The 55,925-nt window shown below is 59.3% G+C and carries 54 protein-coding genes, 1 tRNA gene and 1 pseudogene (2 of these 56 only partly in view); 34 read left to right on the top strand and 22 right to left on the bottom strand.

Features of this window, described 5'->3' with window-relative positions:
• Window positions 1-77: the 5' end (the start) of a class II fructose-bisphosphatase gene (gene glpX, locus HMPREF2888_RS09650; RefSeq protein WP_062041384.1), read on the bottom strand. 937 nt of this gene lie to the left of the window's left edge; 77 of the gene's 1,014 nt are visible here — the first part of the coding sequence; it begins with the start codon at window positions 75-77; its stop codon lies off the left edge, out of view.
• Between the two features lie 222 nt (window positions 78-299).
• Between glpX and HMPREF2888_RS09645 the strand changes: the two genes are divergently transcribed.
• Window positions 300-935, top strand: coding sequence for a DUF4245 domain-containing protein (locus HMPREF2888_RS09645; protein ID WP_070518695.1), 636 nt, complete (start codon window positions 300-302; stop codon window positions 933-935).
• Here HMPREF2888_RS09645 and HMPREF2888_RS09640 read toward each other — a convergent pair.
• The 3 genes from HMPREF2888_RS09640 to xseA form a co-directional block, all read right to left on the bottom strand.
• Window positions 932-1,294 (bottom strand): hypothetical protein, encoded by a 363-nt coding sequence (locus HMPREF2888_RS09640; protein WP_061921631.1) that lies wholly within the window; start codon window positions 1,292-1,294, stop codon window positions 932-934. The genes HMPREF2888_RS09645 and HMPREF2888_RS09640 overlap by 4 nt on opposite strands.
• Window positions 1,294-1,590: an exodeoxyribonuclease VII small subunit gene (locus HMPREF2888_RS09635; protein ID WP_070518694.1), complete on the bottom strand. Its 297-nt coding sequence runs from the start codon at window positions 1,588-1,590 to the stop codon at window positions 1,294-1,296. The genes HMPREF2888_RS09640 and HMPREF2888_RS09635 overlap by 1 nt, the downstream gene beginning before the upstream one ends.
• Before the next feature lie 78 nt (window positions 1,591-1,668).
• Complete coding sequence (gene xseA, locus HMPREF2888_RS09630; RefSeq protein ID WP_062041375.1) at window positions 1,669-2,910, bottom strand: exodeoxyribonuclease VII large subunit; 1,242 nt, start codon at window positions 2,908-2,910, stop codon at window positions 1,669-1,671.
• Window positions 2,911-3,132: 222 nt separating this feature from the next.
• On the opposite strand from xseA, the gene HMPREF2888_RS09625 reads away from it, so the two are divergent.
• Window positions 3,133-4,104, top strand: coding sequence for a 4-hydroxy-3-methylbut-2-enyl diphosphate reductase (locus HMPREF2888_RS09625; RefSeq protein ID WP_061921639.1), 972 nt, complete (start codon window positions 3,133-3,135; stop codon window positions 4,102-4,104).
• A 104-nt stretch (window positions 4,105-4,208) separates the two neighbouring features.
• Here HMPREF2888_RS09625 and HMPREF2888_RS09620 read toward each other — a convergent pair whose 3' ends face one another.
• The 3 genes from HMPREF2888_RS09620 to HMPREF2888_RS09610 all read right to left on the bottom strand — a co-directional run bounded on the left by HMPREF2888_RS09620 (window position 4,209) and on the right by HMPREF2888_RS09610 (window position 7,911).
• Entirely contained in the window at window positions 4,209-5,171 is a 963-nt protein-coding gene (locus tag HMPREF2888_RS09620; RefSeq protein WP_070518693.1) for a DUF6542 domain-containing protein, read from the bottom strand.
• Window positions 5,172-5,261: 90 nt separating this feature from the next.
• Window positions 5,262-6,335, bottom strand: a complete 1,074-nt coding sequence (locus HMPREF2888_RS09615) for a DNA recombination protein RmuC (RefSeq protein ID WP_070518692.1) — start codon at window positions 6,333-6,335, stop codon at window positions 5,262-5,264.
• 46 nt (window positions 6,336-6,381) lie between these two features.
• Window positions 6,382-7,911, bottom strand: coding sequence for an AI-2E family transporter (locus tag HMPREF2888_RS09610; protein WP_070518691.1), 1,530 nt, complete (start codon window positions 7,909-7,911; stop codon window positions 6,382-6,384).
• A gap of 47 nt (window positions 7,912-7,958) precedes the next feature.
• Between HMPREF2888_RS09610 and ychF the strand changes: the two genes are divergently transcribed.
• Both ychF and HMPREF2888_RS09600 read left to right on the top strand, forming a co-directional pair.
• Window positions 7,959-9,044: a redox-regulated ATPase YchF gene (ychF, locus tag HMPREF2888_RS09605; RefSeq protein ID WP_061921651.1), complete on the top strand. Its 1,086-nt coding sequence runs from the start codon at window positions 7,959-7,961 to the stop codon at window positions 9,042-9,044.
• Window positions 9,045-9,324: 280 nt separating this feature from the next.
• Complete coding sequence (locus HMPREF2888_RS09600; protein ID WP_061921654.1) at window positions 9,325-10,233, top strand: cation diffusion facilitator family transporter; 909 nt, start codon at window positions 9,325-9,327, stop codon at window positions 10,231-10,233.
• On the opposite strand, the gene HMPREF2888_RS09595 is transcribed toward HMPREF2888_RS09600, so the two are convergent.
• Complete coding sequence (locus HMPREF2888_RS09595; protein ID WP_062041362.1) at window positions 10,230-11,222, bottom strand: winged helix DNA-binding domain-containing protein; 993 nt, start codon at window positions 11,220-11,222, stop codon at window positions 10,230-10,232. The two genes, HMPREF2888_RS09600 and HMPREF2888_RS09595, sit on opposite strands and share 4 nt — an antisense overlap.
• Window positions 11,223-11,255: 33 nt before the next feature.
• Complete coding sequence (locus HMPREF2888_RS09590; protein ID WP_062041359.1) at window positions 11,256-12,803, bottom strand: succinic semialdehyde dehydrogenase; 1,548 nt, start codon at window positions 12,801-12,803, stop codon at window positions 11,256-11,258.
• A gap of 354 nt (window positions 12,804-13,157) precedes the next feature.
• Between HMPREF2888_RS09590 and HMPREF2888_RS13135 the strand changes: the two genes are divergently transcribed.
• The 6 genes from HMPREF2888_RS13135 to HMPREF2888_RS09560 all read left to right on the top strand — a co-directional run bounded on the left by HMPREF2888_RS13135 (window position 13,158) and on the right by HMPREF2888_RS09560 (window position 17,962).
• Window positions 13,158-13,466: a D-arabinono-1,4-lactone oxidase gene (locus tag HMPREF2888_RS13135; protein WP_371326269.1), complete on the top strand. Its 309-nt coding sequence runs from the start codon at window positions 13,158-13,160 to the stop codon at window positions 13,464-13,466.
• A gap of 43 nt (window positions 13,467-13,509) precedes the next feature.
• Window positions 13,510-14,583: a GTP-binding protein gene (locus HMPREF2888_RS09580; RefSeq protein ID WP_070518705.1), complete on the top strand. Its 1,074-nt coding sequence runs from the start codon at window positions 13,510-13,512 to the stop codon at window positions 14,581-14,583.
• 67 nt (window positions 14,584-14,650) lie between these two features.
• The gene (locus HMPREF2888_RS09575; protein ID WP_082787611.1) at window positions 14,651-15,847 is read left to right on the top strand and encodes an MFS transporter; all 1,197 of its coding nucleotides are present in this window, start codon (window positions 14,651-14,653) and stop codon (window positions 15,845-15,847) included.
• 158 nt (window positions 15,848-16,005) lie between these two features.
• Window positions 16,006-16,680: a hypothetical protein gene (locus HMPREF2888_RS09570; RefSeq protein WP_062041353.1), complete on the top strand. Its 675-nt coding sequence runs from the start codon at window positions 16,006-16,008 to the stop codon at window positions 16,678-16,680.
• Complete coding sequence (locus HMPREF2888_RS09565) at window positions 16,680-17,147, top strand: hypothetical protein (RefSeq protein WP_070496827.1); 468 nt, start codon at window positions 16,680-16,682, stop codon at window positions 17,145-17,147. The genes HMPREF2888_RS09570 and HMPREF2888_RS09565 overlap by 1 nt, the downstream gene beginning before the upstream one ends.
• A gap of 173 nt (window positions 17,148-17,320) precedes the next feature.
• Window positions 17,321-17,962: a pentapeptide repeat-containing protein gene (locus HMPREF2888_RS09560; protein ID WP_070518688.1), complete on the top strand. Its 642-nt coding sequence runs from the start codon at window positions 17,321-17,323 to the stop codon at window positions 17,960-17,962.
• A 119-nt stretch (window positions 17,963-18,081) separates the two neighbouring features.
• Here HMPREF2888_RS09560 and HMPREF2888_RS09555 read toward each other — a convergent pair whose 3' ends face one another.
• Entirely contained in the window at window positions 18,082-19,449 is a 1,368-nt protein-coding gene (locus tag HMPREF2888_RS09555; RefSeq protein WP_070518687.1) for a dicarboxylate/amino acid:cation symporter, read from the bottom strand.
• Window positions 19,450-19,825: 376 nt separating this feature from the next.
• Between HMPREF2888_RS09555 and HMPREF2888_RS09550 the strand changes: the two genes are divergently transcribed.
• Complete coding sequence (locus tag HMPREF2888_RS09550; protein WP_070518686.1) at window positions 19,826-20,041, top strand: helix-turn-helix domain-containing protein; 216 nt, start codon at window positions 19,826-19,828, stop codon at window positions 20,039-20,041.
• Window positions 20,042-20,114: 73 nt separating this feature from the next.
• Here HMPREF2888_RS09550 and HMPREF2888_RS09545 read toward each other — a convergent pair whose 3' ends face one another.
• The gene (locus HMPREF2888_RS09545; protein ID WP_070518685.1) at window positions 20,115-21,188 is read right to left on the bottom strand and encodes a lipoate--protein ligase family protein; all 1,074 of its coding nucleotides are present in this window, start codon (window positions 21,186-21,188) and stop codon (window positions 20,115-20,117) included.
• 104 nt (window positions 21,189-21,292) lie between these two features.
• On the opposite strand from HMPREF2888_RS09545, the gene fdnG reads away from it, so the two are divergent.
• The 3 genes and pseudogenes from fdnG (at window position 21,293) to nrfD (ending at window position 26,765) form a co-directional block, all read left to right on the top strand.
• Window positions 21,293-24,580, top strand: coding sequence for a formate dehydrogenase-N subunit alpha (gene fdnG, locus HMPREF2888_RS09535; RefSeq protein WP_235591027.1), 3,288 nt, complete (start codon window positions 21,293-21,295; stop codon window positions 24,578-24,580).
• Between the two features lie 13 nt (window positions 24,581-24,593).
• The gene (locus HMPREF2888_RS09530; protein WP_062041334.1) at window positions 24,594-25,652 is read left to right on the top strand and encodes a 4Fe-4S dicluster domain-containing protein; all 1,059 of its coding nucleotides are present in this window, start codon (window positions 24,594-24,596) and stop codon (window positions 25,650-25,652) included.
• A pseudogene (gene nrfD, locus HMPREF2888_RS09525) lies at window positions 25,649-26,765 on the top strand (NrfD/PsrC family molybdoenzyme membrane anchor subunit). The gene HMPREF2888_RS09530 and the pseudogene nrfD overlap by 4 nt, the downstream one beginning before the upstream one ends.
• Here the strand turns inward: nrfD and selD are convergent.
• Complete coding sequence (gene selD / locus HMPREF2888_RS09520) at window positions 26,762-27,751, bottom strand: selenide, water dikinase SelD (RefSeq protein WP_070518684.1); 990 nt, start codon at window positions 27,749-27,751, stop codon at window positions 26,762-26,764. The pseudogene nrfD and the gene selD overlap by 4 nt on opposite strands.
• A 118-nt stretch (window positions 27,752-27,869) precedes the next feature.
• On the opposite strand from selD, the gene HMPREF2888_RS09515 reads away from it, so the two are divergent.
• The 3 genes from HMPREF2888_RS09515 (at window position 27,870) to selB (ending at window position 31,160) form a co-directional block, all read left to right on the top strand.
• Window positions 27,870-27,964 (top strand) — tRNA-Sec (locus HMPREF2888_RS09515).
• A 46-nt stretch (window positions 27,965-28,010) separates the two neighbouring features.
• Window positions 28,011-29,372 carry an L-seryl-tRNA(Sec) selenium transferase gene (selA, locus tag HMPREF2888_RS09510; protein ID WP_070518683.1) on the top strand — a complete coding sequence of 454 codons (1,362 nt, stop codon included), beginning with the start codon at window positions 28,011-28,013 and terminating at the stop codon, window positions 29,370-29,372.
• A gap of 3 nt (window positions 29,373-29,375) precedes the next feature.
• Window positions 29,376-31,160, top strand: a complete 1,785-nt coding sequence (gene selB, locus HMPREF2888_RS09505; protein ID WP_070518682.1) for a selenocysteine-specific translation elongation factor — start codon at window positions 29,376-29,378, stop codon at window positions 31,158-31,160.
• Here the strand turns inward: selB and HMPREF2888_RS09500 are convergent.
• Window positions 31,157-32,575: a hypothetical protein gene (locus HMPREF2888_RS09500; RefSeq protein WP_070518681.1), complete on the bottom strand. Its 1,419-nt coding sequence runs from the start codon at window positions 32,573-32,575 to the stop codon at window positions 31,157-31,159. The two genes, selB and HMPREF2888_RS09500, sit on opposite strands and share 4 nt — an antisense overlap.
• 32 nt (window positions 32,576-32,607) lie before the next feature.
• Window positions 32,608-33,687: a hypothetical protein gene (locus HMPREF2888_RS09495; protein WP_246815060.1), complete on the bottom strand. Its 1,080-nt coding sequence runs from the start codon at window positions 33,685-33,687 to the stop codon at window positions 32,608-32,610.
• Window positions 33,688-33,808: 121 nt separating this feature from the next.
• On the opposite strand from HMPREF2888_RS09495, the gene zupT reads away from it, so the two are divergent.
• On the top strand, window positions 33,809-34,609 hold the full coding sequence (gene zupT / locus HMPREF2888_RS09490) for a zinc transporter ZupT (protein WP_070518679.1): 801 nt from the start codon (window positions 33,809-33,811) through the stop codon (window positions 34,607-34,609).
• A gap of 34 nt (window positions 34,610-34,643) precedes the next feature.
• On the opposite strand, the gene HMPREF2888_RS09485 is transcribed toward zupT, so the two are convergent.
• Genes HMPREF2888_RS09485 through HMPREF2888_RS09475 form a run of 3 tightly spaced genes read right to left on the bottom strand, consistent with a single transcriptional unit; the run spans window position 34,644 to window position 36,834 of the window.
• Window positions 34,644-35,564 (bottom strand): DUF808 domain-containing protein, encoded by a 921-nt coding sequence (locus HMPREF2888_RS09485; protein ID WP_070518678.1) that lies wholly within the window; start codon window positions 35,562-35,564, stop codon window positions 34,644-34,646.
• A 53-nt stretch (window positions 35,565-35,617) separates the two neighbouring features.
• On the bottom strand, window positions 35,618-36,154 hold the full coding sequence (locus HMPREF2888_RS09480; RefSeq protein ID WP_062041303.1) for a ribonuclease FAU-1 family protein: 537 nt from the start codon (window positions 36,152-36,154) through the stop codon (window positions 35,618-35,620).
• The gene (locus HMPREF2888_RS09475) at window positions 36,154-36,834 is read right to left on the bottom strand and encodes an Rv1157c family protein (RefSeq protein ID WP_070433469.1); all 681 of its coding nucleotides are present in this window, start codon (window positions 36,832-36,834) and stop codon (window positions 36,154-36,156) included. Before HMPREF2888_RS09475 ends, HMPREF2888_RS09480 begins: the two co-directional genes overlap by 1 nt.
• A gap of 411 nt (window positions 36,835-37,245) precedes the next feature.
• Here HMPREF2888_RS09475 and typA point away from each other — a divergent pair, with 411 nt between their 5' ends.
• From typA to HMPREF2888_RS09430, 9 genes are all read left to right on the top strand, one after another.
• Entirely contained in the window at window positions 37,246-39,156 is a 1,911-nt protein-coding gene (typA, locus tag HMPREF2888_RS09470; RefSeq protein ID WP_070456224.1) for a translational GTPase TypA, read from the top strand.
• Between the two features lie 193 nt (window positions 39,157-39,349).
• Window positions 39,350-40,201 carry a type IV toxin-antitoxin system AbiEi family antitoxin domain-containing protein gene (locus tag HMPREF2888_RS09465; RefSeq protein ID WP_062035472.1) on the top strand — a complete coding sequence of 284 codons (852 nt, stop codon included), beginning with the start codon at window positions 39,350-39,352 and terminating at the stop codon, window positions 40,199-40,201.
• A 165-nt stretch (window positions 40,202-40,366) separates the two neighbouring features.
• Window positions 40,367-41,950 (top strand): ABC transporter family substrate-binding protein, encoded by a 1,584-nt coding sequence (locus tag HMPREF2888_RS09460; protein ID WP_246815059.1) that lies wholly within the window; start codon window positions 40,367-40,369, stop codon window positions 41,948-41,950.
• Window positions 41,940-42,809: a PIG-L family deacetylase gene (locus HMPREF2888_RS09455; RefSeq protein ID WP_070518676.1), complete on the top strand. Its 870-nt coding sequence runs from the start codon at window positions 41,940-41,942 to the stop codon at window positions 42,807-42,809. The genes HMPREF2888_RS09460 and HMPREF2888_RS09455 overlap by 11 nt, the downstream gene beginning before the upstream one ends.
• Window positions 42,806-43,186 (top strand): hypothetical protein, encoded by a 381-nt coding sequence (locus HMPREF2888_RS09450; protein ID WP_070518675.1) that lies wholly within the window; start codon window positions 42,806-42,808, stop codon window positions 43,184-43,186. Before HMPREF2888_RS09455 ends, HMPREF2888_RS09450 begins: the two co-directional genes overlap by 4 nt.
• 50 nt (window positions 43,187-43,236) lie before the next feature.
• Complete coding sequence (gene fdxA, locus HMPREF2888_RS09445; RefSeq protein ID WP_005531876.1) at window positions 43,237-43,560, top strand: ferredoxin; 324 nt, start codon at window positions 43,237-43,239, stop codon at window positions 43,558-43,560.
• 85 nt (window positions 43,561-43,645) lie between these two features.
• On the top strand, window positions 43,646-44,749 hold the full coding sequence (dapC, locus tag HMPREF2888_RS09440) for a succinyldiaminopimelate transaminase (protein ID WP_070518674.1): 1,104 nt from the start codon (window positions 43,646-43,648) through the stop codon (window positions 44,747-44,749).
• A gap of 3 nt (window positions 44,750-44,752) precedes the next feature.
• Window positions 44,753-45,580: a pseudouridine synthase gene (locus HMPREF2888_RS09435; protein WP_062041281.1), complete on the top strand. Its 828-nt coding sequence runs from the start codon at window positions 44,753-44,755 to the stop codon at window positions 45,578-45,580.
• A gap of 66 nt (window positions 45,581-45,646) precedes the next feature.
• Entirely contained in the window at window positions 45,647-46,174 is a 528-nt protein-coding gene (locus HMPREF2888_RS09430) for a GtrA family protein (protein ID WP_062044293.1), read from the top strand.
• Between the two features lie 147 nt (window positions 46,175-46,321).
• Here the strand turns inward: HMPREF2888_RS09430 and HMPREF2888_RS09425 are convergent, their stop codons facing one another.
• From HMPREF2888_RS09425 to HMPREF2888_RS09405, 5 genes are all read right to left on the bottom strand, one after another.
• Window positions 46,322-46,810, bottom strand: coding sequence for a hypothetical protein (locus HMPREF2888_RS09425; protein WP_062041278.1), 489 nt, complete (start codon window positions 46,808-46,810; stop codon window positions 46,322-46,324).
• The gene (locus HMPREF2888_RS09420; protein ID WP_061921754.1) at window positions 46,803-47,027 is read right to left on the bottom strand and encodes a helix-turn-helix transcriptional regulator; all 225 of its coding nucleotides are present in this window, start codon (window positions 47,025-47,027) and stop codon (window positions 46,803-46,805) included. The genes HMPREF2888_RS09425 and HMPREF2888_RS09420 overlap by 8 nt, the downstream gene beginning before the upstream one ends.
• Window positions 47,028-47,179: 152 nt before the next feature.
• Complete coding sequence (locus HMPREF2888_RS09415) at window positions 47,180-48,526, bottom strand: amino acid permease (RefSeq protein ID WP_246815063.1); 1,347 nt, start codon at window positions 48,524-48,526, stop codon at window positions 47,180-47,182.
• A 105-nt stretch (window positions 48,527-48,631) separates the two neighbouring features.
• Window positions 48,632-49,609: a 2,3,4,5-tetrahydropyridine-2,6-dicarboxylate N-succinyltransferase gene (dapD, locus tag HMPREF2888_RS09410; protein WP_062035452.1), complete on the bottom strand. Its 978-nt coding sequence runs from the start codon at window positions 49,607-49,609 to the stop codon at window positions 48,632-48,634.
• Window positions 49,610-49,691: 82 nt separating this feature from the next.
• A complete protein-coding gene (locus HMPREF2888_RS09405; protein ID WP_062035450.1) occupies window positions 49,692-51,053 on the bottom strand; it encodes an amino acid permease in 1,362 nt (453 codons plus the stop codon).
• Window positions 51,054-51,142: 89 nt separating this feature from the next.
• On the opposite strand from HMPREF2888_RS09405, the gene dapE reads away from it, so the two are divergent.
• From dapE to HMPREF2888_RS09370, 7 genes are all read left to right on the top strand, one after another.
• Complete coding sequence (gene dapE, locus HMPREF2888_RS09400) at window positions 51,143-52,243, top strand: succinyl-diaminopimelate desuccinylase (protein WP_062035448.1); 1,101 nt, start codon at window positions 51,143-51,145, stop codon at window positions 52,241-52,243.
• Between the two features lie 5 nt (window positions 52,244-52,248).
• Entirely contained in the window at window positions 52,249-53,013 is a 765-nt protein-coding gene (locus HMPREF2888_RS09395; RefSeq protein WP_062035446.1) for an LOG family protein, read from the top strand.
• Entirely contained in the window at window positions 53,003-53,854 is an 852-nt protein-coding gene (folP, locus tag HMPREF2888_RS09390; protein ID WP_062035444.1) for a dihydropteroate synthase, read from the top strand. Before HMPREF2888_RS09395 ends, folP begins: the two co-directional genes overlap by 11 nt.
• A complete protein-coding gene (locus HMPREF2888_RS09385; RefSeq protein ID WP_062035442.1) occupies window positions 53,851-54,585 on the top strand; it encodes a glucosyl-3-phosphoglycerate synthase in 735 nt (244 codons plus the stop codon). Before folP ends, HMPREF2888_RS09385 begins: the two co-directional genes overlap by 4 nt.
• A 3-nt stretch (window positions 54,586-54,588) precedes the next feature.
• The gene (locus tag HMPREF2888_RS09380) at window positions 54,589-54,870 is read left to right on the top strand and encodes a hypothetical protein (protein WP_062035440.1); all 282 of its coding nucleotides are present in this window, start codon (window positions 54,589-54,591) and stop codon (window positions 54,868-54,870) included.
• A 79-nt stretch (window positions 54,871-54,949) separates the two neighbouring features.
• Window positions 54,950-55,117: a DUF3117 domain-containing protein gene (locus HMPREF2888_RS09375; protein ID WP_005531903.1), complete on the top strand. Its 168-nt coding sequence runs from the start codon at window positions 54,950-54,952 to the stop codon at window positions 55,115-55,117.
• Between the two features lie 10 nt (window positions 55,118-55,127).
• Window positions 55,128-55,925, top strand: partial view of a methyltransferase domain-containing protein gene (locus tag HMPREF2888_RS09370; RefSeq protein ID WP_062035438.1) — the 5' portion only. It continues 69 nt past the right edge of the window; the window shows 798 of its 867 coding nt (coding positions 1-798); its start codon is at window positions 55,128-55,130; its stop codon lies beyond the right edge, outside the window.

Here is a 55,925-nt window from a genome sequence, read left to right as displayed (position 1 = left end):
AAAGCTGCGGCCTCAGTGACGCGAACCAGCTCCATAGCGAGGTTGCGATCTGGCATGTAAGAAGTGTTTTCGGACATGTGTTTAGGCTGCCTTCCATTCTTTTTCTGTCTCGCCGCTGGAACCTTCCAGGGCACTGTTTCCTATTCTTGCACTTTTGAATGGATTTTTAGGCAGGTTGGTGCCCCCGATTGAGGGCTTTGCCCGATCCCGGGGGCAGTGAAGTAGAAAATTCGCAGCACAAGAATTTGAGTTCGCCCCAGCTTTTCGTTGTGCGCTTGGGTACGTGGAATACTGGTCGCGTGGCAGCAGAAGAGAAACCCAAGATTTTTGAGGGCGCCCGGGACATTATTTTGTCTCTCGGCGTGACCGTCATCGCCATGCTCCTTGTTGTGGGAGCTACCGGCTTGTGTAGCGTGAACCCGGAGACAAAGAAGGGGCCTGTCCAGGATGTCGATGCCACGACGTTCCTAGAGATGGAAGCACGCGCTACGGGGGCAGTAATCCGTAACCCACAGATGCCCGAAGGCTGGGCGCCTACTGCCGCGCGTCGCTCCGCTGTGGCGGGGGAGAACGCCTCCGTGGTGAGCTGGCTGACTGCTGATGAAGGCTATGTGGAGTCTACGCAGACCCAAGTCTCTATTGAAGAGGCGGAGAAAGGCTATGACTCCAACTACCGTGCCAACGAATCCGAGCGTGAGGTGGCCGGCAAGAAGGTCAAGATCCTAGAAAGCGACGACGCTAATGTTCGGCCACTATGGATCACAGATTTAGGCGACTCCCGCTTGGCATTGTCCGGCTCCGCCTCTGAAGCGGATTACGAGACCACCATCGAGGCATTCGCCAAGGCGCCGGTTCTGCACGTGAATGACGACGGGGCAGCCGAGGCTGGTGCGCAGGAGGACGGTGCAACAGCACCGACATCTCAGCAGCCTTAGCTGAAGGTGGCTGAGTAAAGGCCGTCTGCAAACTCGACCTGGACACCCTCGCCCGCGGTTTCTACCGTTTGGGCGAGGGTTTCTTCGTCTAGGCCGCTCAGGCGCTGCTTAGCAACGTAGACGTCGACTCGTTCGCGCTTGGAGTTCTGCGGGTAGATTTTTACCTCGCGGAGACGGCCTTCTTTAAAGCACAGCACGATGGAGCCAGAGTAATAGGAGATCTCATCAGTGCTTGCCGTATGCGGCGTGCCGAAAAACTCCTCTGCAAGATGGCGTGGATCGCCAAAGAGCAGGGAACCGGCAGAGCCGGACTTTGATACGAAGTCCACGCGCTCACCTGGGTAGCCGTAAATCTGCATTAGTACTCTCCTTCGTTGGATGATGCGTTTTCTGCGTCTGTGGCATCTTCGGAGTTATCGGCACTATCTAGTGCCTTCTCGACACGACGCGCAGCGCCGTCAAGGTGGGCCTCACAGGCCTTTGCCAGCGCTTTACCGCGCTCCCAGTACTTCAGCGACTCGTCGAGGCCCATCTGGCCGAGCTCAAGAATCTTGACGGTTTCAATGAGCTCATCGCGAGCCTGCTCGTAGGTAAGTTCCTCTACTGGCGGGAATGCGTCTTGGCCGGGAGTACCGGTACCGATTGTCTCGTTCATGTCTGCTCCTTTAGTTAAGTCTTTGGCTTCGGGTCTATATTTTTCAGTGCTTTAGCGCTGAATGATTACTGAAGTTTGTTAGTCGGCTGGTTTGGCCGCCATTGCCGCTGCGGTAATCGAGCCATCACCGACGCGGATACGCAATTGCGAGCCGGGTGGTGATTGCTCGTAGGAAGTCACAACCTCTGGGCCCGAGCCATCACGCGGCACGACTTGGACGATGGCATAGCCGCGTTCCAAGGTGGCCGACGGGCCGAGAGCCGAGACCTGTGCGCGCAGGGCAGTGACCTTGTTCCTTTCTCGCTCGAGCAAGTAGGTGACCTCGCGCTTCATCAACGCGCGGGAGCGCTCAAGCTCATCACGGCGTGCGTTGATCGGCGTCATTGGATCAGCAAGCACGGGGCGTGAACGAATATTTTCCAGCCCGCGCCTTTCCCTTTCGACCCAACCACGCAGTGCAGCTGCCATGCGGGAACGCGCTTCATCCACCAATGCGTATTCCTCAGCAACTGATGGCACTACTCGTTTTGCGGCGTCAGTAGGAGTGGCGGCGCGGAGGTCTGCAATATTGTCGAGCACTGGATTGTCTGGCTCATGGCCAATAGCAGAGACCACCGGAGTGCGTGCGCTGGCAACTGCGCGCTGTAGAGCCTCTTCGGAGAAAGGAAGAAGGTCTTCGACAGAACCGCCGCCACGGGCGATAATGATGACGTCTACTTCTGGATCCTCATCGAGGGTTTCCAACGCGTTGATAACCTCTGGAACGGTGTTCGCTCCCTGCACCGCGGTATTAATGACGCGGAATTGCACCGCCGGCCAACGGTCCTTTGCCACGGCTAGCACGTCACGTTCAGCAGCAGAGCCGCGGCCGGTGATAAGCCCTACCTTGTTGGGTAGGTAGGGCAGCGCCAACTTGCGCGAAGGATCGAAGAGCCCTTCAGCAGCAAGCTGTTGGCGCAGCATCTCAATGCGTGCTAGCAAATCACCGACGCCGACGTGGCGAATCTCAGTGGTCCACAACGAAAAGGAACCGCGGCCGGCATAAAAGGCGGGCTTGCCGTAGACCACCACGCGATCACCGTCTTTTAATGGCGTGGGCATTTTCAAGACCATGTCAGTAGGGCACGTTAACTGCACGGACTTTTCCTGCTCGACGTCGCGCAAAGTGAGGTAGGAAAGCTTCCATGAGCGCTTGACGTTGATCTGGGTTAATTGGCCTTCGACCCACAAGAACCCGAGACGCTCGATCCAGCCCTTGACCTGGTCATTGACCCGGCCTACGGGCCAGGGCGTCTCCGCAGAGTTTGCTGGTTGATTCACAAAGCAGCCTTTCTATGCAGCAGTGGATTGCCACTTAGTCTATTGCCCAGCCCGGACATGTGGACTTCGGGGGCAGTCAGCTTGGGCAAATTTAAAGGTCAGCGGGCCAGGGAAAGTTCGAGCGAAGTCACATTGCTGTCCACGTCAGAAATAGGCCATGCATTGCCTTTGCAAAGCGACCCAATCTACTGTTTCAAAGCAGTTTTAGATACGCTGGAACGCATGACTGAGACTGGCAAGAATGTTCTCCTGGCAGCACCGCGCGGTTATTGTGCCGGTGTCGATCGCGCAGTTGAGACCGTGGAGAAGGCACTTGAGAAGTACGGCGCACCGATTTACGTGCGCAAGCAGATTGTCCACAACCGCTACGTCGTGGAATCGCTAGCTGAGCGCGGCGTCATCTTCGTCGAGGAAGCATCCGAAGCACCCGAGGGCGCGCACCTTGTCTTTTCCGCACACGGTATCGCCCCGGCGGTGCGTGAGGAGGCTGAAGGCCGCAAGCAGCTGACCCTTGATGCAACTTGCCCGCTGGTGACCAAGGTGCATAACGAGGCGCGCCGTTTCCAGCGAGATGGCTACCACATCTTGTTGGTGGGCCACGAAGGCCACGAAGAGGTCGAAGGCACCGCCGGCGAAGCTCCTGAGGTCACCCACTTGGTGGATGGCATCGAGGGCGTCGACAAGCTGCCTGAGTCCCTGCAAGATGAAAAGCTCATCTGGCTATCCCAGACCACCCTCTCGGTGGATGAGACCATCACTATTGTGAATAAGCTGCGCGAGCGCTTCCCGCACCTCGAGAATCCGCCTTCAGACGACATCTGCTACGCCACCCAGAACCGCCAGGAGTCGGTGAAGAATATTGCTCCGAAGTGCGATTTGATGATTGTGGTGGGCTCGAAGAATTCCTCGAACTCCGTGCGCCTAGTTGAGGTGGCGCTAGAGGCAGGAGCCAAGGCTTCCCACCTCGTCGACTTCGCCCGCGAGATCGATGAGGCGTGGCTCGAAGGCATCGAGACCGTCGGTGTTACCTGTGGTGCTTCTGTACCTGAGTTGCTCGTGCGCGAGGTGCTCGAGTTCCTCGACGAGCGTGGTTACAGCAACGTTGAGCAAGTTACTACTTCCACCGAGACTATCCAGTTCTCCCTGCCACGTGAGCTGCGTCCGGCGCGCACGTCGCAGGCCCCGAAGGCTTAAGGATGCCCTCCTAAGCCACAACAAAAGAAAAGCACTCAGAGCAGCAAATGCCTGCCCTGGGTGCTTTATTGATAACTAGTATTCGAGCTGGTTTGCGCGGTGAACTAGTCTTCGTCGTAGAGATTGTCTTCCAAGAACGAGGACTTTGGCTTTGCCTTGGACGCCTTAGGATTGGTGGTTTCGGCTTCGTGGGATTCATCTACATCGCCAGCACGGCGTGCGGGGTCGGGGCGGCGCGGTGCGAAGTCGGAATCGTCGTACTCCGCGGAGCTAGCTGTGGTACCCCGCTCGCGGGCCTCACGTGCCTCGCGGTAGGAGCGTGCTTGAGCCACGCGCTCGTCGTGTGCGCGCTTGAGCTCCTCACTGCTTGAGCGGCTCTTTTCCACGCGCTCTCGGGCTTGCTGCTCGCGTTCTTCAGCCTGGCGGCGGCGACGAACCTCACGGTCCAACTCGCGGGCACGGGTACGGCGGCGCGGCGAACTCTGGGGAAGTGCTTCACCTGAGCCTTCTGCATCACGGCGGTTACGAGCTATAAGCTCGGCAACGGAAAGACGCTCGTTGGTAGTGCGCTCATTGGTTTTTTGCTCCGCGCGACGGGCAACCTGTGCCTTGGCGTCGCGGGTTCGAGCCAAGTTCTTGTGTCGCCATAGACGGACTACGGCAAGAGCGGCGCACAACAAAAATACGATGAGCAACCAGGGGAAACGCTGGATGAAAGGGAACGCTGCGGAAAGCAGTGACGTGTGCGAGAACGGCGATGTGCCTTTTGGCGCGGCTTGAATGGACAGCACCCAGGAGGTCAACACAATCGCGACCGTAAACAGAACTGGAATGCTGACAACTAGGAGGTACAAGCTGCGCAGGCGGGCGAAGCAGGTGACTGCCAGCGCACCGGCCGCGGAGATGATGAAGAATAGCCAACCAATCGAACCCACGGCAATCGTGATCAGTGCGGCTACGACGAACGTGGCTACTAGGCCAAGGAGACCCTTGGCTAGCGGCAGCTCATGCGCAGCGGCGGAGGTTTCACGCGCGGCTCGGTGGTTTCGATTTTTGGCAAGTGACACGCCGGAAGATTCTACAGCGTTGGCTGGGCTTATCGGTATTTCTTCGCCCGAATGTGGCGAAATTTATTTCCGTGAAGGAGGTAAATGCAGTTATTCCCCAAAGCGTAGGTGCCGCGGTTCTGCCTCGATGGGGTGCGGGGAGACCGGTTTTTTATCGGTGCGTGCTGGGATCTCCAGCTCGTAGAGCCTGCGTGCAGTAACCCCCACTCGTAAATCCAAGGAGCCGAGACTGGAGTTGAATGCTTCGACTGCTTTTTCAAGGCTGCGGCCGACTTTCTCATAGTGCTCGTTGAGAGTGCCTAGCCGCGCATAGAGCTCGCGGCCAAGACGTTGCACCTCGCGTGCCTTCTCTGAAATGTCTTCGTGCCGCCATCCCAGCGCCACAGTGCGCAGGAGCGCAAAAAGTGTGCTTGGCGTGGCGATGACGATGTTGCGCCCGAAGGCGAACTCGAGCAGCTCAGGATCGATGCTCAATGCGGCGTCTAGGAACGGATCCGCCGGGACGAAGAGCACTACGAACTCAGGAGTGGGAGAGAAGGCCTCAATGTAATCGCGATGGGAGAGCGCTTGAACATGGTTGCGTAACAGGTGTGCGTGCCGGCGGAGGTAACCTGCGTGCTCCTCTGGATCTTCGGTGTCCATTGCGTCCAAATAAGAAGAAAACGGCACTTTGGCATCGACAGCGATGTTGCGCCCACCTGCTAGATGCACTACGAGGTCGGGGCGTACGGATTTTCCGTTGAGTGTTGCTGTTACCTGGGAATCGAAATCCACGTGTTTGGTCATGCCGCCGATTTCCACGACGCGTTCTAGTTGCATCTCGCCCCAGCGGCCGCGGACGTTTGGGGAACGCAGAGCGCCCACGAGCTTGTCAGTGCGATCTGTCAGCCTGGATGAAGTCCGGGTAACTGCCTGGACTTGACTTGATAATGCTGCTAGGGCAGTGGCGCGGTCTTCCTCTAATTCCTGCAGTTTGAATCCCAAGCGGTCCATAGCTTTCTCTAAAGGCGCAAGCTCCGCTTGCCGGCGTTGCGATTCCTGTAGCGCGCGATGCTCATCGCTGGGGCGCGTGGAATTGCTGCGGTATTCGCGCAGCAGCCAGCCCAAAATGGCGCCGATGAAAAGACCTAGAAATAACAAAAGCACGGGCAAGGTGGTAGACATAGCCACCACCTAAGCACGTGCTCCGGACATTGCCGTTTGTCTTGGCCTAATCTTCGCGGCGTGGATGCAACAGATGTTCGACGCGCGACATAGCCTTTTGCACGCCACCTCGAACAACGCGCATCTGCGTGCCGCGGGAAGCAGGTGCTTCTCCCTCGCCCTTACCAGTAGGGCGGGCATCCATATCGACCGCGGCGTCGAGGTGCGGACTATTGCCGTGATTAGCAACATCGGCAGGTACGGCCTCCGGGGCGGCGTGGTCCGGCATCGCCAACCAGGCCTTCCGCTTATGATCGCCCTGCTCTTGGGTATAGCGGCCAATGAGGAAGCCTGCCACCGTGGCAAAATGCATATCCTCTGCGGTTTTCTCGCCAGACTGCAGCATCATCATGTCCTGGAAGTAGCGATACGCCACAGCGAACATCGCGGCCGCTGGCACAGCCAAGAACGCACCCACGAGGTTAAAGAGAGCAGAGCCCACAGTGACGGAAGTCAGCACAACGACGGGGTGCAGGTTCATCGCCTTAGATTGCAACCAGGGGGAGAGCACGTTGCCCTCAAGCTGCTGGACCAAAAGCACGAGCGCCAAGACCAACAGTGCTTTGGTGATTCCCAGGGAGACCAAGGCGATGGTCACCGAAAGCGCGCCCGCGACGATAGCGCCAACGAAAGGAATAAAGCCCGCAACGAAGGTGATGATGGCCAGCGTTAGTGCCAGCGGGACCCCGATGATGGCCAGGCCAATGCCGATGAAGATGGCGTCGACTAGCGATACGAGCGCCTGGGCACGCACGAAACCGCCCAGTGTGTTCCAGCCTCGGGTGAGCAGTTCCGTCAAATGCCAACCGGTGCGCCGGCCCGTGGCTTCGCGCAGCCATGGCAGGAAGCGGTGACCGTCCTTCAGGAAGAAGAAGGTCAAGACCAAAACCACCATCAAGGTCACGATGATGTTGGTTGCCTGCCCAATACCGTTGAACACGGATCCTGCAATGGTGCCGGCCTGCTTTTGTGCCCAGGCGGCGATCTCATCGATGTAGGTGCCGATCTGATCCTCATTGAGATTCAGCGGCGGCTGCTGGACCCATAGGCGCAGTGCCTGAATGCCGTTGGCTGTTTGCAAATAAAGCGTTTGGGATTGCCGCACGAAATTCGGCGCGATGAAAAGAAACAGCGCGCCCAGTGCGCTGAAGGAAACCAAGATCGTCAACGCCGCTGCTAGCGAACTTGGCACATGGTGGCGGCGTAGCCACCGGGTGATCGGAGCCAAAACTGTGCAGATGATGAGAGCCAACAGGATAGGCAGGATGCCGCGCCAGAGGTTGCCGGCGATGCGGAAAAGCGCATAAAGGAAAAGACAAATGACGAACAGGCGCAGTGCCCATAGGGAAGCAGACTTAATTACCTCGCCGACTACAACGGAACGGTCGACTTGGTCTCCGGGTGGGTGAGGGGAGACGTCGTCAAGCGCTGCGGCATCAACAGACTCGTCAAAACGATCGCCGAGCCCAGCGTGGTCCGGATCCGAGTGGTGACCGGATGGCGGCGTGGATGATGAGGAAGGCGAATGAGAACTCACCCCACCATCTTGCCTTAAAAAACCTTGGGTGCGTTAGGATTGCCCCTGTGAGTCTTACACTTGGAATCGTCGGCCTGCCTAACGTTGGCAAGTCCACGCTGTTTAATGCCCTGACCCGTTCTGACATTCTGGCAGCGAACTACCCGTTCGCCACCATCGAGCCGAACGTCGGCCTCGTTGAGTTACCGGATCACCGCCTTAACCGCTTGGCGGAGATCTTTAGCTCCGAGCGCATCCTGCCGGCGACCGTGTCCTTCGTGGACATCGCCGGAATCGTCGAAGGCGCATCCAAGGGTGAAGGCATGGGTAACGCCTTCCTTGCCAACATCCGTGAGGCAGATGCTATCTGCCAGGTCGTGCGCGCCTTTGCCGATGACAATGTCATCCACGTCGATGGCAAGGTCGATCCCGCCCACGATATTTCCGTGATTAACACCGAGCTCATCCTGGCGGATCTGCAGACCATCGAGAAGGCTTTGCCGCGACTGGAGAAGGAAGCACGCAAGAACAAGGAGCTGGCTGAGACCGTCGAGGCCACCAAGAAGGCACAGGAAATCCTGGAGGATGACCGCACGCTCTTCGCCGCTTCCAAGAATGGCGAGATCGACCTCGCACTGGTTCGTGAGCTTCACTTGATGACGGCGAAGCCGTTCCTGTACGTGTTCAACTCCGATGAAGCAGTGCTTACCGACGACGCGAAGAAGGCCGAGCTCGCCGAGCTCGTCGCCCCAGCAGAGTGCGTGTTCCTCGATGCACAGACTGAGACCGAGCTGCTTGAGCTCGACGAGGAAGAGGCAATGGAACTGCTCGAGTCCGTCGGCCAGACCGAGCCTGGCCTGGCAACTCTGGCTAAAGCAGGTTTTGCCACCCTCGGCTTGCAGACCTACCTGACCGCAGGCCCGAAGGAAGCGCGTGCTTGGACCATCAAGCAGGGCGCGGCGGCTCCTGCCGCAGCAGGCGTCATCCACACCGACTTCGAAAAGAAGTTCATTAAGGCTGAGATCGTCTCCTTCGATGATCTGGATGCCGCCGGCGATATGGCCACTGCCCGTGCTGAGGGCAAGGTCCGTCAAGAAGGCAAGGAATACATCATGCAGGACGGCGACGTCTGCGACTTCAAGATTGGCGGCTAGCGCTCGCCTGAGATTAAAGCTGTAGTCTCAGCATTGCTTGAGCCGCCGAGTTGTTGGCAACTTGGCGGCTTGCTAACCTAAAACCTCCTGAAGGGGAGTAGCTCCTCCGCGGCCTCCCATGGCGGCGGATGGATGGTCGACATACTGGTGCCTTTGCGCCCGGCCACCCAGCTTGCGAAATTCGTGAGTGAGCGAGACCTTCGGTCCGTAGTTCCTACGTCGACCGATTGTCCCCGTTGTTGGATGCTCGGTTGGCGCCAAACTAACCGAAGGTATCTGTATGGCACTTCCTTCCGAGCAGCTCCTGCTTGAGCGTTTCATGAAGCTGTCCATCGCGACGGCTGTTCTCACCATTGTCTTAAAGGTCCTTGCGGCCATGCTTACTGGCTCCGTCGGCTTCCTGTCTGACGCTTTGGAATCCGGAGTCAACCTCGTTGCTGCAGTAGTGGGCTTCATCGCCCTTCGCATTGCTGCGAAGCCGGCTGACGCGAACCACCAATTCGGCCACGGCAAGGCCGAATATGTTTCCGCGTTGGTAGAGGGCGCGATGATCTTCGTCGCCGCAGCACTCATCATTTATACCTCTGCATTGCGCTTGCTCAACCCCCAGCCTTTGGAACAGCCAGGCATTGGTTTGGCGCTTTCGACGCTAGCTTCGGTCCTTAATCTGGCTGTCGGTCTGGCGTTGCTGAAAGCGGGCAAGAAATATCGTTCGGCAACGCTTCAAGCTGACGGCCATCACTTGCTGACTGACGTGTGGACCTCTGTTGGCGTCCTCGTGGGCATCGCGCTGGTTGCCCTGACGGACTGGCTGTGGCTCGATCCGATGGTCGCTTTTGCAGTGGGCATCAACATCCTGTGGACCGGTTACAAGCTGCTCAAAGAATCCTTGAGCAGCCTGCTTTCCGAGTCCTTGCCCAAGGAAGAGCACGCTGAGCTTGATGCGCGACTTGCTGAGCTTGAGGATGAATTCGACGTGTTGTTCACGTCCCGTCGTACCATCGCATCGGGCCGCCAGCGCTTGGTCTATCTCACCATGGACGTGCCTGGCGAGTGGACAGTTCTTGCGGCCCACGACATCGCGGATCGCATCGAGGACAACATCGACGAGCTTTTCTCAGGCGCCGAAGTGTTCATCCACGTCGAGCCCGCCGGCACGGTGCATCGCCGCATCTTGCGCATGCCTTAAGCGGGTTCACGCAGGCTAGCCACGGCCATACCGTTTTCCATCACCCACGGCCAGCTAAGCCCGTTCTTGGTGAGAATATCTGGGCGTAATTCATCGGGCAGAATCCACTCCTTGTTGGCGTAGCCCAACAAGTATTCGTCGAAGGCGGGAAGCTCGAGCCGCAGCGCCAATGCGACCGAGATTTCCTCTGCGGTCACGTCCTGCTGCCATGGGCTGAGCCAGAAGGTTTCGCCCTCGTGCTCAGCCCGCACCAATCCGGAGTTTTCGAGGGCCTTGGCTGCTTGGCCTTTGGCGAGCATGGTCCACCAAGCTAGGTCGGCGGCACTCACCGGACCATGTCCACTGACGTAGCGCAGTGCTAGCTCGCGGAGCGGCTCCTCCGGTTGACGTTGCTCGACGGGGAGGACATCGACGTGCATGAACGTTTCTTGCTTGCCGTGCTTCGGTCCTTGGACGAGGTCGCCCGCGCCACCGAATGCGCGCAGCAGGTGCGATCCACGGCCGCCATCCGGAGCGATGCCAACTGACCGGAAGATCTCGTAGGCCTCGGCGCGGGTCAGAGTCGGCGTCGTGCTTTTTAGGGCGGCGTCGTGAAGTGCGGCGTGTGCGCGGTTAAACAGGTCTTCGTCGAGGCCCAACCCTGGGCGTCGGGCTTGCTGGCTGCGCGCGACACGGGGATAGAGCAGGCGGGACATCCAACGCACGTCGGCAGCAGGCATGAAGTGGACCGTGCCGCGCTGCGGCCAACAGCGCACGACCTGGAACTCATCGATGGCGTTGAGCACTGCGGCATCGTCTGGCGCTGCGGATCCTTGGGTGCTGCGCAGGGCCAGCGCGCGCACGCCCGCGGCATAGTTCTGCCCTTGGACTGCCATGAGGTGTTCGGCCGCAGCCAGCGGTGAAGTGGTGGCTGGGCGCGCCGCCGAAGGGGCCAGGCCCTGGGCGATGAGGCGGCGGGCGCGAAGTTCAGGCAGCGTTAGATGGAGCATTGCTTAAACTTTATTCGGACTTTCTTTATGCTGCTACAAGCGCAGCGCCTTCATGGCCGCCATGCCCGTGGTGATGAGCTTCTGGAAGCGCTGCGGCGGCAGTAGCTCCGAGGGCGCCAGCGGGTGCAGCTTTTGCTCGGCTACGGTGCGCTCATTTGCCCACAAGCGCATGCCGGTAATACCGTGGCGGTGATTGAGGCCGGACTCCTTTACGCCGCCACCTGGGGCGGCAATAGAACCATATGCTGCGGCAAAGCCCTCGTTGATATTGACCATGCCGGCTTCCAGCTGGGAAGCAACCTCCCAGCCGTGGCGGGAGCTGCCCGACCACACTGAGGCGCATAGGCCGTAGTTCGTGTCATTTGCTGCGTGGATGGCAGCAGCATCAGAATCGACCTCGTACACAGCCAACACTGGGCCGAAGGTCTCGTTAGCGAAGAGCTCCATTTCCTGCGTTACCCCAGTGAGCACCGTGGGCTCAAAGAAAAACGGACCGAGTTCCGGGCGATGCTTTCCGCCGTAGACAATCGTTGCGCCCTTGTCCACAGCGTCGCGCACATGAGCTTGGACGGAGTCGAGCTGCTTTTGCGAAGTCAGGGAGCCGATAGTTGCGGCATCGGAGAACGCTGCGCCCAGAGTCTGTTTATCGAGGGCCTTTTTAAGCGCAACGAGGAAGTCCTTATAAATGTCCGTGTGCACGTAGGCACGTTCGGCGGACATACACAGTTGGCCCGAGGACGAGAAGGCCGTGCGCACGGCGCCGCGTGCGGTGGGCTCAAGGGGGGCGTCGTCAAGCACCAGCATTGGATTCTTACCGCCGAGCTCCAACATTGTGGGGATGAGACGTCCGGCCGCCTGGGCAGCAATGGACTTGCCCACCTTGGTGGAACCGGTAAAGGAAAGACCGTCGACGAGGGGGATCAAGGCGTCGCCCACCTCCGCGCCGTTGCCCGGTACTAGCTGCCAGGCAGCCTCTGGTAGGCCGGCTTCAATCGCCAGCCGGCGGACCAAGATTGCCGTCAGCGTGGTCTGGGAATCAGGCTTGTGAACCACAGAGTTGCCAGCAGAAAGCGCCGCCAGAACGTCGCCCACGCCCAAGGAAAGCGGATAGTTCCACGGGGAGATGAGCCCCACGACGCCCAGTGGGTAGTGCTGGGTGCGCGTCTTGGTGAGCACCGGCAACGCGCCGGGATGTCGCTCCGGACCAAAGGCCTTGCGTATGTTCACGCCATAAAAGCGCGCGCAGTTATAGAGGTCCATCACCTCGTCGTAGGCGTGCGAGCGGGACTTGCCGTTCTCAGCCTGAATGAGGTCGAGGATGAGCTCTTCATGTTTCCGGATTAGGTCGTGGAGGCTGAGCAGTATGCGCCCGCGATTGCCCTGGCCTACCCCGGCCCGTGCAGTGGTGACGGCAGCGGCGACGTCCTTAGGCGTGGCCGTGGGGAAGGAGAAAAGCTCTTCGCCTGTAAACGGCATGAGTGCTGTGTGTTGAGCGCCGGAACCACGCACGTCGCCTACCGGGTTGGTGGCCAGGAAATCAGAGACGCGCGGCGGGAGATGAGCACTAGTGAAGGTTTTCATGGAGTCTATAGTGCCAGAAATTGATTGTGATATGTATCGCAATCATGGTGCGAGTGTGAGTAGCATTACTTTATGGCAACGCTTTCAAAAATTCCGAGCCCGCAGCTCCGAGAAACTATCGCGCCACTCGTCAGGTCCGGCGAGGCGGCCGCCCCTCTTGGTGTCATTGACATTGCCGCTTTCGACTTCAACGCGGAACAAATGGTGACGCGTGCGGGTGGGCTTCCCATCTGCGTGGCGTCAAAGTCGGACCGCGGCGCTCACTCATCCGCACTCCCGCGAAGTCGACCACTGGCGGATGGACCTGAAGCGGTGCGAGAAATCCGACGTTTAATTGATGCACAGGGCTGACAGATTGCTTTCCCGCTGGAGCTACGCACCACGGCACCTGACGACGTCGCGCTGTCTACCGCCAACGGCCGCGAGTCGATGTACATCGCGTTCCACGTCCCGCGTTTCAAAAACCTATACGAGTACATGCCAAAGGTGGAACCCATTCTGAAGGCTGCCGGCGGCCGCCCGCACTGGGGCAAGATGAACGCCTTGACGCGGGCAGACTTCTCCGCGCTGTATCCGCGCTTCGACGAGTTCTGTGCCCTGCGTGAGGAACTGGACCCGCAGTGGCGCTTTGGTTCTGATTGCACGCGGAGGATCTTCGGTTAGGGCGTAGTTGTTTCAGTAAATGAAAACCATTATCATTTGCGAAATGACTACACCCGTAACTGTTCTTTCTGGATTCTTAGGCAGCGGCAAGACCACGCTGCTCAACCACCTTTTGGCCAACCGTGAAGGCCGCAAGCTAGCCGTCATCGTCAACGACTTCTCCGAGGTCAATATCGACGCGGCGCTCGTTGCAGGGGAGGGCCACCTCGAACGCGGCGAAGATCGTTTCGTGGAGCTGTCCAACGGCTGCATCTGTTGCACCCTGCGTGAGGACCTCATCGACTCGGTTGCGCGCCTTGCAAGGTCAGGCAAATATGACCAGATCATCATTGAGTCGACCGGCATCTCCGAGCCGATGCCGGTTGCCGCCACTTTTGAGTGGGAATTCGAAGACGGCTTCAAGCTGCAGGACTACGCGAACATCGACACGATGGTCTCCCTCGTCGACGCTTCGACCTTCTTAGACCAGCTACGTCGCGGCCGCAGCCTTGTCTCACAGGGAATCGAAGCGACTCCGGAAGATGACCGGACCATCGCGGACCTTTTAGTGGACCAGGTTGAGTTCGCCGACCTTATCTTGATTACCAAGACCGATCTCGTCGACGCGGAGGAGACCGAGCGGGTCATCGCTACCGTCAAGGCCATGAATCGCCGCGCCAAGGTGGTGCCAGTGACCAACGGCGTCATCGCCACCGAGCTCATTCTCGATGCCGCCCTTTATAACCCCGCTACCGCCGCGACCTATCACGGCTATGCCGAGGAACTGGCCAATCCACACACACCGGAGACTGAGGAATACGGAATCTCTTCCGTAGTATTTCGCTCCGATAGGCCGTTCAATCGTGAGCGACTGCTCAAGGCGCTGCGCGCGAGTACCGGGCTGGTTCGCTCCAAGGGGTATTGCTGGATCGACACGGATCTGCGCGTTGCCCACGCCTGGCAGCAGGCAGGGCCAAACCTGCAGATTCAGCCGGCCTCACTGTGGGCCTCCAACGGAGTGACGCCGGGCTCTGAGGTCGTGCTCATCGGTGTGGAGTTCAACGCGGAGGAGACGCTGCGCAACTTCGAGGACGCAGTGCTTTCCGACGTCGAGGTAGCCGCTCTGCTGCCCAGCTAGTGCCATGCGCCGATTAAGGGTCTGATACCGTTTTAGGGTTGATTTTAACTCCATATGCGTCAAGAAGGTGTTTCCTACGTCCGCTGAGCAGAAACTCATCACCCCAACATTCGTCTTTGCATGGCTGGTTAATTTTGCCCAATTCATGGTCTTTTACCTGTTGGTGACGATCATGGCTTTGTATGCGGTGCAACAGTTTGGTGCATCAGACACAGCAGGCGGCTTTGCCTCCAGCTCCTTCGTGGTCGGTGCGACCATTGCGCGACTGTTCTCGGGATATCTGGTTGATGCGGCAGGACGTAAAAAGTCCCTCTTGGTCTCGTTGGTTCTCGTGACCGTGGCATGTGCCGCGTATTTTGTTGCGCACTCGTTGGCACTGCTTATCGTCGTGCGCATCATTCATGGCCTGGGTTATGCGGTGGCGTCGACTGCCGTCATGGCCGTGGCACAGTCCGTCATTCCTGAACATCGCCGTGCTGAGGGCACGGGCTACTTTGCCTTGGGAACTACCCTTGCCACCGCTTTTGGCCCGGCGGCAGGACTGGCTATCGTCGGTGCGAGTGGCTACAACACCATCTTCGTTGTGGTGCTCAGCCTCACGGTATGTGCCGTGGCTTTGGCACTGGCACTCAAGATTCCTACGCAGGAGCGCCCCAGCGTGACCTTTAGCCTGGCCAACATCGTCCACCCGGCGGTCGCACCCTTTGGCTTCTTCATGCTTCTCATCGGCGTTGCTTATGCAGGCATCATCACGTACCTCAACGCTTATGCTGACGCCTCCGACCTGGCGACGGGCGCCAGCTTCTTCTTCATTGCCTATGCGATTGTCAGCCTCGCGATGCGCTTTGTCTTGGGCCGTGTCCAAGACCGCCACGGCGATAACGTCATCTTCTACGGTGCGCTCGCTTCGTTCATGATTGGTCTCGTGGTGCTTGCTATCGCAGTAGCTGACTGGGAGGTCGTCATCGCGGGTGCTTTGGTTGGCTTGGGCTATGGCTCCATCATGCCGGCGGCGCAAGCGGTGGCCGTGCGCCTCGTGGCTCCGCACGAGATGGGCGCGGGTATTTCGACGCTCTTCTTACTCCTCGACATCGGAATAGGCTTTGGCCCCGTGGTCTTGGGCATGCTGATTTCTGCGCTGGGCTACTCCGCTATGTATTGGGTGCTTGCCGCAACCGTGGCCTTGGCGACGGTGCTGTACTACTTCGTGCATGGTCGGCGCGCATACGGCGAAACAGTGCACGTTACGGCTGCCACTGCTTAGCTCTTCGGTCTGCGGCTGGTGCAACACAGCCATTTCTTAGCGCTTTGTGCAGCGTGAAACTTCAGTGCGGAAACTCCTCAGGCGGACGTCACAGTAGTTATTTACACTAGGCGGCACATGGTCAACGACTTTGTAGTTATACGCGACAGGAGACTGCCATGGAAAAGCCCGATACTTTCAATTTCGCCCCGCTGGTCGGAGTGGCGCTAGCAAAGCCGCGTCCGCTCCGGCTCAAGATTCGCAGCCGCAAAAAGCTACCGCATCTGGAGGCGCATACCCTCGACATCGCGCCTTTCGAGGGAGCACAGTTGCAGATGACGATGAGAGAGCTCATCGACTTCGCTCCTGCCGAACATGGCATCATCATCGATGGCAAGAGCCTTTCCGCGCAAGAGGTGGATGAGCTGCGTCCCCAGGCCCGCACTCAACTCGAATCCGCGCGTCAGTGGGCCGAAGAAAAATACGGCGTTGCTCCTGCCGTGCCTGTTAACGGCCAAGAGGGGCCTTACTACGGCACCATCGACGCCGACCTGCCAGAGTTCGTACTTCGTGCATGCGGCGAAATCTACGAGGTCAGCGGGGAACTGCCAGCAGGCAAGCGTGCCGAATTCTTGGATGCCCGCTACTGCAAAGACGATCCCCGTGGAGCGTGGCTCTCGCTGCACGGTAAGCCAGGACCTAACGGTTTTGTCCTCAGACCTAACTTTGCTTACCGCCCGGCGTGGTCGGTACAACCTAGCCCGCAGCAGTGGGCGGCCGACATAGAGACTTTCCCGCGCACCGCGGAATGGATTCCCGATTGGCTCGTGATTCAACTCCAGGAGGCACAGTAATGACTTTCGTTGACACTATCGACTGGGCGAGCCATGACCCGGAAGCCGTATTCTTTGATGCATCGCGTGTCCGTGACACTGCCGAAAGAGTTGAGGCTCTCACGGCGATGCTTGAGTTCGGTTGGGCACCGCCAACCAAGCTGTTGCCGGAGCTGGCGGACAACCCGGAGCTCTGCGCGCAGGACGCCCCAGTCATCGAAAAGCTCATCGCTGCAGGCGCCGATCCCAACGCTGTCAATCGCTTTGGCGAAACCGTATGGGTTCATTTGGTTCACTCCGTAGCGTCGGATGAGGAGCAGTGGCCGGTGTACCAAGCGTTGCTGACTGCTGAGCCGGACCTTCAGATCAGCGCACGAAGCCTGTTCAATCCACTGCTCAACAAGCGCCACTTTGGCCTCCTAGCCTTGTTGCGCCCTTATCTCCCTGCACAATCGATCAGCGTCCCAGTCGATCCCGCGACTTTGTGAGCCTCCGCGTTGCTGCTGTCTTCGCGGCAGTTGCAGCCCTTCTTGTTCTTGTCTGGATGCTTGCCCGCACAATCGGGGCACGTTTGTGGATGCCGGAGTTGGTGCTGCGTAAGCTTGCACCTATAGAACGCAACGCGTAAATGAATAAAACACGACCAACAAGGAAGTAAGCAGTGACTCGCCGGATCGTCCAAGCGCCCCAACTATCTTCATTGCACCTGGAAGTGCGGGAAGGCCTGGGGCTGGACGCGAGGGGAGTGTTTGAAAACGAGTGGTTCTCCGGCGAGTTTGAGCGCAACCTTCAAGGGATGTCACTGACTGGGTGTATGGTTGCTGATTCCTCACTCGATGGAATCGACCTTTCCTCATCCACTTTCACCGAGTGCGAGCTGACCGGCCTCGATGCGCCAGGATGGAGGATGGCGCGCACCGTGCTTCGCGACGTCGAGGTGGCTGATTCCCGCTTTGGCGCTGCAGACTTCGGTGAAGCGGACCTCTTTTCGGTGAAGTTCAGCGGGTGCAAGTTCGCCTGGACTAACCATTCTGGTGGAACATTGCGGGATGTCCTCTTTGAAGACTGCGTATTCGACGAAGTCGATTTGTCCCAGGTGCAGGCCCAACGCGTGGCCTTCCGGGGCTGCCGTGCTCGGACCCTGCGGGTGGATGCGGCGCAGATGAAAGACGTGGACTTCCGCGGCCTCGACTTCGACGCTATCTCTGGTGTGGGTTCCCTCAAAGGCGCGGTACTCACTAACGAACAGGCCGTCCACCTGGCACCTGCCATGGCGGCCTTTCTTGGGGCGATCGTCGACTAGCACACAACCCACCGCCGACCGGCACCGACCGAGTCCGACCGGCATCGAGAGTAACCGAAGCAAAACGAAGAAGGCACCCCACTCAGTGAGATGCCTTCCTGCGTTAATGCCTAAGTTTCTTAGGCGTTGACGGACTCGCGCTCTTCGGACTCCATCAAGCCGGATACGCCGTGCTCGGCTGCGTCCCACACCTCTTGGTTCTGGATACCGGCGCGCTTGGCGACGATCGTGGCGCACAGTGCCTGGCCGGTAACGTTCACGGCGGTACGACCCATATCGATGATCGGCTCGATGGCCAGCAGCAGGCCAACACCGGCCAAAGGCAGGCCCAGGGTGGACAGGGTCAGGGTCAACATGACGGTTGCGCCCGTGGTGCCCGCGGTTGCGGCAGAACCGATGACGGAGACGAAGATGATGAGAAGGTACTGCGTCAACGTCAAGTCAATGTTGTAGAACTGAGCGATGAAGATGGCGGCGATAGCAGGGTAGACCGAAGCGCAGCCGTCCATCTTGGTGGTAGCACCCAGTGGGATGGCGAAGGAAGCGTACTCGCTCGGCACACCCATTGCCTGCTCGGTGTAACGCTCCGTAACCGGCATAACGCCCATGGAGGAGCGAGTGACAAAACCCAAGGAGAACACTGGCCAGACGCGCTTGTAGAAGCCCACGACCGGAATCTTGTTGAAGGCAAGAACTGCCGGGTAAACCACGCCGATGACGATTGCCAAGCCTACGTACATCGCGAGCACGAACTTGCCCAGGGAACCCAGTGCGTCCCAGCCGTAGGTGGCCACTGCCTTACCGATGAGGGCTGCGGTGCCAATCGGCGCCAGGCGGATGATCCACCACAGGACAACCTGGATGACCTTCAGGAAGGACTCGGTAAAGCGCAGGAATGGGTCGGCTGCCTTGCCGGCCTTCACGGCGGCAATGCCCAGCGCCAGGGAGATAACCAGCAGCTGCAGGGCGCCGAAGCCTAGGGAAACCTCGCCCTCGTCGAAGGAAGCCTTCATACCGATGAAGTTCGAGGGGATGAGCTGCTGCAGGAAAGCCGTCCACGAACCGACGTGGGATGGCTCCGCTGCGCTCGCTGCATCGACAGTGGTGCCAACGCCAGGGCGCAGCACGAGGGCAACGACGATGCCGCTGATGACGGAGAAGAAGGCGGTAATTGCGAACCACACCAAGGTGGAAATCGCGAGCGATGCGGCGTTGGCAACCTTGCGGAGGTTTGCCACGGAGGTAACAACGGCCGCGAAGATGAGCGGCGGGACCATCACCTTGAGTAGCTGGACATAAGCGCTGCCCACGCCGGTGAGGGTCTGGGTGAGCCAGGAGCCCTTTTCATCGTCGGCAGGCAGGCCAGCGTCCATTTTGGAAGCGATAAATCCCAGGATCAGGCCGATGATGAGGCCCGCAATGACCTGGGCGCCGAAGCCGGTTACCCAGCTGGGCAGTTTCCGTGATTGCGTTTGTGGTTGAGACACGAAAACTCCTTTTACTTCGAACTTGTGAGAGTTTGGCGTTGTAGACAACTTTGTATGTATTTGAACTGTATAGTCCATCGATTATGGACTGATCGGTTCACTAATCACATCAACACTGTACGACGTTTATAAATTCCCGTGCAACTATTGTGGGCTCGGACTCATGGTTGGGGCGCTCGGGGTACGCAAGGGCATTCCGTCGACCTTCGGGTCGTGTGGTGGTGTGGTTTATTTGAAAGGGAAATATCCTTTCGAAAGCTTGCCGGGATGAAGAGAGTGTCGAGGGAAATGGATAAATCGGAAAAATGCTTCCTGTTTTGTGATTCCGAGGCTATTTTAGAGTTTGAAAAGCGCAAAAGGGAAGGATATTTCCGATATGAATCGCATCGATGGCTGGTTGACTGAGCTCGGGACCGCACTGCGGGAAAACCGAAAGTTGTATCAATTGACTCAGGAAGAATTGGGCGAGTTGGTGGGAGTGAGCGACAGAACGGTCCGAGATGTGGAGCTGGGGACCGGAAAAGCGAGCTTTTCCACCGTTTTAGAACTGCTCAGCGCGGTGGGTCTGCGTGTTGAGGTTGTGAACGCATGACGGCTAATGCCGCTGAGTGGGAACTGCGATTTCGCCGGGCTGCTCTTGAACTCTGAGAAGAGCCGCGAAAGAATTACGGAATTCGCTTCGTCCACTCCTCGGTGGAGTACTTCTCGGAAACGAGGCGCTCGGCCTCGGCAAGGGTGGCGTCGGAAAGCACGGCGTCCTTGGCGCCGTAGCGAGTGGCGAACTCACGGGCCATCGTTTCGATGATCTCTTCGCGCTTTACGCCAGTCTGGCGGCGCAGCGGGTCCACGCGCTTTTTGGCGGAGGAAAGTCCCTTCGAGGAGACCTTCACCTTGCCGATGCGCAGGACTTCCATCATTTTGTCTGCATCGATGTCGTAGCTCATCGTGGTGTGGTGAAGGACGGCACCCGCGCGGCGTTTCTGTGCGGCACCGCCGATCTTTCCGCCGTCGGAGGTGATGTCGTTGATGGGAACGTACCAGGCATTGACGCCGTGCTTAGCCAGCGCGGCCAACACCCACTGGTCCAAATAGGCATAGGAAGCCTCGTAGGAGTACCCGGCAACCAGGGACTCAGGCGCATAAATGGAATAGGTAATGCAGTTGCCGCCCTCCATGAACATCGCGCCACCACCGGACATGCGGCGGACCGGGGTGATGCCGTGCTTGTCGACGCCTGCTTGGTCCAGCTCGTTGGCATAGCTTTGGTAGCTGCCAAAGACAACGGCGCGGTCATCCCACTCCCAGAAGCGCAGGGTGGGGCCGCGCTTTCCTTCGGCGACCTCGTTCAAAATGACCTCGTCCAGTGCAACGTTTACTGGGGTGGGTAATACGCCGGGCTGCAGGATCTCCCACTCGTGGTCGGTGAAGTCGGTGCCACCCGACGTTGCGCGCTTGACGGCCACGGCCAGATCGTGGGTGGAAAAGCCATGTAGGTCAACGGGCTGCTCAGCCCCTATTTTGCTCAGCGCGCTGTCAAGGCGGGCGGTGATTTCATCGGTGGAATCCGAGACGGTGCAGCCCACCAGCGTTGGAGCAAGTACCTCATAGGCCTCTTCCGGTTCGAGGAAGAAATCGCCGGAGACCTGTGCTGCAGAGATAACTCCATCGGTCACGGTGATATCGACGACCAGGAGCTTGCCGCCTGGGACTTTGAGTTCGAAATGCGTTGGGTTAGCCATACCTTGGTCAACGCTGTAGGGCGGCCGATTGTTCCAGAATTGGAGGCCCTAAGTTAGGCACGCCTTTCTAGATTTAGGCAATGGGTCACACTACTTTTGACTGTATGTCGAAATTTAGTCCTCTCAACTGGCCCGTTGTGCGCCAGGTGCGTTCTAAAGACGCCTTCGGCAGGGATCTCAGCACCCAGTCGAAGAAGAGCAAAGAGCTCCACGGACGGACCGTTGAAGCGGACCGCGTCGTGCAGTCTGTCTGTCCTTATTGTGCGGTGGGCTGTGCGCAGCGCGTTTATGTCAAGGACAACAGAGTCATTCAGGTTGAAGGCGATCCAGATTCTCCGATCTCGCGCGGTCGCCTTTGCCCGAAGGGCTCTGCCTCTGAGCAGCTTATTAACTCTGCTTCGCGTCTGACCAAGATCAAGTACCGTGCGCCTTACTCCACCGAGTGGGAGTACCTGGATACCGAAACCGCCATGGACATGATTGCGGATCGCTATATCGCATCCCGCAAGGCCCATTGGCAAGACGTTGACGATGAAGGCCGCACTCTCAACCGCACCATGGGTATCGCCGGTCTGGGCGGTGCAACCTTGGACAACGAAGAGAACTACCTGATTAAGAAGCTGTTTACCGCCACCGGCGCGATTCAGGTCGAAAATCAGGCTCGTATTTGACACTCTGCCACCGTTCCCAGTTTGGGAACTTCGTTTGGCCGCGGCGGCGCAACCCAACCGCTGCAGGATATGGCAAATGCGGACTGCATTGTCATTGAGGGTTCTAACATGGCTGAATGCCACCCAGTGGGCTTCCAGTGGGTAGTTGAGGCCAAGAAGCGCGGCGCGCGCATCATCCACGTGGATCCGCGCTATACCCGTACTTCGGCTTTCGCGAACCGCCACATCGGCATTCGCGGTGGTACTGACGTGGTGCTGCTTGGCGCCATCATCAAGTACATGCTCGACAACGAGCTTTATTTTCACGACTACGTGGTCTCGTACACCAACGCTTCCTCGATCATTTCGCCTGATTACCAGGACACCGAGGACTTGGATGGTCTTTTCTCTGGCTATGACCCAGAAACGGGCAAGTACGTTACCGACTCGTGGCAGTACGTGCGCAAGCCGGAAGGCTCCTCGTGGAACGTGGAGAAGGACGAGACTCTGCAGCACCCGAATTCGGTGTTCCAGATTTTAAAGCGTCACTACTCCCGTTACACCCCGGAGATGGTGGAGGAGACCTGCGGTATCTCGCAGGAGGACTTCTTCTATCTGGCTAATTCCATCGCGGATAACTCCAAGCCGGATCGCACCACCTGCTTTGCCTATGCCTTGGGCTTTACCCAGCACACGCTGGGCGCTCAGTTCATCCGTACCGCTGCTATCTTGCAGCTGCTGATGGGCAACGTCGGCCGCCCAGGCTCCGGCATCATGGCGCTGCGTGGCCACGCTTCCATCCAGGGCTCCACGGATATCCCGACGCTGTTTAACTCGCTACCGGGCTACCTGCCGATGCCGCACGTTAACCTGCAGAGCTGGAAGGATTACGTCAATACCTTCCGCAAGGAAGATCAGAAGGGCTTCTGGCAGATCGGCGAGAACTATGCCGTATCGCTCATGAAGTCTTATTGGGGCGATGCCGCTACGGCGGAAAACGAGTGGGGTTATAACCTCATGCCGCGCATTTCTGGTGCGCACTCGACGTATGAGACCTTGATGGCCATGCTCGAGCATGAGGTTGAGGGCTACATCGTCTTCGGTCAAAACCCAGCGGTGGCACAGTCCAACGGCGGTATGCAGCGCCGTGGTCTGGCTGCGCTGAAGTGGCTGGTCGTTCGTGACTTCCAAGAAATCGAGACCGCCAGCTTCTGGAAGGACTCGCCGGAGATTAAAAACGGTGAATTGAAGACCGAGGAAATCGGTACCGAGGTCTTCCTCATGCCGGCAGCTACCCACGTGGAAAAGGCCGGCACCTTCACCCAGACCCAGCGCATGCTGCAGTGGCGTTTCCAGGCGGTCACCCCGCCGGGTGAGGCCACCAGTGACCTGTGGTTCTTCTACCAGCTGGGTAAGAAGATCAAGGAGCGCTTGGCCGACTCCACCGATCCGCGCGATCTTCCGGTTCAGAAGATCACCTGGGATTACACCGAAAACGAGGAAGGTGAGCCAGACTCCGAGGAGATCCTCAAGGAGATCAACGGCTACTACCTCGATGGTCCAAAGAAGGGCGAGCTACTGCCGACCTTCGTGGAGATGAAGAACGACGGCTCCACCTCCGGCGGCTGCTGGATTTACACAGGCGTGTTCAAGGACGGCATCAACCATGCCGCCAAGAAGGTACCGGGATCTGAACAAAACGAGGTCGCCCTCGAGTGGGGCTGGGTCTGGCCTGCAAACCGCCGCATCCTCTATAACCGTGCTTCCGCACGCCCAGACGGAAAACCATGGTCTGAGCGCAAGAAGTACATCTGGTGGGATGCTGCCAAGGAGGCATGGGTTGGCGACGACGTCCCAGACTTCCCAGTCAACAAGGCGCCGGATTACCGTGCGCCTATCGACGCCGTCGGCCCTGCCGCGCTCGACGGTGACGATCCATTCATCATGCAGGCGGATGGTGTCGGCTGGCTCTTCGCCCCGAAGGGACTATCGGATGGCCCGCTGCCAACGCACTATGAGCCGCATGAGTCCCCAGCGCACAACCTGCTCTACAAGCAGCAGCAATCGCCGACGCGTCTTACCATTAAGCGTCCAGATAACCTGTCGCGCCCAGAACCGGGCGAGCCAGGCGCCGAGGTCTTCCCGTTCGTGTTCTCCACCTACCGCCTGACCGAGATGTATACCTCGGGTGCGATGTCGCGTCGCCTGCCTTACCTGGCGGAGCTGCAGCCGGGCCTGTTCTGTGAGGTCTCGAAGGAGCTTGCAGAACTGCGCGGGCTGGAAAACGGCGAATGGGCAACCATCGTTTCACCGCGTGGCGTGATCGAAGCGCAGGTCTTGGTCACCGGCCGCGTGCAGAAGCTGACGATTAACGGCGAGGATTTCCACCAGATCGGTTTGCCGTATCACTACGGCGAGTCCGAAACCACGGACGTGGCTGGCGACGGCGCGAATGACCTGCTCGGTCTCACGCTTGAGCCGAACGTGTGGATTCAGAACTCCAAGATTGGTGCCTGCGATATCCGCCCGGGCCGTCGCCCACGCGGACATGCCCGCATCGAGTTGCTCAAGGAGTACCAGGACAAGGCTCACCTTGACCTGGAGTCCGGTAACCAGCTTGTCGACGTCGACGATGCTTTCACGCTGAATCCCGAAGACAAGGGTGCTAATTCCAAGGACGAAAACACCGGCGCTGATGACACCGCCGGCAACGTAGCCGACTACGAAGGCAAAGAAGGGTAGGTGAGTAGAGCTCATGGCTAATTTGCTTACTGAAAAAGCCGATCAGCACGGCTACGAGTCCTATAACCGCATGGCCTTCTTTACGGACACCTCGATCTGTATTGGCTGCAAAGCCTGCGAGGTGGCCTGTAAGGAATGGAACCGCAACCCGGTTGAGGGATATGCGGTAACCGGTGACTCTTACGACAACACCGGCTCATTGGGCGCTAATACCTGGCGCCACGTGGCCTTCATCGAACAAGGTCAAGAGCGCATCGAGCAGGCACGTGAGGAAGGCCGTCAGTTGGTCTCCCTCGGCATGCCCGGTTTCGGGTCGCAGCTAGAAAAGGTCGATACCACGCCGCCGGACACCGGTGACTTCCGTTGGCTCATGTCCTCTGACGTGTGCAAGCACTGCACCAACGCGGGCTGCTTGGACGTGTGCCCAACGGGCGCGCTCTTCCGCTCCGAGTTCGGCACGGTGGTTGTGCAGGATGACGTGTGTAACGGTTGCGGTACTTGCGTTGCCGGCTGTCCGTTCGGCGTCATTGAGCGCCGCGATGACGGCGGTGTGACGCTGAAGACTGATAAGACGGCTACCGTCGATTTTCAGCCCGATGACCACGCTGGCATTAATGTGTTCAAGAAGCTGGCGCAGCTGAAACCACAGGGCGAGGACCACGTACCGGGGAAGAAGATGCCGATCAAGAATCTCGGCGTCGCTCAGAAGTGCACCATGTGCTACGACCGCCTCAAGATTGGCGAGCAGCCAGCGTGCGCAAAGACGTGCCCAACCGACTCCATCCAGTTCGGCCCCTATGAAGAGATGCTCGCCGCGGCGAAGGAGCGCGTGCGGGTCCTCCACGAGCAGGGGCTTACCGAGGCGCGCCTGTATGGCGCTAATCCTGACGACGGCGTCGGCGGAACCGGGTCCATCTTCCTGTTGCTGGATTCCCCGGAGGTCTATGGCCTTCCGCCTGACCCGCGGGTTCCTACTGCGGATTTGCCGCAGATGTATAAGACCGCAGCTAAAGCTATCGGTGGCATGGCCTTGGCCGTCGCTGGCGCATTCGTGATGGGAGGCCGCAAGTGAGTGAATTCGACGAGTACCGCCCGCCGCAACCAGCGCGCGCTCCGCTACCGCAAGTTCGACGGCACCAAGCCAAAGAAGAAGCGCAAGCGGGTTGGCGCCGGTGCGCAGGACGGTTCCAAGGAAGAGCGCATGGCGGAGGACTTCGAGTTCTCCTCCTACTACGGCAAGCCCGTGGTCAAGGCTCCGCCATGGGAGTGGCCGATTGGCGCTTACCTGTTCCTAGGCGGCCTGTCCGGCGGCTCCGCTTTGCTGGCCGCCGGCGCATCTGCCACGAAGAATGAGCCCTTGGCGCGCAGCACCCGCATTGCTGCATTTACTGCCGCCGCTGGTGGCTCAGTCTTCTTGGTCCTTGACCTTGGCCGCCCTGAGCGCCTGCTGAACATGTTTCGTGTATTCAAGGTGACCTCCCCGATGAGCGTGGGCTCGTGGATTCTGGGCACCTTTGCCACGGCCTCTTCCTTGCCGGCTTTGTATGAGGCGGACAAGCTGACCAAGCAGAAGCTGCCTGTGCCAAAGTTCGTGCGCAAGGCTCTTGGTGCCGCTGCCGGTCCGGCCGGCGTGGCGGCGGGCATCTTGGGTGGGCCACTGGCGGGATATACCGCGGTGCTTTTGGGCAATACCTCGAACCCGACGTGGAATGACGCCAAGCAGCATCTGCCTTATGTGTTCGTTTCCTCGGCCTCTGCCGCTGCCTCCGGCTGCGCCATGGTCTTTACTCCGGTCGAAAGCGCCGGCCCGGCCCGCGCTCTGGGTATGGCTGCCGCTGCCAGCGACCTCGTCATGACCAAGGTCATGGAGGAAAACATGGAGCCTGAGACCGTCGCGCCTTTGCACAACGGCACCCCAGGCAAGTTGATGAAGGCCAGCGAGTACCTCATCGCCGCCGGTGGCATAGGCACCGCACTGGCCGCGGCCACTAAGTCCCGTACCCTCTCCGTGCTCTCGGGTCTCTCGCTCATGGCGGGTTCCGCCTGCACCCGCTTCGGTGTGCTCAACGGCGGCATCGAAGCGGTCAAGGACCCAGCCACGACCATCGCACCTCAAAAACGCCGGGCTGAACGTGCCCGCGCGCAGGAAGGGCTGCGTCATTCGGTGATTACTTCAGTAGCTTAAGTAAGCCGAATAAAAGGCCCGCCGTCGTGCGCGACGGTGCGGCCGATAACTGGGTAGCCCGGTACCTCGCCGATGAGCAGTAGGCCGCCGGAGGTCTGGGCGTCGGCGAGGAAGACGAGCTCTTCTTCGCTAAGCTCCGCGGCATTGTCGATGTGCGGGAGTACCCAATCCAGGTTGCGGCGGGAGCCGCCTGGAATAAAGCCCTCAGCAAGAGCTTCTTTGGCGCCTTCTACGGCCGGAACCGAGCTGGCGTCGAGCTCAGCGGCGATGCCGGAGGCGCGCATCATCTTGTAGAGGTGGCCCAACAAGCCGAAGCCGGTGACGTCGGTAGCTGCAGAAATGCCAGCCTCAACTGCTGCACGGGAGGCCTCGCGGTTGAGCGTGGTCATTGAGTCCACGGCTGCTTTGGAAACCTCACCAGTGGCCTTGTGCTTGTTGTTCAAGATGCCTACGCCGATGGGTTTGGTCAGCGTGATGGGAAGGCCCGCTTCCGCAGTGTCGTTGCGCATCAGCTTCTCCGGCGCCACGATGCCCGTGGCCGCCATGCCGTAGATTGGCTCTGGCGAGGTAATTGAGTGGCCACCGGTCACGGAGATGCCAGCTTGCGTCGCGACATCCATTCCGCCGCGCAAGACCTCGCGCAGAACGTCGAGGGGGAGTACCTCACGCGGCCAACCCACCAGGTTGATGGCGGTGACTGGGGTGCCACCCATGGCGTAGACGTCAGAAAGCGCGTTCGCTGCCGCCACTCGGCCCCAGTCATAAGGGTCGTTGAGCATCGGGGTGAAAAAGTCCGCGGTGGAAATTACCGCCAGGCCATCTTGAATCTTGACAGCCGCGGCATCGTCGCCGTCATCGAGGCCCACCAAGACGTTCGGATCGGCCTTGCCTACGAGGCCTTCGACGGCCGATTCCAACTCGCCCGGCGGGATTTTACAGGCGCATCCGCCGCCTGCTGCAAAAGATGTCAACAAAATGTCGTTCATTATCCCGAGTGTACAACCGCTGGCAACACGCTGGGACAATAGTGCTTTTGCGGATGAGCGCGGGCGCGGTGCTGGGCAGGGTGTTGGCTGAATTGGCCTAAGTGTAAACTCTTGCGATGGAGGCGTACGTGTCCTGGTGGGCGCCCCGGTCTTCAAAACCGGTGAGGCCGAGTAGCTCGGTCTGGCAGGTTCGATTCCTGTCCGTCTCCGCCAGCGTATCTGGCACCCGTGGCATCTCCCCGCAACCCAAGGAACGTTTGTGACAAGCAAGAGCGATTCGCAGCGGCAGGACGAGCGCCGCAACATCCCCCGTACCGATCAACTTTTGGCGCTGCCAGAGGCCCAAGCCGCGCGCGAGAAGCTCGCGGAACATGCAGTGCGGGCTGTTATCCGGGGCGTCGTCAAGCAGGCGCAAAGGGGAGCCATCGCGCCAGCGGATGTCACCGCCAAGGTCCGGGATGCTCTAAACAACGCAAGCCCGTATAGCCTGCGCCCGGTGCTCAACGCCACCGGGGTTATCGTGCACACGAACTTGGGCCGCGCGCCGCTTCCGGAGGTTGCCATCGCTGCGCTTGCCGATGCCGCCGCCTACACCGACGTCGAACTCGATCTTCCGGCCGGCGTGCGTTCTAAGGACCGCGGCCGCGGCGCCATCAATGCGCTGCTTGCAGCCTGCCCGGGCGCGGAAGATGCGCTCGTGGTCAACAACGGAGCTGCAGCGTTGTTGCTGGCCACCGCCGCTCTTGCCCCCGGCCAGGAAGTCATTATCTCCCGCGGCGAACTCATCGAGATCGGCGCCGGATTCCGGCTGCCGGAACTCATCGAATCCTCCGGCACGGTACTCAAAGAGATTGGCGCCACCAACCGCACCCACCTCGCCGACTACGAGGCTGCGCTGGGTAACAACACCGGCGCGGTGCTGAAGGTACATCCTTCCAACTTTCGCATCGAGGGCTTTACCACCGCCGTGGATGTGCCGCAGCTGCGTGGGGCACTGAAGAAGCACAATAAGTCTCGCGGAGAGGGCGAGGGGCAGGTCAGCCTCATCGTCGATCTGGGCTCCGGGCTGCTGGTGCCGGACCCGACCTTGCCCGAGGAGCCGAGCCTCAAGGAGCAGCTGGATGCCGGCGCGGACGTGGTCATCGCCTCTGGTGACAAGCTGCTCGGCGGGCCGCAGGCCGGCATCATCTTGGGCACCAAGAAGGCCATTGCTTTGTTGAAGAAGCACCCGCTCGCGCGTGCGGTGCGCATCGATAAGCTGCGGCTAAACGCCCTGGAAGCAGCGCTAAATGCGCCGGCGAATGCAGTTGAGGAGGCCCTGCATATTGATTCCGCCGAGTACCGTCGCCGCACCGAAGAGGTGGCGCAGGCGGTAGGAGGCGAGGTGGTCGCACACGCCGGACGTGTTGGCGGTGGTGGGGCACCTGAGTACCCGCTCGAAGGATTTGCCGTGGCCTTGCCGGAAAAGCTCGCCGCTCTTCTGCGCGTTGGGCAGTCGGCCGTGCTGCCGCGCGTACACCAGGGGCAGTGTCTTATCGATGTCCGCTGCATCCCTGCCTCCCAAGACGCCGCGCTCATCGCGGCCATCCGCAAAGCCCAAAAGCTACAGTCTGAGGAGTAAAAGATGTACGTCGTCGCCACCGCCGGCCACGTGGACCATGGAAAGTCCACGCTCGCGCGGGCACTTACGGGCATGGACCCGGATCGCTGGGAAGAGGAAAAGCGCCGCGGGCTCACCATCGACTTGGGCTTCGTGTGGACGCACCTGCCTTCGGGAGCCGATGTTGCTTTTGTTGATGTCCCAGGCCACGAGCGTTTCTTGGGCAATATGCTGGCCGGCCTGGGGCCTGCGCCGGTGGTGCTTTTCGTCGTCGCCGCCGATGAAGGCTGGCAGGCTCAGTCCACCGATCACCGCGATGCCATCGCCGCGCTGGGAATTAGTCACGGCGTCGTGGCGCTGACTCGCGCCGACCGTGCAGATGATCAGCGTCGCCAGGAAGTGCGCGCGGAGGTAGGCAGGCAGCTCGCGGGCACCGCGCTTGCCGACGCCGCCATCATCGAGGTCTCCGCTAAGACCGGGGAGGGCATCGAGAAGCTGCGCGCTGAGCTCGACACCGTGCTGGCCGCTGCGCCTGCTCCAGATGCCGAGCAGCGCGTTCGCCTGTGGGTAGATCGCTCCTTCAGCGTGAAGGGCGCGGGCACCGTGGTCACCGGAACACTTGGGGCAGGCAGCATTGCCGTGGGCGATCGACTTGAGCTGCTCAGCGGCGGGGAGCTGGTCCCAGTCGAGGTACGCGGCCTGCACAGTGAAAATACGGCGGTTGGCTCAGCCCAGCCAGTCACTCGCGTTGCGGTAAACCTGCGCGGCGTGGAGGCAGAGGCGATTAGCCGCGGCGATAGCCTGCTCAGTCCAAACACGTGGCGGGTCACGCAAGAATTCGACGTGCGCCGGGTCTCTGGCGAAAGCTTGGATGGCATTGCCCAGGAGCTCATCGCCCATACCGGCACGGCGGGCGTGGAAGCACGCGTGCGACCTCTCAGTGGCGACTTCGCGCGCATTCGACTCAGCGCCCCGTTGGCTCTAGAGCTGGGGGATCGCTTTGTGCTGCGCGGGCCCGGCGCTCGCCACGTGTTGGCCGGCGTGGAAATTGTTGACCTCGTCCCGCCCGCGCTGCGCCGGCGGGGAGCCGCAGCCCGCCGCGCGGAAGAACTCGCGCAGCTGGAAGACTACCGCAATCCGGCACAGAGCCTGCGTCACCGCGGTTACGTGTTGCTCAGCGAGTTAGAACAGGATGGCTATGAGACCTCCGCGCCGCCTGCCGGGGTGATTGCCTTTAACAAGTGGTGGATAACCGCCCGCCAGGTGGGACAGTGGAAGCAGGCGCTCAATGATGCCGTACAGGAACACATGGCGGCTAAGCCGCTGTCTGTCGGCCTGCCGCGCGGTGCCGCCCGTGATGTATTGGGTGTCGAAGAAGATAGCCTGCTCAACCTAGCTGTTGCCGCGGCGAAGCTGGAGTCCGCCGAAGGCGTTATTCGGCTGCCCGGCGCTGCGGTTAACTTGGGCGAGGCAGAAGCGGGCGTTGCCGAGCTGGAGCGTCGGCTAAAGAGAGAGCCCTTCGCCGCGCCGGAGGCCGCGGACCTACGCGAGCTTGGTCTAGGAAATAAAGAGCTTGCCGCAGCTGAGCGCGCCGGGAGACTGCTGCGCCTAAAAGACGGCGTGGTGTTGCTGCCCGCGGCAGTCGCGGAGGCAAGAACCCGCCTGCAAGAAATCGAGCAGCCCTTTAGCACCTCGCAGGCGCGTCAGGCGCTTTGCACCACGCGCCGGGTTGCCATCCCGCTGCTAGAGCAACTGGATGCGAAGGGGATTACCCGGCGCCTCGATGGCAGCCTGCGCGAGCTTGCTTAGTCGTAGTAGGCGTAAACGCCGGTGGCCGGGATGGTCTCGCCGGCCTCGCCGAAGTTGGCGAATAGGGTGGAGCCAGCAAAGAAGAGGTTCTGGGTATCGAAGAGCGGCATGGCCTTCGGGTTCTTTTCCTCGACCTCCAAGGTCTCCAGGTTGAGCTTGTAGCGCTCGGTGGATTCCTCGGTCTTGCCGGTAGACAAGTAGAGCGACTGGCCGTCGGAGATGGCAGAAATACCCTTCTCCTTGTAATCCTCGGTCTCAAAGGCTTCGGTCATGTCCTCGTTGGAGACTTCCCTCACCTGCTCGCCGCTAGCCAGATCGATGACCTTGATGCCGGCATCCTTATCCAGCAGCGTTAGGTGATTGCGCACGATGGTGCCCGTCGGGCTGGAGACGTGGGTGGGTTCCTCAGGGTCGTCGAGTGGGAAGGCATCGCCAAGCATGCGCGGGCCCTGCTGCTTGTCGAAGACAAAGGTCGGGCGCGCTGCGTTGTCGGAGATTCCCACTAGGAAGTCGTTGTTGTGCAGCAAGGTATAGCCCTTGGCCTCGGGCGGCAGCTCGACGTTGTCGAAGCCCGGGGAACCCGCATCCACCAAGACGGTTTCCTCGCCGCTTAGGGCATCGACAGCAACGAGCTGATATCCGGCCTCGCTGTTGCGTTCGGCGATATAAACATAGGAATCCTGAATGCGGAATTCCTCCAGGCGGCGCTGCGAGGTATTCGCCGGCGGCTCTGGCTGATTGACGGTCTTTGAGGTGGCATCAGCAAGCGAGAGCGTGAAGATTTGTGGGGCTTTGTCCTCCGGCACATCGTTTAGGGAAAAGACCAGCTTTTCGCCCACCTGGGTGATGGCGAAATCACTCATCTTCTTCCCGGCAAATTCCTGCGGCAGCTCGAAAGGCTGGGTGACCAGGGGAGCGCCGTTACCGCCGTTGAAGATGTAGAGCATCGGGCCTGTGACTTCGTTCTTGTCCTGTTTAAACGGCACTGTCGCCACGGTGGCAAAGGCATTGGCGCCTTCGAATTTGATGGGTGCGCACATGCCATCCCAGGACTTCATGTCGGCATCGTCGAGGCCGTAGTCCACCTCGATCTCGTGGTCCTCCAAAGTCTTGGCCGCGGCAACAGCTTGGAAGGTATCGCCTTTGAAATCCTGGCATTGCTCCATCGCTCCCGATGCGATGGATGCGCCGTGGGCGGTGGGCAGTCCGTACTTTTCGCTGCCGAGTCCTGCTGCGACCTCTGCTGGAACCATCTCCGACATCGGGCGGGCAATCGGCTCTTTCGGCTTCTTCTGGTGCAAGCCTTGGATGATGCGCGGGTTGGCGGACTCGCCCTCGCCGCAGGCAGCCAAAAAGAGGCTGCCAGCCAGCACGGTCGCGCCGATGCGCAGCAAGCGCCGGTTGTGGGAAAGCATAGGTAAGTCCTTTCGGTGGGAAAGCTGCAAGTCTACTTGCGGTGGTGTCCGCCACGCTGCCGGGAGGCCGCACGTTCAGAGCGTCGTGCGCGCACACGCGCTGACTCCGAGGAGAAGCGACCCGGCGCCGCAGCGACGGGAAGCTGCCGCCATGCTAACGCTTGTTGGCCCGGGACGTGGTTGACGAGGCTTGCGAGCTCGCTACGCGGTGCAGGCTCTGACAGCGGTTCAGGTTTGTCCGCTGGTTCCGGTTTTACTACTGCTTCCGGGGCAGGCTGTGCCGCTAGAGACACCAGGCGCGTGATTTTCTTGGCTCCGCGCGGCAGGCCGGCATGGAAGTCTGCGGCCTCGAGGCCGGTCTCCCAAGCCTGCGTGGCCGCGGGCTCGACGGCAGGAGGGATGGCGGGCGCTTCGGGCGGCACGCGCAGGGCGGGGACGGCGGGGGAGAAGAACTCGGTGGCGCCCACCTCGGGCACGTCGACAGCGATACGGCCGTCCGCGCAGTAAGCACGGGCAGCGATAGCGGCATCTTGTGCAGCGCCACGTTCCAGGATCGCACCGAGGTGCGGCTGTTGTTGTGTGGTGCACACGCGGCCCAGGACGAAGCCTGGGGTAGCGGCGACAATATCGCCTTCAACCAGATGCAGCGAGACGAAGATCTGCTGGGTATTCAAGCGCGAAAGTTGAGATTCATTGAGCTGCCCGGTTGCGGTATCGATGAGGAGGCCGAGGCCGCCCTGCAACAGCACGGAGCCTGCGGGTTGCTCATTGACAGGCACCATCCACGGGGCAAGACCGAGGTTAACCGCGACGTCGATAGTCGCCTCCTCAGGCACGAGCTCAACCGTAGCGTCAGTTGCGACTCTAAACCCTGAAGCGCGCACGCGCTGCAGGGCAGGAAACTCCGCGGTTTCCGTGGCGTCGAGATAGCCTAAGATGCCAAACTCACTGCGCACACGCCAGCCGCCGCTGAAAGCCTCGGGCTCGAGCGTGACCGGCAGCGCAAGCGGCCCTTTGTGCAAAAGCGGGAGGTTGAGCGCTACCGAGTGGACTACATGCTCGAGAACTGCGACGTGAGTGACGCCGAAGTAGCTTTTAGCTAGTGGGTACATGCTCACGTCCAACGAGGGCCTCCAAATCTTTTAAGGTTTATAGGCTTCTAGCCTACGCATTTAAAGCCTACGCACCACGGAGTGGGGGCTGGGACGCGCTAATGTTCTAGAGTCTTAAGTTATGTATACAGCGTCTTCCTTGGCGGTGGCTTTCGGTCTTACGCTCTTGGCCGGCTTATCGACGTCCATCGGCGCCGGCATCGCCGTCAGTAAACGCCATGCTGGTTCGGCTTTTATGGCTGCCGCGTTAGGCCTTTCAGCTGGCGTCATGCTTTATGTCTCTTTCATGGAGATCCTGCCGACGGGCCTCGAGCAATTGACGGAGGCCTTTGGCGGAAAGAAGGCAGGAACCTGGGCGGTGGTGCTCGCGTTTTTCGCCGGCATCGCGATAATTGCGGTTATTGACCGAATCGTTCCGGAAGAGATTAATCCGCACGAACCTGCCACCACGGAAGAAGAAGCGCGCCGCAAGCGGCTGATGAAGACGGGCGTGTTTACGGCCTGCGCCTTGGCCTTTCATAATTTTCCGGAAGGTTTTGCCACCTTCCTCGCCGGCTTGGAAGACCCACGTATCGCGATTCCGGTAGCCGTGGCGATTGCGATTCACAATATTCCGGAAGGCATCGCAGTCGCGGTGCCACTACGGGAAGCCACGGGCTCGAGAGCCAAAGCCTTCTGGTGGGCTACGGTTTCGGGGCTCGCTGAGCCAGTCGGGGCAGCGGTGGGCTTCGTTCTCCTGCTGCCACTGATGGGGCCCGCCACGATGGGCTTTAGCTTTGCAGCCATCGCCGGCATCATGGTCTTCATCTCGCTTGATGAGCTTTTGCCCACCGCAGAGGAAACCGGTGAACACCACCACGCCATCTACGGGCTGATTGCCGGAATGGCAGTGATGGCGCTGTCGCTGCTTATGTTCCTGTAATCGTGTAGACGAGAAAACCTGGAGGGGTTCGCGACTACTTACCGAGAGCCTTCTTGAAGCCTGTGACGATGCCCAAGACGATGGCGCCCAGGACAAAGCCGAAGGCCATGGAACAGACGGTATCTACGGTCCAGGACAGCGCGCCGTTGGAGATGGGTTCGGTCAGGTGGTGGATAAAACCGTGCGGCTGGTTGATGCCGAACTCGTGCAGCCCCTTGATGACGATGTGGCCACCTACCCACAGCATTGCCGCCGTGCCGATGACGGAGATGATGTCCAGAACTACCGGCATGCCCTTGACCAAGGCGTTGCCGACGGCGGACTTGCCTTCGTTGCGCTCCAGCAGCTTAATGCCAAGGTCGTCCATCTTGATCAGCACGCCGACAGCGCCATAGACCGCCAAAGTGATAGCGAAGGCGACGATGAGCAGCGCGCCTAGGCGCATCCAGAAGCTTTGGTCAATGACCTCGTTGAGCGAGATCACCATGATCTCAGCGGACAAGATAAGGTCCGTGGTAACGGCAGACTTAACCAACTTGTCTTCGGCGTCTGGATCCTTTGTGTCCGCCTGTTCTTCTTTTTCTTCTTCTGCGCCATGTGCTGCGAAGTAGTGGAGGATCTTTTCTGCGCCTTCAAAGCACAAATAAGTACCGCCGCACATGAGAATGGGGGTCAGCGCCCACGGCGCAATCCAAGACAGCAACAGTGCGATCGGCAAGATGATGACGATCTTGTTGATGAGCGAGCCCTTAGTGATGCGCCAAATGATAGGCAGCTCGCGGGCTGGGGTAACGCCGGAGACGTACTGCGGGGTAACGGCGGCATCGTCAACCACGACGCCCGCCGCCTTTACCGAGGTCTTGCCAGCTAGGGCAGCGACGTCGTCGGCGCTGGAGGCAGCCGCGCGAGCGATTACCGCGACGTCGTCAAGCAATGCAAAAAGTCCACCGGCCATGGGGAAAGCATCCTTAATATGAAGGGGTAAGTAACCCTAAATATCTTACGCAACTACTCCGCAGGCGTCAGGTTGACAGAGTCTGCCCAAGAAAGTTCGATGCCGAGGGCGCGCAGCCAAGCCATGGAATCGTCGCCGTATCGGGTAATGCCTTCGACCGCGACGAGGGTGCGGTCCATAGCGCGCTCTGCCTCTTCTGCCGAGATAAAACCCGCGGAGGTGGCTGCGGCCAGCTCGTCGATGTCGAGAACGTCGATTGGCTCACCCGTGTTGGAGACCAGATCGACGTAAAGGTCACGGGTAGTCCAGACTCCATCCTTGTTATCGATGTCAGCGATATCGAAGTAGAAGTCCTGGTGTGCCTCAACCCCTTCCCGGAAGTGGAAGATATTTGCGCGCAGGCCCAGTTCAGGCAGCAACCAAGATTCGAGGTAACCAAAGCGCGGATGATTGGCACCGCGGGCCATGTAAAGACCAAATTCGGTTTCTTTGTAGGTGTCTACCTCGCGCAAGAAACCTTTTGGATCGACGTTGATGTTTTCCGCTGTATTAAAGGTTTCTTGCTTGACAGGGTGCAGATCGACGCTCATTAATTGACCTCAAGGAAGGCGGCAGTTGGCGGGAATGCGCACGCGGAATCTTGGGTGTTGACGGAACCGGACAAGATGGCCACGACGGTGCCCTTGCCCGTGGTGGCGCGGCCTGAGACGGTGGTGGGGCCGTCGGCGTTGATGCCGTTGTTGAAAAGCGGGGTAACGCCGGACTGGAAGGTGTCCAGGTTGAACCACTGGACCTTCATGTTGCCCTGCTCCTTAGCTGCAGGGGAAGTGCCTAGTGCCGTGAAGAGGAAGACTGCCTCTCCTGGACCTGCACCCGGTGCTGGCATCTTGGTAGGGCCCGGGACGGCGATGGCAGAACCCATGGAATCGCCCTGGCCCCCGATGCATTTTGCGGAGACGGTAGGCCAGTAGAACTGGCGGAATGCTGGGCTTTGGCCCTCAGGCAATTTCACGCCTGGATCACCTCCCTGGCCCATGCTGAAAGCAAGTCCGGAGAGGATGGCGCTGCGAATGTCGTTGGGAATCCATAGCTGTGCGGCGAATTCGCGGATACGATTCTGGGTTGCCTCATTGGGACGTCCCAGCGAATCCAGCGGGGAGTGCGACATTGCCTGTGCTTCCAGGGCGGCCAGGTCCGGGGCGTCTGCCTGGGCCGGTGCGATAAGGGGAGTAGCTAGACCGATGAGCGCCGCGGTAGCGGCAGCAATCATGCCGGAGCTCGCGCGGAGGCGGCGTCCGTTGTTGTGCTCGGAGCTAGGTGCGGTGCTCGAGGTGCTCACGATTATCAGATTCCTTGAATTGGGTGCAGGAGACGGAAATGGGTGCGAGATGCTTGACAATAACATTCGGCACATTGGTCACAATAGTATCTCTGGTAACAATATTCACCTTTTTCTTGCGGTCAAGTTTCTTACGGTCAAGCCAGTTTCTGAAGCGAAAGTGTGTCTCAACCCGTCTTTCGTCCGGGGTTATAGATTTGTTACAAAACGCTGGCTCCTGCGATTTCCCGCTTCAGAGGGGTGTTCCAATGCTGCAAATTGCAAAGTTGCAGAGTATATTTAGACCCCGTTCAAAATCTTGCGCTTAAGCGTTCCAACTTTGCTTTAAGGAGCACCCCACCAGTGACTAATACCGAGTTCCGTAACGTCGCCATCGTCGCCCACGTTGACCACGGTAAGACCACCCTCGTCAACGGCATGCTGGAGCAGTCCGGTGCCTTCGGTGACCACGGCGAGCACACGGACCGCGTCATGGACTCCAATGACCAGGAGCGCGAGCGCGGCATTACCATTCTGGCGAAGAATACCGCTATTCACCGCAAGGGCCTGGGCAAGGACGGCGGCGACCTTATCATCAACGTCATCGACACCCCGGGCCACGCCGACTTCGGTGGCGAGGTCGAGCGCGGTATCTCCATGGTTGACGGCGTCGTGCTGCTAGTCGACGCCTCCGAAGGCCCGCTGCCACAGACCCGCTTCGTTCTGACCAAGGCCCTGGAAGCCAAGCTGCCGGTCATCATCTGCGTTAACAAGACCGACCGCCCAGACGCTCGTATCGACGAGGTCGTCAACGAGTCCCACGACCTCCTGCTGGAAATCGCCTCCGGCCTAGAGGATGAGGAAGCAGCTGCTGCTGCAGAAACACTGTTGGATCTGCCGGTACTCTACGCTTCTGGCCGTGAGGGCAAGGCTTCCACCGAGAACCCAGGCGACGGCAACGTTCCTGCGGCTGAGGACCTGCAGGCGCTCTTCGACGTCATCTACGAGGTTCTGCCGGAGCCATCCGCTTCCGTCGACGGCCCGTTGCAGGCGCACGTGGCCAACCTTGACTCCTCTGACTTCCTCGGCCGTATCGCTTTGCTGCGTATCTACTCCGGTAAGATCAAGAAGGGCCAGCAGGTTGCCTGGATCTCCTGGGATGAGGACGGCAACGAGGTTGTCAAGAACGTTAAGGTTGCCGAGCTGCTGCGTACCGTCGGCTTCGAGCGCCAGCCAGAGACCGAGGCTATTGCCGGCGACATCGTCGCCATCTCCGGTATCCCAGAGATCATGATTGGCGATACTATCGCTGACGTTGAAAACCCGGTTGCTCTGCCGCAGATTCACGTTGATGAGCCGGCAATCTCTATGACCATCGGCGTTAACACCTCTCCAATGGCTGGCCAGGGCGGTGGCGACAAGCTGACCGCACGTATGGTCAAGGCTCGTTTGGACCAAGAGCTTATCGGTAACGTGTCCCTGAAGGTTCTGCCGACCGAGCGTCCTGACGCTTGGGAGGTACAGGGCCGCGGCGAGATGGCGCTGTCCGTTCTGATTGAGAACATGCGCCGTGAGGGCTTCGAGATGACCGTGGGTAAGCCACAGGTTGTTACCCAGGTTGTCGATGGCAAGACCATGGAGCCATACGAGATGCTCACCATCGATACTCCTTCCGAGTACCAGGGCGCCGTTACCCAGCTGCTGGCTACCCGCAAGGGCCAGATGCAGTCCATGGACGTCCGCGAGGGTGACTGGGTACGCATGATCTTCCGCGTTCCGGCGCGTGGCCTCATCGGCTTCCGCACCCAGTTCCTGACCGAGACCCGCGGTGCAGGTATCGCTAACTCCATCGCCGATGGCCTGGATAGCTGGGCAGGCGAGATCAAGTCCCGTCCGACCGGCTCCCTGGTTGCTGACCGCTCCGGCCAGATCACCGCATACGCACTGCAGCAGCTGGCTGACCGCGGCGAGTTCTTCGTCGAGCCAGGCATGGAGGCTTACGAGGGCATGGTCGTTGGCGCTAACAACCGTGATGAGGATATGGACATCAACATCACCAAGGAAAAGAAGCTGACCAACATGCGTTCTGCCACCGCAGACGCAACCGTCACCCTGGCAAAGGCGCGTACCCTTTCCCTGGACGAGGCGCTTGAGTTCTGTGGCAACGACGAGTGCGTCGAGGTTGCTCCGAACGTTATGCGAGTGCGTAAGGTCGAGCTTTCCGCTACCGACCGTAAGCGTGCAGCTTCCCGTGCGAAGCAGCTCAACAAGTAACGCTTAGGAGATTAAAGCGCGGCCGTTTTGGGGTCGCGCTTTTTCTTTTGCCAGAAAACCTGCATTCGAACCATCGAAGGGCGCCAAAAGGCGCCCAAAAGAGCCACTCGATGGTTCGAATGCAGGTTGCTTTCTCTCGTGCTAGCTTGAGCATCGAAACTGGATGATGCCAATGCAAGGGGGAGGGGCAAGCATGCAACCAGTATCGGGGCTTAGTCGATCGAAAATAGCTGCCCGCGTGCGCTCGGGGGAAATAACAAAAATTGCTCGCGGGATTTATGTGTGGGGTAAACCGAACCCGCGGGATGTCCTCACGTTGCTAACAGCCAAGCACGGATGTTGCGCAACGGGGAATACAGCAGCTCAATTGCTGAGTGAACAAGACCTTAGTTTTCCAGTCATCGTGGCAGGCCCACACAAGATGCGAAGCGGTGCACTGTTTACCTATAAACGCAGCCAAGTCAGAGACCACTTTGAATATGAAGGTCTTAAAGTACACAATCCGCTCGCGGCCGCGGCTTTTGCAGAGCGCACTCAAGCAGTAGAAATGCTCGAAGCGGTCTACCGAGGACGACGTAGCAGAACGCGGCTTGAAGAAGATAGAAGAAAGCTTGCTCGCCTAGACTCGAGAACGCAGGAAGCGTTGTCAGAAGCAGTCCTATTTACCGATTCTTCGGCGGAAATTAAGGTGGCCCGCGGATTACAAGATGCGGGAATGGACGTTGAGTGCAATTACTTCATCGGTGTTTATGCATGGGACATCGTATTAAAGGACAAGCGAATTGCCATCGAAATTAATGGTCGGAAATTTCACTCAGCACTGGATACCTGGATAAAGGATCACTGGAAGAACAATGACGCCGTGCTTCGCGGGTGGCGCACCTTGCGCTACACGGGGCATTGCGTGGCGCATCATCTCCCAGCCATCATCGAGCAAGTTCGTACTGCGGACCAACCGGATTTTGGCAGTGCTCCTCATCAGCAAACTGGTACGTGGCACCTGGCGGTCTTGCGGCTTCTCAATCCACATTTCTTCATGTATTAAAACAACCTGCATTCGAACCATCGAAGGGCGCCAAAAGGCACCCAAGAGAGCTACTCGATGGTTCGAATGCAGCTGGAGAGCGCCGTAAACACAGCGTCAAATTCCAAGCAATGCCGGCCCTCCGACTAAAGTGGTTTCAGATCTAGGTAGAAGGGCGGTATCAAAGTGCGAAAGCTTGGCGCGGCAGTGGTTGCCTCATCACTTTGCGTGCTCACCTCGTGCATGGCCAATCCGGGCCCGCCGCCCGTCGAGGACAAACCGGCTGCCGAGAGCACCCAGACCGAAACACCGACGCCCGAGAAGAAGGAAAAAGAGGACGGCGTCGAGCGCGAGACCGTCGCCATCGGCGTCGATCCGCTCCGCGGCGGGCTCAATCCGCATCTGGTAGCCAACAATAGCGAGCTGGTCAGCCAGATTGCAGAGCTCGTCCTTCCTTCTGCTTTCCACGGCGAACACATGGATTCCGATGTGCTGGCCAGCGCGGAGGAGGTAGAGCCGCCGAAAGGTGTTGCCCAGCGCGTGGTGTACAAGATTGCCTCGCCGGCGCAATGGTCCGATGGCACTCCGATTAGCGGCAGTGACTTTCACTACCTGTGGACCCAAATGACCTCCAACCCCGGAGTGGTGGACCCAGCGGGCTACTTCGCCATCGAGGACATCAGCACGTCCTCGGCAGGGCGCGTTGTGGTGGTGGATTTCAAGCAGCGCGTGTCCGATTGGCACCGACTTTTCGCGCACCTTCTTCCTTCGCACCTGCTGCAGGACACCGAGTTTACGGCAGCTCTTGCCGACGGCATCCCCGCATCCGCTGGGCGCTATGCCGTCGAGGCCGTCGATCGAGGCAGGGGAGTTATTACCCTGAATCGCAACGACCGCTTCTGGGGCGCGGGGCCTGCGCTTGTCGACGTCGTCCAGCTGCGTACCGTCCGCGATACCAGTCAGGCGGTCAACATGTTGCGCTCGGGCCAGGTGGGATTCGTGGACTTTACTCCGGAACAAACCTCGCTGGAGAGCCTCAGTTTGCTGAGCAACGTCAACGCCGGGACCGTGACCCGTAATCGCCAGCTGCGCCTGCACTTTTCCGCCCGGGAAGGCGCGTTGCCAGAGCAAAGCCAGCGTCGCGCTTTAGCCTCGCTCATCGAGACCGACCAGGTCGCTCGCCTGGCGGCGGGCCGTGCCTCGGAGTTGCGTCCGGGCCAAAACCCGGTCAACGAAGAAGTGGACCTGACGCCACTTCGCGAGCGCGCGGGCCGCAAGCCGCTGCGCATCGCAGCTGATCCCACGCATCCGGAGGCTGTGGCGGCTGCCAGCACCATCGTCGACGTCCTCGAAACACAAGCAATTAGTGCAGAGGTAGTCTCTGAGCGCACTCAAACCATTGCGGGCGAGATGCTGCCGGAGGCAGAGGTGGACGCCGTGGTGGCCTGGGAGAATGCAAACGTGTCTCCGGAGAGTCTGGCCAGCCTCTATATGTGTGAAAACGACGACGTACGCGCCAGCGATATCTCCGGCTTTTGCCCTGCGGAGGCAGAGGACATGCGCGGCGATATCTTGTCTGGACGCATCACTCCGGATGCGGCCTTGGAAAAGGTCCGCAAACTCAATTCCGATGAGGTGCTCTACGTACCTTTGATGGACGAGGTGCGTATCCATGCTTTGGGCAGGGGTATCCTTGGGCCCGGTCAACGCATCGAAGATTGGGATGCAGGGCTTATTACGGCACCGATGTGGAGGAAAGATGAAAAGTAATGATTTGCGCGGCTACCGCGTGGTGGCCGTACATGCTCACCCAGATGACGAGGTGCTTTTTACCGGCGGAACACTAGCTGACATGGCTGCAAGAGGCGCTGAGGTCACGGTCATCACGGCCACGCTCGGCGAGGAAGGCGAGGTCATTGGCACGCCTTATCAAGGCTTGTGCAATGCAGACCAGCTAGGCGGTTTTAGGGCACGTGAGCTTTCCGACGCCCTCGATATCTTGGGCGTCCACGGTATTCAACTCGGCGGCTTTGGCTTCTTCCGCGATTCCGGCATGGAGGGCTCACCGGCTCACGAGAATCCGCGTGCCTTGGTGCGCCGCATTGACGAGGCAGCAGATTTGTTGCGCGAGCACTTTGTGCAGCTTCGCCCGCATATCGTGCTGACATACGGGCCGGACGGCGGCTATGGCCACCCGGACCACATCGCCGTGCACCAGGCAGTCCACGCGGCCGCAGCATCAGACCAGCGCATCTGGTGGGCAATCTTCGAACGCGGCGCGCACTACAGTGCGCTTGAGACCATCGGTGCACCGGAGGGCTGGCGAAAGCCGGACCGGGGTTACCTCGACAATTTCACCAACGAGGGCGCTGACGTGGAATACCGGCTTGACGATGCCGCGCTAGCCGCCAAGCGTCGCGCCATGGTCGCCCATGCCACGCAGATTTGGGTGGCTGACTCCACAGTGACCCAGACGAACCCGGTAGCGGCTGCGGCTGCCATTGGGGACCCGGCGGCGTCGCCAAGCGCATATGGCCTGTCCAACCTCCTTGTCATGCCGTTGCTGCGTGCCGAGCACTACCAGCTGGGGCGGGGCGAGCCTGCAGAAGCGCTGCTGGAGGCCCTGTGATTTTGAATGAATACTCACGCGGCGAGCAGATAACCGGCCTGGCCTGGCTGTGCCTAGGCGCGCTGACCTCCCTGGTTCTAGAAGTTGTCTACCTCACCGCCAGGTTGCCGCTGCCGGGTGGGACGAGCGTGGCTTTTCCCATCACGATCGTTCTAGCCTGGTGGTTTAATACAGTGCTCACGCGCACAGCAAGGCTCTGGAGTGATAATGCCTACATCGGGCTTGTTCCTTTGGCGGCTTGGCTGCTGGGATACTTCGCATTCGTGCTGGGTGCGGTCGTGACCGGCGATATGTGGCTGGCCAATAACATTCTCTCGCTCCTGCTGTTAATCGCCGGAATCGGGGGCGGAATTTTCCCATTTTTTGTCCAAAAGTGACATACTGTTAGACATCCCAAAACCCGTGAAAACAGGAGTTTTAGCACCTCATGACTTACACTATCGCGCAGCCTTGCGTCGATGTGATGGACCGCGCTTGCGTTGAAGAGTGCCCCGTCGATTGCATCTACGAAGGCAAGCGCTCCCTGTACATCCATCCTGACGAGTGCGTAGACTGCGGCGCTTGTGAGCCTGCTTGCCCGGTTGAGGCAATCTTCTATGAGGATGACGTTCCGGATGAGTGGATTGATTACAACGACGCTAACGCTGCGTTCTTTGATGATCTTGGCTCCCCGGGTGGTGCTGCAGCGCTTGGTCCACAGGACTTCGACGCTCCGATGATTGCGGCCCTTCCTCCGCAGAACCAGGATTAATTCCTGCTGCCCGGACCTCACGCATTTGGGTCCGGGCTTTAACTTTCCCACTGCCTACCTTGTAAATAAGGAGCTTGACCTAAGAATGGCTCGCCAACCGCTTGGAAATAGCCTGCCGGACTTTCCGTGGAACTCGCTTGCCGAGGCGAAGAAGAAGGCTCAGTCGCACCCAGATGGCATCGTGGATCTTTCCGTGGGCAATCCGGTCGATCCGGTAGCTCCGGGCGTGCAGCTGGCGATGGCTTCGAACGCGGAGGCACCCGGCTATCCCACCACGGCGGGCACTGCGCAGCTGCAGGAAGCCATCCGCGGTAATGTTGCGCGCCGCACGGGCGCTCAACCTTCCTCCTTCGGCGTACTGCCGGTAATCGGCTTGAAGGAGTCTATCGCTTGGCTGCCGACGCTGCTGGGCATGCGCGGCCAGCGCGTCATCATCCCTTCCGTGGCTTATCCGACTTACGAGGTGGGCGCGCTGATTGCTGGCGCACACCCAGAGCGCGCGGACGATCCTCGCGACTTTGGCGATGCAGAGCTGGCCTTTATCAACTCGCCGTCGAACCCGACCGGCCGAGTAAAGACCGTGGAAGAGATGCGTGCCGTGGTGGCATGGGCGCGTGAGAACAACGCCATTGTGGCCTCTGACGAGTGCTACCTGGCGCTGGCATGGGACGACGAGAAGAAGCCGGTTTCCATCTTGGATCCGCGCGTGACTGACGGTGATAACACGGGGCTTATCGCGATGCACTCGTTGTCGAAGTCCCATAACCTGGCCTCTTATCGCACGGGCTTCTTTGCGGGTGACCAGGCGCTTATCGCGGAGCTTCTCGAGCTGCGCAAGCACGCAGGCCTTATCGTTCCAGGGCCGATTCAGGCTGCGATGGTTGAAGCGCTAAACGACGACGATTCTGAGACGCTGCAGGTGCGCCGCTATGCCGCCCGCCGCGCTAAGCTCCTGCGCGCATTAACTGGCGCCGGCTTTCGCATCGAGCACTCTGAGGCCAGCATGTACCTGTGGGCGACCCGCGATGAGCAGTGCCGCATTACCGTGGATTGGCTGGCCGAGCGCGGAATCTTGGTTGCCCCGGGTGACTTTTATGGCCCATCGGGTGATAAGTTTGTGCGCATTGGTTTGAACGGCACTGATGAGCGTATCGACGCGGCTGTGGCCCGCCTTGCTGCTGACAACTAGCCCGTGACCTATCGCCCGCCAGCCCGCGAGGGGATTTCTCCGCGCAAAGTAGTCCTGCAGGCAGTTGTGCCCGCTGACACCGAGTACTTCGCGGCCGCGGCGGGCGATTCGCCGTTTTCACCGGGGCAGCTTTTGCCTGCGGGAATGTCGCTTTCACGTCCGGTTCCTGCCTGGTATCACCCTGATGTGCCCGAAGAGAAGCCGATTTCCTTCGATTACACGGTGCTTTATGAAGACCGCGACCTCATCGTCGTGGACAAGCCACACTTTTTACCCACTACCAGTAATGGGCGATTGGTGCGCGAGACCCTACAGACACGCCTGCGCGTGAATTTCGGTGAAGATGACATTGTGCCGCTGCACCGCCTCGACCGCCTGACTGCCGGGGTAGTGGTGTGCTCACGCAACCCTCGCACACGCGGGACGTATCAGAGGCTTTTTGCTGAGCGCAAAGTAACCAAGACCTACCACGCGCGCCTTTCTGCCTGCCTGGAATACTCCGGAACGGTTGAGCTTTCCATGCACAAGGTCAAAGGTAGCCGCCAAGTCTCGCTCGGCGGTACGCCCACGTTGACCCATGTGGAGGCACACGGTTACACGGCCTCACTTATTCCGCACACGGGGCATACCCACCAGTTGCGGGTGGTCTGTAACTACTTAGGCGCCCCCATCCAAGGCGACGACACCTACCCGGTAGACCGCGGGCTCGACCTCTACGACTTTTCCTCGCCTCTCCAACTCGTGGCGCACCGCCTAGAGTTTGCAGATCCGTTATCCGGCACACGCCGCGAATTTTCCACTTTGCAGCAATTGGGCGGTAACCTGATTTAGTTATCGATTAACCGGAAAGAGGAACGCGTGAGCTCATCAGTTGCCGCTGGGCGTTTTGCGTCCAATATGGGCCAATTTATCAAGTTTGGCATGGTCGGCGGATCGGGCACGGTGGTCAACCTGGCGGTGTCATACATCGCAGTCAAAATTGCACTAGCCACCAGTGGCATTACGCCCGATGACCCCTTTGTGAATCTTTTCGGTTCCGCGTTCCATGTTCGTTGGTACCACGTGTTTCAGACCATCGCTTTCCTCGTAGCGAATACCTGGAACTACCAGCTCAATCGCATGTGGACTTTCAAATCGGTGGAAAAGGTCTCCTGGCTTCGGGGTTACGTTGCGTTTCTTGTTGCGGGACTGGGGGCGTATGTCGTCAGCCTTTTGCTTTTGACCTTGTTCATGAACCCGAATTCGCCGGTTGGTCTACCCTCGGATATTTTCGATAATTCCACTGGATTACGCACCAAGTTTTACTGGGCTACTGCGGGATCCATCCTGCTTGCGATGCCGATTAACTTCATCATTAATAAGCTGTGGACCTTCCGTTCTAGCCCGAAGGCCCCAGTCTTGGTCGAGCACACCGAGCCGGCTTAAGCTGGCTGGCCCAGGTTGGGCTTTCTCGACGGCCGCTGAAAACGAGCTGTTTGGTCCTTTCACCCGGTAAAGGGAACCGAGCAAAAGGACCAAAAGAGGAGTGTCACACGAGGGGACTAGGAAGCCAGATGGTGAGGAACCTCTTTATTAGCCCTCTAGCTGGCTGTCCAAGCACTGCTGGTCGCGGCCATTTTGCCACTTTAGGAAAATGGGACCGAGGATGAGTACCGCAGCTATACCTGTGAATGCGCCGATTACGAGACCGTTGTCGAAATCGCTGTCGATGCTGAGTTTCGTAGCGAGTCCAGCGAAAAGCGCAATGGTGGGGACCAGCATCAAGATGATGCCTGTCCAAGAACGCATCTTGTTCGGACGCGGAACACGCTTTTTCATCCAGTGCGCCGAGACAAATTCTGCAATCGCGAGCGCGACGATGGGCGAGAGGCTCCACAAGGAAAGTCGGCCCGGTAGGACCCACGCTAAGAGCGCGGAGACGCAGTAGACGGTAAACAAGGCGGTGGTGTAGCCAATGGCATAGGTCTTGAAGTAGGTTTCCGCTTCGAACTCATCGTGCGAGTAGTTCGAAATCTCTTTGAGGGTCAGGTTGGCAAAGAAGCCATCGTTGTTATTAGCCATTATCGTTCACGCTTTCTGGGTCGGTGTTGAATACTTCTTCCACGGACTTGCCAAGCACCTTGCAGATGTCTAGTGCCAAGTACACGGAAGGCGAGTAGTTACCTTTTTCGATGTTCGCGATGGTCTGCCGGGAAACGCCTACCTCAGCGGCGAGGTCTGCCTGGGTCATTTCCAGCCATCGACGCCACTTGCGAACCATATTGGAATGTTCGGGCATGATGTAAAGCTTTCAGGTTTCTGGGTCGTGCTTACATTTCTTAATGTAAAGGATTGTTGACACTGTGTCAAGGTTGATGCTGTAAAACGTCAAATCCCCGGGTCAGTGTTTGGAAGGAAACAGCTGGCCCGGGGACTATTCGAGGCGAATTGCTAGCGCTTGGCGACGTCCGGCAGCGGCAGCGTCGAAGTAGGAGAAATGCCGCGCGCCTTGGCGTTGAGTACGCCCGCAATTGCGAGGACGACGAACATCGCACCGGCGGACAGTAGCTGGACGCGAGCGGAGGCGTCAGTCAGCATGAGTACCGCAATCGCTGCGAAGACGGCCAATGCAAACCACGTCAGGTACGGGAAAGCCCACATGCGGATGGGCAGCGGGTGGATGGCCTCAAGCTGGCGGCGCAGGCGCAGCTGGCTGACCGCGATGAAGACCCACACGATGAGCAGGGAGGCGCCGGCCGCATTGAGCATGAAGGACAACAACCAGCCGGTGTCGGCATAGTTGAGCACGACCATGATGACCGAGAGAATGACCGAAAGCGCAATCGCGTGCGTCGGAACACCCTGTGCATTGGTCTTCGTGAAGATCTTCGGTGCTTCGTGGCGGGAAGCCAGCGAGTGCATCATGCGGGAGGAAGCGTAGATCTGAGCATTGAATGCGGAAAGCAGCGCCAACACGATGATGACTTCCATGAATCCCGCGGCGCCCTTGATTCCTGCGTGGTCGAGAACCTGAGTGAAAGGCGATTGCGCCGCGGTATCAGCGTTACCCAGCGAGGAGTAGGGAAGCAGGAAAGTAATTACCAAAACGGAGCCCAAGTAGAACACCGAGATGCGCAGGATGGTCGTGCGAACGGCGTTGACCAAGGACTTTTCCGGATCTTCAGACTCAGCCGCCGCGATGGCGACGACCTCAATGCCGCCGAAAGCGAATGCCACGGCGAGCAGGCCAGCGGCGACGCCGCCCAAGCCATTCGGCATGAAGCCGTCATCCAAAAAGACCTTGGTGCCAATTGCTTCATGCCCAGGCAGAAGACCAAAAACAAGCAGGAAGCCGACAATCAAAAAGGCCACGATGACGAGGACCTTGATGGCGGCGAACCAGTACTCAAACTCGCCGAAGAGTCGAACGCGCAGCAGGTTCACGATTCCAAAGAACGCCACGCAAATAGCCGCGGGAATCCATGGGGAAACACCGAACCAAGAACCGATGAAGCCGGCGGCGCCGGTGATCTCAGCGCCCAGCACGGCCACGGTGGCTAGCCAATAAATCCAGCCTTGTGTAAAGCCTGCCCAGCGGCCGATGCCGTGTTCGGCATATTCGGAAAAGGAGCCGGAGGCGGGGATGACGGTACCCATCTCGCCGAGCATTTGCATTACCAAGATGGCTAATAAGCCTGCGATGCAATAGGCGAGGAGGACGGCAGGGCCTGCAGCCGAGATGCCGACGCCGGTTCCGAGGAAGAGACCGGCGCCGATGGTGGAGCCCAGGCCCATCATGGTCAGATGGCGGACCTTGAGGCCTTTGCCAAGATTTTGCGTGGATTTATTGCTATCGGTCACCCGAATAGTTTAAGCCATGACTAAATCCACGAGTCGGCGGGCTTAGTTCTTGTGCAGATCCTCGTTGAGAGCGATTGCATCAGACTTCCATTCGGTGGCCTCAACGGCGCCGGAAACGGAGTTGCGGCGCAGCAGGAAGCCCGATGCGCCGGAGAGCTGGGAGCCCTTGACGGTGGAGCCTTCCTCCACGCCCAGTGCCTCGGCAACCTTTCCGAAGACGCTTACCTTCGTGCCGGCGGTGACGTAGAGGCCGGCTTCGACAACTGCGTCGTTGCCAAGCGATATGCCGATACCGGAGTTAGCGCCGAGCAGGCAGCGCTCACCGATGGAGATGACTTCCTTGCCGCCACCGGAAAGCGTGCCCATGATGGAGGCGCCGCCGCCGATATCGGAGCCGTCACCGACAACAACTCCTGCAGAGATGCGGCCTTCGACCATGGAGGCGCCCAGGGTGCCAGCATTGAAGTTGACGAAGCCTTCGTGCATGACGGTGGTGCCCTCAGCCAGGTGAGCGCCCAAGCGGACGCGGTCAGCATCGCCGATGCGCACGCCGGTTGGCACAACGTAGTCCACCATGCGCGGGAACTTGTCTACGGAGTAGACGGTGACCGGGCCGCGGGAGGACAGGCGGCCGCGGATCATCTGGAAGTCAGCCACAGCGCATGGGCCGTAGTTGGTCCACACAACGTTGGCCAGAAGTCCGAAGATGCCGTCCATGTTCAGACCGTGCGGCTTGACGGCACGGTGCGAGAGCAGGTGTAGGCGCAGGTATGCGTCATATGCGTCCAGCGGCGCATCATCCAAGTCCTTAATGGCGGTCTCAACCGCCACGCGGGCGACGCCGCGCTCCTCATCCGGGCCCGCCAAGGCGGCGAACTGCTGAGGGGTCTCTTCCAAGCGAGTGGTGCCGGACTCGGTTACCGGGGCGTCATCGCCGATATGAACGGCGGGGAACCACACGTCGAGAACGGTCCCATCGTGGGTAAGGGTGGCAAGGCCGCGTGCGGATGCAGAAGTCATAGCTTTAGGAAAAACCTTCACAAATGCGGGGTAGAGCCTAGCGAAAACTAGGCCATTTCTTTCACCGCTAGAGCATACACAGCTACTTCGACACCGTGTTTACTTGGCGAGGTTTTGTGAGGCGGGACGCAACGATGAGCACGACGGTCAGCGCACTCACTGCAAGGACCTGGTTGCGTGCGGATGGGTCGAAGAGCATGAGAACAACCAATGCGGCAATCGCCAGCAGGGTGGCCCATGGCAGAACCGGGTAGGCGATGACCTCGACGGCGGAAAGCTCACCGTTCTTCTTCATGATTGGGTGCAGCTTCAAGTAGGACAAAACCACGAAGGTCCAGATCACTAGCAGGCAGCCGCCGACTGCATTGAAGAGGAAGGACAGAAGTCCTGGCGGATTCCAGAACTGCAGCAGCACGGAGCCGAATGCGAAAAGCATGGACAAGATGACGGCGAAGACTGGGGAGCCCGATGGGTTCTGCTTTTTAAAGATAGCCGGTGCCGAGCCGTCCTTAGCCATGTCGAAAATTACGCGGGAGGTGGAGTAGATCTGCGCGTTGAATGCAGAAAGCAGGGCCAAAGCGATGATGACTTCCATAAAGCCCGCGGCGAATGGGATTTGCGCGGCCTCTAGCACCAGGGTGAATGGGGAATCGGCGGCTGCATCGGCATCTTGGATGTATTTAAATGGCAAAACCATGGTGATGACCACGATGGCGCCAATGTAGAAGACCATGATGCGGAAGATAACCGCACGCACGGCGGTCGCGACGTTGCGTGCAGGATCCTCCGACTCGGCGGCGGCGATGGTTACCATCTCAATACCGCCGAAGGCGAATGCAACGGCGAGCAATCCGGAAGCAAAGCCCGGCATGCCATTCGGAAGGAAGTTCTCCGTGAAGTTGGTGGTTGCGAGGTCGCCGTTGAAGCCTGGCAGCACGCCAATCAGCATCAGTACGCCCACTGCCAGGAAGGCTAGGATGACGGCCACCTTGATGATGGCGAACCAGAATTCGAACTCGCCGAATCCACGAACGGCTGCAAAGTTGACCACCGCGAAGAAGGAGACTGCGATAAGGGCGGGAATCCACGCTGCGATGTTAAACCAGGAGGCGATGATTGCGGCAGCGCCCGTAATCTCGGCTCCCATCACCATCACTAGCATGAACCAAAACAACCAGCCCAGGGTAAAGCGTGCCCAATTGCCAAAAGCTTGGCCGGCATAGGTGGAAAAGGATCCTAGCGAGGGGCGGGCTGCTGCCATCTCGCCGAGCATCCACATGATGGCGCCGACCAAGAGGCCGGCGACTGCATAGGAAAGCAGAACCGAGGTACCGGACATTTGGATTCCCAGGCCAACGCCTAGAAAGAGGCCTGCGCCAACCGCAGACCCGAGCCCCATCATCGTGAGGTGGCGTGTCTTGAGCTGCTGTGAGGTTTCTGCCATATCGATGCACCTTTTGTGATTTAGAACAAAGTATTGAGAGGTATATTACACAATGCAGCCATCGTGCAAGGTCGCTACGATGGCGCTTTGTGACTTTAGATCTCTTTGCCTCCCCAATCGAATTGACCAAAGCGCTCGTAGACATCCCGAGCCCCTCTCATCATGAGGAGGAGATCGCTGATGCAATAGAGGCAGCCCTACGGGGCCTTGATAATGACAAGATCGAAGTGGTGCGATACGCAAACACCGTCTGCGCCCGCACCAATCGCGGGCTCGAATCCCGCGTGATTCTGGCTGGCCACATCGATACCGTCCCGCTGGCGGATAACGTTCCCCACCACATGGAAGGCGATGTCATGTGGGGCTGTGGCACCGTCGATATGAAGTCTGGCATGGCCGTGTACCTGCACGCTTTTGCTGCGCTTTACGACGCCCCCGACCTCGCCCATGACTTAACAGTCATTGCTTACGAGGGGGAGGAAGTCTCCTCGGAATTTAATGGGCTGGGACATCTGCAAAAAGACCACCCCGAGTGGCTGCACGGCGATCTAGCTCTTTTGGGAGAGCCTTCCGGCGCCATGATCGAGGCCGGCTGCCAGGGTACCATCCGTCTCCGCATCACGGCGCACGGAACCCGCGCTCATTCCGCGCGTGCCTGGCTGGGGTCTAATGCTGCTCATAAACTGGCACCGATCATGGTCAACGTGGCGAACTACGCTCCGCGCGAGGTCACCATTGATGGTTGTACCTATAAGGAAGGTCTCAACATCGTGCATCTGGAATCCGGAGTAGCAACCAACACCATTCCAGATGAGGCATGGATGTTTGTGAACTTCCGCTTCGCGCCAGACCGGAGCTTGCGCGAGGCCATGGCGCATATGCGTGAGGTTATCGGAGAGCATGAAAACGTCACCATTGAGGTTGATGACGAATCCTCCGCAGCCCTTCCAGGCCTGGGCCAGCCCGCCGCTCGCGCGCTTGTCGACGCCGTCGGCGGTAACTTCCGTGCGAAATACGGCTGGACTGACGTTGCTCGTTTTTCCGAGATGGGCACTCCGGCCGTGAATTTTGGCCCGGGTGATCCGGGGTTTGCGCATAAGAAAGACGAGCAGGTTCCAATTGCGCAAATTACTTCCGTGTCCGATGCTTTGATTGAGTATTTAAGCGGCGCAAACGCCAAGGAGGCCTAACCAATATGTCGCCAGAACGTAATCGCACCCTGCGCGGACCATTATTGCTGCGCACCGAGGGCGAGCAGACCTCAACCTATGACCAGCGCCTGCTGGAATCCGGGGCCGACCACGAATGGCAGCACGCGGACCCGTGGCGGGTTCTGCGCATCCAGGGGGAATTCGTCTCGGGTTTTGATGCTTTGGCAAAGCTGCCGAAGGCTGTCACCGTCTTCGGCTCCGCACGTCTGGGCGAGGGCACGCCGGAATATGACTTGGGCGTTCGCGTGGGCAAAGCGCTAACCAATGCCCAGTACGCGGTCATCACCGGTGGCGGCCCAGGACTAATGGAGGCTGCGAATCGTGGTGCTTATGAGGAAAAAGGCCTTTCGGTAGGCCTTGGCATCGAGCTTCCGCATGAACAGGGACTTAACGAATACGTCGATCTGGGATTGAACTTCCGTTACTTCTTTGCCCGCAAGACGATGTTCTTGAAGTATTCCCAGGCTTTTATCTGTCTGCCTGGTGGCATGGGCACCATGGACGAGTTCTTTGAGGTGGCCTGCATGGTGCAAACCGGAAAGGTCACCAATTATCCAATCGTCCTGATGGGCACCGAGTACTGGTCCGGACTCCTAGAGTGGATGAAGTCCACCATGGCAGCACGCGGCCTTATCAGCGCATCAGACATGGACTTGTTCCTGCTTACTGATGACGTCGACGAAGCGGTCGCACACATCGTGAACTCGCACAAGGTGATGAGCGATAAGCGGATTCGTGATGAGCGCTAATCCGCGTAGCGCCAAGTTGGCGCAGGTGATGGCAATTGTCAATCGCACGCCGGATTCGTTCTATGACAAGGGCGCAACCTTCGCCGAAGCTGAGGCCCTTCGCCGCTGTGCCGAGGTGATCGAGCAGGGTGCCAGCATCGTCGACATCGGTGGCGTGAAGGCAGGGCCTGGCGAAGCCGTGGACGCGCAGGAAGAGATCGAGCGCGTGGTTCCCACGATTGCCGCGGCGCACGAGCGCTACCCGGATGTCACCATCTCAGTAGATACATGGCGCGCAAGCGTTGCCGAAGCCGCCATCACAGCCGGGGCGACGCTCATCAATGACACATGGGCGGGCTGGGACCCTGAGCTCATCGAAGTCGCCGGAGAACATAAGGTCGGCTATGTCTGCTCGCATACGGGCGGCGTCACCCCACGCACGCGCCCACACCGCGTGCACTTTGACGACGTCGTAGCGGATGTCATCGCGGAGACGACTGCTCTGGCAGAAAAGGCGGCGAGCCTGGGGTGCCCGGAGGAGCTGGTCTTTATCGACCCAACCCACGACTTTGGCAAGAACACCTTTCACGGGCTGGAGTTGCTGCGCCGCATCGACGAGGTTGTTGCCACGGGCTGGCCGGTACTGATGGCGTTGTCTAACAAGGACTTCGTAGGCGAGACTTTGGACCGCGGCGTCGGCAAGCGCGTGGCAGGGACATTGGCCGCAACCGCGTGGTCGGCGGCGCATGGTGTGGCCGCTTTCCGCGTCCACGAGGTCGCGGAGACCCTCGACGTCATTCGTATGACCGCAGCTATCGAAGGCACGATGGCCCCGCTGAACACCACCCGTGGGCTCGCATGAGCGTTTCTGTCATCATCCCAGCGCTCAACGAGGAAGCAACCGTCGCGAACGTGGTACGAGCCTGTTTGGCAGATGACCCAATGGAGGTCATCGTTGTCGATGCTGACTCCACGGATCACACCGCGCAGCGCGCTGCCGCTGCCGGAGCAAAGGTATACAACTGGCGCGAAATCCTGCCGGAGATTGCGCCGCGGCCGGGCAAGGGTGAATCCCTCTGGCGCGGGGTCGCCGCAGCGCAAGGTGACATCGTGGTCTTCGTTGATGCCGACTTGGAGTCTGCGTGTCCAGGGATGGTCGCGCAGTTGGCTGCGCCGTTTGCGGATCCAGAGATCCAGATGGTCAAAGCTACTTATCGTCGTACCTTCAACGGTGCCCCAAGCGGCGGCGGGCGGGTCACGGAGTTGACCGCTAAGCCTTTGCTGCGCACCTTCTTCCCGGAGCTCGGAGATATCGCACAGCCCTTGGGTGGCGAATATGCGCTGCGCACGTCGCTGGCTCGGGCATTGCCATTTGTTGATGGCTACGGGGTGGAAGCCGGGCTGCTTATCGACGTCGCTAAGCGCTGCGGTGTTTCTTCCATCGCCGAAGTAGACCTTGGCGAGCGCATCCACCGCAACCGGCCGCTGCATGAGCTTGCGCCCATGGCTGAGGTGGTCGCGCGCACGATTTTGTCACGCGACGGAGTAATAGGTCCTGTTGCTCAACGTGAACCATCCGGCGGTAAGCTTTAGCCCATGCTGTCGTGGATTTTGCTTATCGTCGTTCTGCTCGCGTTGGTGGTTTTAGGGACATGGGCGTGGGGCTCGATTTTTGGGCGGGGGGAAGTGCTAGACGATCTTGATGAAAAACGCGATGTGTTGGCAAACAATCAGCGAGCGCTTCAAGATGGCAACTTTGATGACATCAAGTTCGACGTCGTTTCCCATGGATACCGCCAATCCCAGGTGGATGCCTTGCTGGCGGAGGTAGAAAAGCGCTACCGAAGCGAGGGCGAAACAGCTAGACCAATTTCGTAACCGCCCCTTGACTAGCAATAAAGGCGTAGAGTGGTTTGGGTAACCCAAAAATTTTACATCCCAAAGGAGCGGTACAGCTATGGCAGCTATGAAGCCACGCACGACAGGTGGGCCAATGGAAGCGGTTGAGGAGTCCCGCAAAATTGTCATGCGAATCCCCTCCGATGGTGGTGGCCGTATTGTTGTGGAGCTCACAAAAGAGGAGGCTGCGGAACTTGGTTCATTGCTGACCGAAGTTTCCAGCTAGTCTTTAAGGCATGCTTTCACACGTCATCGATGTTCTGGCCGACCCAAACGATGGCACCGCGCTAAGCGGCGCCGACGATTTTGCTCGTCTCGTCTCTGAGTCTGGGCACTCTTTTGATGTGGCCAAACAAGGCTATGTCACCCTTGCCCCCGGGGCAGGGCTAAAGCATAAGGGCGATTCCAGTGAGATGGTTTCCGCGCGTGAGACCTTCTTGTCTTTGGGCCACTTCGCCCCATTTGTGGAGGCTGTCACTGGCGCAGTGCAGGACGCACTTGATGCCAACGAGTTGCCTGAGACTGCCGAGCCTATGCTGCTTGAAGTCGGTGCCGGCACCGGCTATTACCTAGCACATACCTTGGATTCCATCGCTGAGGCCCGTGGCGTTGGTTTGGATATTTCCCCACATGCTGCCAAGCATCTGGCAAAGTGCCATCCGCGCGTTGGCGCCGTGGTGGCGGATGTGTGGGAGCGGTTGCCGCTGCAGGATGATTCCATCGATGCGGTATCGGTGGTCTTTGCCCCGCGCAACCCAGCGGAGTTCCAGCGCATCTTGCGTCCAGGCGGCGAGGTCATTGTCTTGACTCCGGACCTCGGCCATCTGGATGAACTGCGCGAGCCGCTGGGAATCTTGGGCGTGGAAGAAGGCAAGATCGAGCGCATGTACGAGCAGGCCGCCGGCTACCTGGAGCAGGCAGCAGATCCGGTTGATATCTCTTATCCGATGACCCTGGATCGCGCCTCTATTGCCGCGCAGGTTGGCATGAGCCCGTCTGCCCGCCACCTTGAAAAGGAAGAGCTTGCTGAGCGC

The organism is Corynebacterium sp. HMSC077D03 (assembly GCF_001808545.1).
In the GTDB taxonomy this organism is placed as follows: Bacteria; Actinomycetota; Actinomycetes; order Mycobacteriales; family Mycobacteriaceae; genus Corynebacterium; species Corynebacterium simulans.
This window is presented reverse-complemented; position numbering and strand designations above follow the sequence as displayed.

Excerpts from the sequence above, each read along its gene's own strand:
- HMPREF2888_RS09640 (WP_061921631.1), bottom strand. The coding sequence starts at position 1,294 with ATGCAGATTTACGGCTACCCAGGTGAGCGCGTGGACTTCGTATCAAAG.
- HMPREF2888_RS09635 (WP_070518694.1), bottom strand. The coding sequence starts at position 1,590 with ATGAACGAGACAATCGGTACCGGTACTCCCGGCCAAGACGCATTCCCG.
- HMPREF2888_RS09625 (WP_061921639.1), top strand. The coding sequence starts at position 3,133 with ATGACTGAGACTGGCAAGAATGTTCTCCTGGCAGCACCGCGCGGTTAT.
- HMPREF2888_RS09615 (WP_070518692.1), bottom strand. The coding sequence starts at position 6,335 with ATGTCTACCACCTTGCCCGTGCTTTTGTTATTTCTAGGTCTTTTCATC.
- HMPREF2888_RS09600 (WP_061921654.1), top strand. The coding sequence starts at position 9,325 with ATGGCACTTCCTTCCGAGCAGCTCCTGCTTGAGCGTTTCATGAAGCTG.
- HMPREF2888_RS09595 (WP_062041362.1), bottom strand. The coding sequence starts at position 11,222 with ATGCTCCATCTAACGCTGCCTGAACTTCGCGCCCGCCGCCTCATCGCC.
- HMPREF2888_RS09590 (WP_062041359.1), bottom strand. The coding sequence starts at position 12,803 with ATGAAAACCTTCACTAGTGCTCATCTCCCGCCGCGCGTCTCTGATTTC.
- HMPREF2888_RS09580 (WP_070518705.1), top strand. The coding sequence starts at position 13,510 with ATGACTACACCCGTAACTGTTCTTTCTGGATTCTTAGGCAGCGGCAAG.
- HMPREF2888_RS09570 (WP_062041353.1), top strand. The coding sequence starts at position 16,006 with ATGGAAAAGCCCGATACTTTCAATTTCGCCCCGCTGGTCGGAGTGGCG.
- HMPREF2888_RS09565 (WP_070496827.1), top strand. The coding sequence starts at position 16,680 with ATGACTTTCGTTGACACTATCGACTGGGCGAGCCATGACCCGGAAGCC.
- HMPREF2888_RS09550 (WP_070518686.1), top strand. The coding sequence starts at position 19,826 with ATGAATCGCATCGATGGCTGGTTGACTGAGCTCGGGACCGCACTGCGG.
- HMPREF2888_RS09545 (WP_070518685.1), bottom strand. The coding sequence starts at position 21,188 with ATGGCTAACCCAACGCATTTCGAACTCAAAGTCCCAGGCGGCAAGCTC.
- HMPREF2888_RS09530 (WP_062041334.1), top strand. The coding sequence starts at position 24,594 with ATGGCTAATTTGCTTACTGAAAAAGCCGATCAGCACGGCTACGAGTCC.
- selD (WP_070518684.1), bottom strand. The coding sequence starts at position 27,751 with ATGAACGACATTTTGTTGACATCTTTTGCAGCAGGCGGCGGATGCGCC.
- selB (WP_070518682.1), top strand. The coding sequence starts at position 29,376 with ATGTACGTCGTCGCCACCGCCGGCCACGTGGACCATGGAAAGTCCACG.
- HMPREF2888_RS09500 (WP_070518681.1), bottom strand. The coding sequence starts at position 32,575 with ATGCTTTCCCACAACCGGCGCTTGCTGCGCATCGGCGCGACCGTGCTG.
- HMPREF2888_RS09495 (WP_246815060.1), bottom strand. The coding sequence starts at position 33,687 with ATGTACCCACTAGCTAAAAGCTACTTCGGCGTCACTCACGTCGCAGTT.
- zupT (WP_070518679.1), top strand. The coding sequence starts at position 33,809 with ATGTATACAGCGTCTTCCTTGGCGGTGGCTTTCGGTCTTACGCTCTTG.
- HMPREF2888_RS09485 (WP_070518678.1), bottom strand. The coding sequence starts at position 35,564 with ATGGCCGGTGGACTTTTTGCATTGCTTGACGACGTCGCGGTAATCGCT.
- HMPREF2888_RS09480 (WP_062041303.1), bottom strand. The coding sequence starts at position 36,154 with ATGAGCGTCGATCTGCACCCTGTCAAGCAAGAAACCTTTAATACAGCG.
- HMPREF2888_RS09475 (WP_070433469.1), bottom strand. The coding sequence starts at position 36,834 with ATGATTGCTGCCGCTACCGCGGCGCTCATCGGTCTAGCTACTCCCCTT.
- HMPREF2888_RS09465 (WP_062035472.1), top strand. The coding sequence starts at position 39,350 with ATGCAACCAGTATCGGGGCTTAGTCGATCGAAAATAGCTGCCCGCGTG.
- HMPREF2888_RS09455 (WP_070518676.1), top strand. The coding sequence starts at position 41,940 with ATGAAAAGTAATGATTTGCGCGGCTACCGCGTGGTGGCCGTACATGCT.
- fdxA (WP_005531876.1), top strand. The coding sequence starts at position 43,237 with ATGACTTACACTATCGCGCAGCCTTGCGTCGATGTGATGGACCGCGCT.
- dapC (WP_070518674.1), top strand. The coding sequence starts at position 43,646 with ATGGCTCGCCAACCGCTTGGAAATAGCCTGCCGGACTTTCCGTGGAAC.
- HMPREF2888_RS09430 (WP_062044293.1), top strand. The coding sequence starts at position 45,647 with ATGGGCCAATTTATCAAGTTTGGCATGGTCGGCGGATCGGGCACGGTG.
- HMPREF2888_RS09425 (WP_062041278.1), bottom strand. The coding sequence starts at position 46,810 with ATGGCTAATAACAACGATGGCTTCTTTGCCAACCTGACCCTCAAAGAG.
- HMPREF2888_RS09420 (WP_061921754.1), bottom strand. The coding sequence starts at position 47,027 with ATGCCCGAACATTCCAATATGGTTCGCAAGTGGCGTCGATGGCTGGAA.
- HMPREF2888_RS09415 (WP_246815063.1), bottom strand. The coding sequence starts at position 48,526 with ATGATGGGCCTGGGCTCCACCATCGGCGCCGGTCTCTTCCTCGGAACC.
- dapD (WP_062035452.1), bottom strand. The coding sequence starts at position 49,609 with ATGACTTCTGCATCCGCACGCGGCCTTGCCACCCTTACCCACGATGGG.
- HMPREF2888_RS09405 (WP_062035450.1), bottom strand. The coding sequence starts at position 51,053 with ATGGCAGAAACCTCACAGCAGCTCAAGACACGCCACCTCACGATGATG.
- HMPREF2888_RS09395 (WP_062035446.1), top strand. The coding sequence starts at position 52,249 with ATGTCGCCAGAACGTAATCGCACCCTGCGCGGACCATTATTGCTGCGC.
- folP (WP_062035444.1), top strand. The coding sequence starts at position 53,003 with ATGAGCGCTAATCCGCGTAGCGCCAAGTTGGCGCAGGTGATGGCAATT.
- HMPREF2888_RS09385 (WP_062035442.1), top strand. The coding sequence starts at position 53,851 with ATGAGCGTTTCTGTCATCATCCCAGCGCTCAACGAGGAAGCAACCGTC.
- HMPREF2888_RS09380 (WP_062035440.1), top strand. The coding sequence starts at position 54,589 with ATGCTGTCGTGGATTTTGCTTATCGTCGTTCTGCTCGCGTTGGTGGTT.
- HMPREF2888_RS09375 (WP_005531903.1), top strand. The coding sequence starts at position 54,950 with ATGGCAGCTATGAAGCCACGCACGACAGGTGGGCCAATGGAAGCGGTT.